The 44,471-nt window shown below is 56.9% G+C and carries 45 protein-coding genes and 1 other annotated feature (1 of these 46 only partly in view); of the genes, 26 read left to right on the top strand and 19 right to left on the bottom strand.

Annotated features, from left to right (window positions below; all coding sequences use genetic code 11):
* Positions 1–81 precede the first annotated feature (81 nt).
* The 4 genes from pstC to phoU are packed head-to-tail and all read left to right on the top strand — an operon-like array spanning position 82 to position 3,504.
* Positions 82–1,041: a phosphate ABC transporter permease PstC gene (pstC, locus tag ACMWJS_RS15655; protein ID WP_023309793.1), complete on the top strand. Its 960-nt coding sequence runs from the start codon at positions 82–84 to the stop codon at positions 1,039–1,041.
* Positions 1,041–1,931 carry a phosphate ABC transporter permease PstA gene (gene pstA, locus ACMWJS_RS15650; protein WP_024907882.1) on the top strand — a complete coding sequence of 297 codons (891 nt, stop codon included), beginning with the start codon at positions 1,041–1,043 and terminating at the stop codon, positions 1,929–1,931. The genes pstC and pstA overlap by 1 nt, the downstream gene beginning before the upstream one ends.
* Before the next feature lie 47 nt (positions 1,932–1,978).
* Positions 1,979–2,752 carry a phosphate ABC transporter ATP-binding protein PstB gene (gene pstB, locus ACMWJS_RS15645; RefSeq protein WP_008500183.1) on the top strand — a complete coding sequence of 258 codons (774 nt, stop codon included), beginning with the start codon at positions 1,979–1,981 and terminating at the stop codon, positions 2,750–2,752.
* A 26-nt stretch (positions 2,753–2,778) separates the two neighbouring features.
* Positions 2,779–3,504: a phosphate signaling complex protein PhoU gene (phoU, locus tag ACMWJS_RS15640; protein WP_008500182.1), complete on the top strand. Its 726-nt coding sequence runs from the start codon at positions 2,779–2,781 to the stop codon at positions 3,502–3,504.
* A gap of 85 nt (positions 3,505–3,589) precedes the next feature.
* Here phoU and yieH read toward each other — a convergent pair whose 3' ends face one another.
* Positions 3,590–4,255, bottom strand: coding sequence for a 6-phosphogluconate phosphatase (gene yieH / locus ACMWJS_RS15635; RefSeq protein ID WP_414747287.1), 666 nt, complete (start codon positions 4,253–4,255; stop codon positions 3,590–3,592).
* Between the two features lie 165 nt (positions 4,256–4,420).
* On the opposite strand from yieH, the gene adeP reads away from it, so the two are divergent.
* Positions 4,421–5,758 (top strand): adenine permease AdeP, encoded by a 1,338-nt coding sequence (gene adeP / locus ACMWJS_RS15630; RefSeq protein ID WP_021242668.1) that lies wholly within the window; start codon positions 4,421–4,423, stop codon positions 5,756–5,758.
* Between the two features lie 91 nt (positions 5,759–5,849).
* On the opposite strand, the gene ACMWJS_RS15625 is transcribed toward adeP, so the two are convergent.
* From ACMWJS_RS15625 to rpmH, 9 genes are all read right to left on the bottom strand, one after another.
* Positions 5,850–6,416 (bottom strand): NADPH-dependent FMN reductase, encoded by a 567-nt coding sequence (locus ACMWJS_RS15625; protein WP_014833835.1) that lies wholly within the window; start codon positions 6,414–6,416, stop codon positions 5,850–5,852.
* Positions 6,417–6,452: 36 nt separating this feature from the next.
* Positions 6,453–7,199 carry a 4'-phosphopantetheinyl transferase family protein gene (locus ACMWJS_RS15620; protein WP_045909358.1) on the bottom strand — a complete coding sequence of 249 codons (747 nt, stop codon included), beginning with the start codon at positions 7,197–7,199 and terminating at the stop codon, positions 6,453–6,455.
* Positions 7,200–7,321: 122 nt separating this feature from the next.
* Positions 7,322–8,293 carry an HTH-type transcriptional regulator YidZ gene (gene yidZ, locus ACMWJS_RS15615; RefSeq protein WP_045909359.1) on the bottom strand — a complete coding sequence of 324 codons (972 nt, stop codon included), beginning with the start codon at positions 8,291–8,293 and terminating at the stop codon, positions 7,322–7,324.
* A complete protein-coding gene (locus ACMWJS_RS15610) occupies positions 8,262–9,437 on the bottom strand; it encodes an MFS transporter (RefSeq protein ID WP_032675681.1) in 1,176 nt (391 codons plus the stop codon). Before ACMWJS_RS15610 ends, yidZ begins: the two co-directional genes overlap by 32 nt.
* 111 nt (positions 9,438–9,548) lie before the next feature.
* Entirely contained in the window at positions 9,549–10,913 is a 1,365-nt protein-coding gene (gene mnmE / locus ACMWJS_RS15605; RefSeq protein ID WP_414747286.1) for a tRNA uridine-5-carboxymethylaminomethyl(34) synthesis GTPase MnmE, read from the bottom strand.
* 72 nt (positions 10,914–10,985) lie between these two features.
* Positions 10,986–12,629 (bottom strand): membrane protein insertase YidC, encoded by a 1,644-nt coding sequence (yidC, locus tag ACMWJS_RS15600; protein ID WP_023617679.1) that lies wholly within the window; start codon positions 12,627–12,629, stop codon positions 10,986–10,988.
* A 2-nt stretch (positions 12,630–12,631) separates the two neighbouring features.
* On the bottom strand, positions 12,632–12,889 hold the full coding sequence (yidD, locus tag ACMWJS_RS15595) for a membrane protein insertion efficiency factor YidD (RefSeq protein ID WP_001307474.1): 258 nt from the start codon (positions 12,887–12,889) through the stop codon (positions 12,632–12,634).
* On the bottom strand, positions 12,853–13,212 hold the full coding sequence (gene rnpA, locus ACMWJS_RS15590; RefSeq protein ID WP_024907873.1) for a ribonuclease P protein component: 360 nt from the start codon (positions 13,210–13,212) through the stop codon (positions 12,853–12,855). The genes yidD and rnpA overlap by 37 nt, the downstream gene beginning before the upstream one ends.
* A gap of 16 nt (positions 13,213–13,228) precedes the next feature.
* Positions 13,229–13,369 (bottom strand): 50S ribosomal protein L34, encoded by a 141-nt coding sequence (gene rpmH / locus ACMWJS_RS15585; RefSeq protein ID WP_000831330.1) that lies wholly within the window; start codon positions 13,367–13,369, stop codon positions 13,229–13,231.
* A gap of 599 nt (positions 13,370–13,968) precedes the next feature.
* On the opposite strand from rpmH, the gene dnaA reads away from it, so the two are divergent.
* The 4 genes from dnaA to gyrB are packed head-to-tail and all read left to right on the top strand — an operon-like array spanning position 13,969 to position 19,981.
* On the top strand, positions 13,969–15,363 hold the full coding sequence (gene dnaA / locus ACMWJS_RS15580) for a chromosomal replication initiator protein DnaA (protein ID WP_039267117.1): 1,395 nt from the start codon (positions 13,969–13,971) through the stop codon (positions 15,361–15,363).
* 4 nt (positions 15,364–15,367) lie between these two features.
* Positions 15,368–16,468 (top strand): DNA polymerase III subunit beta, encoded by a 1,101-nt coding sequence (gene dnaN / locus ACMWJS_RS15575; protein WP_008500170.1) that lies wholly within the window; start codon positions 15,368–15,370, stop codon positions 16,466–16,468.
* Positions 16,468–17,541, top strand: coding sequence for a DNA replication/repair protein RecF (gene recF, locus ACMWJS_RS15570; protein ID WP_048030318.1), 1,074 nt, complete (start codon positions 16,468–16,470; stop codon positions 17,539–17,541). The genes dnaN and recF overlap by 1 nt, the downstream gene beginning before the upstream one ends.
* 28 nt (positions 17,542–17,569) lie before the next feature.
* Positions 17,570–19,981 carry a DNA topoisomerase (ATP-hydrolyzing) subunit B gene (gene gyrB / locus ACMWJS_RS15565; protein WP_048030320.1) on the top strand — a complete coding sequence of 804 codons (2,412 nt, stop codon included), beginning with the start codon at positions 17,570–17,572 and terminating at the stop codon, positions 19,979–19,981.
* A 34-nt stretch (positions 19,982–20,015) separates the two neighbouring features.
* On the opposite strand, the gene ACMWJS_RS15560 is transcribed toward gyrB, so the two are convergent.
* Complete coding sequence (locus tag ACMWJS_RS15560; RefSeq protein WP_414747285.1) at positions 20,016–20,951, bottom strand: LysR family transcriptional regulator; 936 nt, start codon at positions 20,949–20,951, stop codon at positions 20,016–20,018.
* 109 nt (positions 20,952–21,060) lie between these two features.
* Here ACMWJS_RS15560 and ACMWJS_RS15555 point away from each other — a divergent pair, with 109 nt between their 5' ends.
* The 3 genes from ACMWJS_RS15555 (at position 21,061) to ACMWJS_RS15545 (ending at position 24,293) form a co-directional block, all read left to right on the top strand.
* Positions 21,061–22,086, top strand: coding sequence for a zinc-dependent alcohol dehydrogenase family protein (locus tag ACMWJS_RS15555; RefSeq protein ID WP_414747284.1), 1,026 nt, complete (start codon positions 21,061–21,063; stop codon positions 22,084–22,086).
* Positions 22,087–22,200: 114 nt separating this feature from the next.
* The gene (gene yidA / locus ACMWJS_RS15550; protein WP_008500165.1) at positions 22,201–23,013 is read left to right on the top strand and encodes a sugar-phosphatase; all 813 of its coding nucleotides are present in this window, start codon (positions 22,201–22,203) and stop codon (positions 23,011–23,013) included.
* 50 nt (positions 23,014–23,063) lie between these two features.
* A complete protein-coding gene (locus ACMWJS_RS15545) occupies positions 23,064–24,293 on the top strand; it encodes a DUF3748 domain-containing protein (protein ID WP_414747283.1) in 1,230 nt (409 codons plus the stop codon).
* Here the strand turns inward: ACMWJS_RS15545 and ACMWJS_RS15540 are convergent.
* Positions 24,290–24,622 (bottom strand): YceK/YidQ family lipoprotein, encoded by a 333-nt coding sequence (locus tag ACMWJS_RS15540; protein ID WP_032662055.1) that lies wholly within the window; start codon positions 24,620–24,622, stop codon positions 24,290–24,292. The genes ACMWJS_RS15545 and ACMWJS_RS15540 overlap by 4 nt on opposite strands.
* A gap of 248 nt (positions 24,623–24,870) precedes the next feature.
* Positions 24,871–24,942 (top strand) — a sequence feature (ROSE (Repression Of Heat Shock gene Expression) occurs in the 5'-region of heat shock genes and acts as an RNA thermometer to modulate expression.).
* On the opposite strand from ACMWJS_RS15540, the gene ibpA reads away from it, so the two are divergent.
* The 3 genes from ibpA to ACMWJS_RS15525 all read left to right on the top strand — a co-directional run bounded on the left by ibpA (position 24,936) and on the right by ACMWJS_RS15525 (position 27,745).
* Positions 24,936–25,346, top strand: coding sequence for a small heat shock chaperone IbpA (gene ibpA, locus ACMWJS_RS15535; RefSeq protein ID WP_008500162.1), 411 nt, complete (start codon positions 24,936–24,938; stop codon positions 25,344–25,346). It overlaps the preceding feature by 7 nt.
* A 136-nt stretch (positions 25,347–25,482) precedes the next feature.
* Positions 25,483–25,911, top strand: a complete 429-nt coding sequence (ibpB, locus tag ACMWJS_RS15530; RefSeq protein WP_008500161.1) for a small heat shock chaperone IbpB — start codon at positions 25,483–25,485, stop codon at positions 25,909–25,911.
* Positions 25,912–26,083: 172 nt separating this feature from the next.
* The gene (locus ACMWJS_RS15525) at positions 26,084–27,745 is read left to right on the top strand and encodes a putative transporter (protein ID WP_111967621.1); all 1,662 of its coding nucleotides are present in this window, start codon (positions 26,084–26,086) and stop codon (positions 27,743–27,745) included.
* Here ACMWJS_RS15525 and ACMWJS_RS15520 read toward each other — a convergent pair.
* Entirely contained in the window at positions 27,713–28,459 is a 747-nt protein-coding gene (locus ACMWJS_RS15520) for a GntR family transcriptional regulator (protein WP_023618235.1), read from the bottom strand. The genes ACMWJS_RS15525 and ACMWJS_RS15520 overlap by 33 nt on opposite strands.
* A gap of 221 nt (positions 28,460–28,680) precedes the next feature.
* Here ACMWJS_RS15520 and ACMWJS_RS15515 point away from each other — a divergent pair, with 221 nt between their 5' ends.
* From ACMWJS_RS15515 to ACMWJS_RS15500, 4 genes are all read left to right on the top strand, one after another.
* Positions 28,681–30,303: an alpha-glucoside-specific PTS transporter subunit IIBC gene (locus ACMWJS_RS15515; protein WP_414747282.1), complete on the top strand. Its 1,623-nt coding sequence runs from the start codon at positions 28,681–28,683 to the stop codon at positions 30,301–30,303.
* Positions 30,300–31,622 carry a 6-phospho-alpha-glucosidase gene (locus ACMWJS_RS15510; RefSeq protein ID WP_414747281.1) on the top strand — a complete coding sequence of 441 codons (1,323 nt, stop codon included), beginning with the start codon at positions 30,300–30,302 and terminating at the stop codon, positions 31,620–31,622. Before ACMWJS_RS15515 ends, ACMWJS_RS15510 begins: the two co-directional genes overlap by 4 nt.
* Before the next feature lie 92 nt (positions 31,623–31,714).
* Positions 31,715–32,062, top strand: a complete 348-nt coding sequence (locus ACMWJS_RS15505; protein ID WP_414747280.1) for a YidH family protein — start codon at positions 31,715–31,717, stop codon at positions 32,060–32,062.
* Positions 32,052–32,399, top strand: a complete 348-nt coding sequence (locus tag ACMWJS_RS15500; protein WP_048030328.1) for a DUF202 domain-containing protein — start codon at positions 32,052–32,054, stop codon at positions 32,397–32,399. Before ACMWJS_RS15505 ends, ACMWJS_RS15500 begins: the two co-directional genes overlap by 11 nt.
* A gap of 82 nt (positions 32,400–32,481) precedes the next feature.
* On the opposite strand, the gene dsdA is transcribed toward ACMWJS_RS15500, so the two are convergent.
* Complete coding sequence (gene dsdA / locus ACMWJS_RS15495; RefSeq protein ID WP_414747279.1) at positions 32,482–33,768, bottom strand: D-serine ammonia-lyase; 1,287 nt, start codon at positions 33,766–33,768, stop codon at positions 32,482–32,484.
* A 17-nt stretch (positions 33,769–33,785) separates the two neighbouring features.
* On the bottom strand, positions 33,786–35,123 hold the full coding sequence (gene dsdX / locus ACMWJS_RS15490) for a D-serine transporter DsdX (protein ID WP_414747278.1): 1,338 nt from the start codon (positions 35,121–35,123) through the stop codon (positions 33,786–33,788).
* 204 nt (positions 35,124–35,327) lie between these two features.
* Between dsdX and dsdC the strand changes: the two genes are divergently transcribed.
* Both dsdC and ACMWJS_RS15480 read left to right on the top strand, forming a co-directional pair.
* A complete protein-coding gene (dsdC, locus tag ACMWJS_RS15485) occupies positions 35,328–36,254 on the top strand; it encodes a DNA-binding transcriptional regulator DsdC (RefSeq protein ID WP_414747277.1) in 927 nt (308 codons plus the stop codon).
* 84 nt (positions 36,255–36,338) lie between these two features.
* Positions 36,339–37,427, top strand: a complete 1,089-nt coding sequence (locus ACMWJS_RS15480; RefSeq protein WP_045909372.1) for a cellulase family glycosylhydrolase — start codon at positions 36,339–36,341, stop codon at positions 37,425–37,427.
* Here the strand turns inward: ACMWJS_RS15480 and emrD are convergent.
* The 4 genes from emrD to tisB form a co-directional block, all read right to left on the bottom strand.
* Positions 37,330–38,514 carry a multidrug efflux MFS transporter EmrD gene (emrD, locus tag ACMWJS_RS15475; protein WP_414747276.1) on the bottom strand — a complete coding sequence of 395 codons (1,185 nt, stop codon included), beginning with the start codon at positions 38,512–38,514 and terminating at the stop codon, positions 37,330–37,332. The genes ACMWJS_RS15480 and emrD overlap by 98 nt on opposite strands.
* A gap of 175 nt (positions 38,515–38,689) precedes the next feature.
* Positions 38,690–39,523 (bottom strand): EamA family transporter, encoded by an 834-nt coding sequence (locus ACMWJS_RS15470; protein ID WP_414747275.1) that lies wholly within the window; start codon positions 39,521–39,523, stop codon positions 38,690–38,692.
* Positions 39,524–39,585: 62 nt separating this feature from the next.
* Entirely contained in the window at positions 39,586–40,032 is a 447-nt protein-coding gene (locus ACMWJS_RS15465) for a GNAT family N-acetyltransferase (protein WP_025910712.1), read from the bottom strand.
* A 64-nt stretch (positions 40,033–40,096) separates the two neighbouring features.
* Positions 40,097–40,186, bottom strand: a complete 90-nt coding sequence (gene tisB, locus ACMWJS_RS15460; protein WP_008500146.1) for a type I toxin-antitoxin system toxin TisB — start codon at positions 40,184–40,186, stop codon at positions 40,097–40,099.
* A 692-nt stretch (positions 40,187–40,878) separates the two neighbouring features.
* Here tisB and ACMWJS_RS15455 point away from each other — a divergent pair.
* The 5 genes from ACMWJS_RS15455 to ilvN form a co-directional block, all read left to right on the top strand.
* Positions 40,879–41,583, top strand: a complete 705-nt coding sequence (locus ACMWJS_RS15455) for a hypothetical protein (RefSeq protein ID WP_414747274.1) — start codon at positions 40,879–40,881, stop codon at positions 41,581–41,583.
* A 208-nt stretch (positions 41,584–41,791) separates the two neighbouring features.
* Entirely contained in the window at positions 41,792–42,271 is a 480-nt protein-coding gene (locus tag ACMWJS_RS15450; protein WP_414747273.1) for an Hcp family type VI secretion system effector, read from the top strand.
* Between the two features lie 107 nt (positions 42,272–42,378).
* Entirely contained in the window at positions 42,379–42,477 is a 99-nt protein-coding gene (gene ivbL / locus ACMWJS_RS15445) for an ilvB operon leader peptide IvbL (RefSeq protein ID WP_057979964.1), read from the top strand.
* Between the two features lie 106 nt (positions 42,478–42,583).
* Positions 42,584–44,272: an acetolactate synthase large subunit gene (ilvB, locus tag ACMWJS_RS15440; RefSeq protein ID WP_414747272.1), complete on the top strand. Its 1,689-nt coding sequence runs from the start codon at positions 42,584–42,586 to the stop codon at positions 44,270–44,272.
* A 3-nt stretch (positions 44,273–44,275) separates the two neighbouring features.
* A protein-coding gene (gene ilvN / locus ACMWJS_RS15435) for an acetolactate synthase small subunit (RefSeq protein ID WP_008500144.1) crosses the window boundary here: on the top strand, positions 44,276–44,471 show its 5' portion. The gene runs 92 nt beyond the window's last position; the window shows 196 of its 288 coding nt (coding positions 1–196); the start codon lies at positions 44,276–44,278; its stop codon lies beyond the right edge, outside the window.

Genomic DNA, 44,471 nt, shown 5'->3' with positions numbered 1-44,471 from the left:
CCCTACGGTTCCGACCGTAGGCCGGGTAAGCGCAAGCGCCACCCGGCTTTTTCGTAAACGCGTTTAACAGAAGAGTAATTTATGGCTGCAACCAAGCCTGCATTTAACCCTCCGGGTAAAAAAGGTGACATGATTTTCAGCGCGCTGGTCAAACTGGCTGCGCTGATTGTGCTATTGCTGCTGGGCGGCATTATCGTGTCTCTGATTTTCTCCTCCTGGCCGAGCATCCAGAAATTCGGTTTCTCCTTCCTGTGGACCAAAGAGTGGGACGCGCCGAACGACATCTACGGTGCCCTGGTGCCAATTTACGGCACGCTGGTGACCTCGTTCATCGCTCTGCTGATTGCGGTTCCGGTAAGCTTTGGTATTGCCCTGTTCCTGACGGAGCTGGCGCCGGGCTGGCTGCGTCGTCCGCTGGGGATCGCCATCGAACTGCTGGCAGCTATTCCGAGTATCGTCTACGGCATGTGGGGCCTGTTCATCTTTGCGCCGCTGTTCGCCACGTACTTCCAGGAACCGGTGGGTAACGTCCTCTCTGCCATTCCGTTTGTGGGGGCCCTGTTCTCTGGCCCGGCTTTCGGTATCGGTATTCTGGCGGCTGGCGTGATCCTCGCCATCATGATTATTCCGTACATTGCGGCGGTTATGCGCGATGTCTTCGAACAAACGCCGGTGATGATGAAAGAGTCGGCCTACGGTATCGGCTGCACCACCTGGGAAGTGATCTGGCGCATTGTCCTTCCGTTCACCAAAAATGGGGTGATCGGGGGCGTGATGCTGGGCTTAGGTCGTGCGCTGGGTGAAACCATGGCGGTCACCTTTATCATCGGTAACACCTACCAGCTCGACAGCGCGTCGCTCTATATGCCGGGTAACAGTATTACCTCTGCGCTGGCGAATGAATTTGCGGAAGCGGAATCGGGTCTGCACGTCGCGGCGCTGATGGAGCTGGGTCTGATTCTGTTCGTTATTACCTTCATTGTTCTGGCGATTTCCAAGCTGATGATTATGCGTCTCGCTAAAAATGAGGGAGCACGCTAATGGCCACTCTCGAAATGCAAGCAACTGCTGAACTGGCGGAATCCCGCCGCAAAATGCAGGCCAGACGCCGCATGAAAAATCGCATTGCCCTGACGCTCTCTATGGCGACGATGGCATTCGGCCTGTTCTGGCTTGTCTGGATCCTCTTCTCGACGGTCGTTCGCGGGATTGACGGAATGTCACTGTCGCTGTTCACCGAAATGACGCCGCCGCCGAACACGGCGGGTGGTGGCCTGGCGAATGCCCTGGCGGGCAGCGGACTGCTGATCCTCTGGGCGACGGTCTTCGGCACGCCGCTGGGCATCATGGCGGGCATCTACCTGGCAGAATACGGCCGTAAATCCTGGCTGGCGGAAGTGATTCGCTTCATTAACGACATTTTGTTGTCAGCCCCGTCTATCGTCGTGGGTCTGTTCGTTTACACCGTGGTGGTGGCGCAGATGGAACACTTCTCCGGCTGGGCGGGCGTCATTGCGCTGGCGCTGCTGCAGGTGCCGATTGTGATTCGAACCACCGAGAACATGCTGAAACTGGTGCCGGACAGCCTGCGTGAAGCCGCTTACGCGCTGGGTACGCCGAAATGGAAGATGATCTCTGCGATTACGCTGAAGGCGTCGGTCTCCGGGATCATGACCGGTATCCTGCTGGCGGTGGCGCGTATCGCGGGTGAAACGGCGCCGCTGCTGTTTACGTCCCTCTCCAACCAGTTCTGGAGCACGGATATGATGCAGCCGATCGCCAACCTGCCGGTGACGATCTTTAAATTTGCGATGAGCCCCTTCGCGGAATGGCAGCAGCTGGCCTGGGCCGGGGTGCTGATCATTACCCTTTGCGTACTGTTGCTGAACATTCTGGCGCGCGTCATTTTCGCGAAGAAGAAACACGGTTAATTTTTTACGGCGCGGCAGATCGCGGCGCCGAATGAGGAAATGAGTCAATGAGTATGGTTGATACTGCCCCGGGTAAGATTCAGGTTCGTGATTTGAACTTCTACTACGGCAAATTCCATGCCCTGAAGAACATCAACCTGGATATCGCAAAGAACCAGGTCACGGCATTTATCGGTCCATCCGGCTGTGGGAAATCCACGCTGCTGCGTACCTTTAACAAAATGTATTCGCTCTATCCGGAGCAGCGCGCTGAAGGGGAAATCATCCTCGACGGCGAAAACATTCTGACCCAGGCTCAGGATATCGCCCTGCTGCGCGCGAAAGTGGGGATGGTGTTCCAGAAACCCACGCCGTTCCCGATGTCCATTTATGACAACATTGCGTTTGGTGTGCGTCTGTTTGAAAAGCTCTCCCGTGCCGATATGGATGAGCGCGTGCAGTGGGCTTTGACCAAGGCCGCATTATGGAACGAAACCAAAGATAAGTTGCACCAGAGCGGGTACTCTCTCTCCGGTGGTCAGCAGCAGCGTCTGTGCATTGCGCGCGGTATTGCGATTCGCCCGGAAGTGTTGCTGCTGGATGAGCCGTGTTCAGCGCTGGACCCGATCTCAACCGGTCGCATTGAAGAACTGATCACCGAGCTGAAGCAGGATTACACCGTGGTTATCGTGACCCATAACATGCAGCAGGCTGCACGTTGCTCCGATCACACGGCGTTTATGTACCTGGGTGAATTGATTGAGTTCAGTAACACGGACGATCTGTTCACTAAGCCCGCGAAGAAACAAACCGAAGATTATATTACTGGCCGCTACGGTTGATTTGCCTTAGTGCATGTGGAGAAACCATGGACAACCTCAATCTTAATAAACACATTTCCGGCCAGTTCAACGCAGAGCTGGAAAGCATTCGCACCCAGGTGATGACCATGGGCGGCATGGTCGAGCAGCAGCTTTCTGATGCGATTACGGCGATGCACAACCAGGACAGCGAGCTGGCGAAGCGCGTCATTGAAGGCGATAAAAACGTCAACATGATGGAAGTGGCTATCGACGAGGCCTGCGTGCGCATTATCGCGAAGCGTCAGCCGACGGCGAGCGACCTGCGTCTGGTGATGGCGATCATCAAAACCATCGCCGAGCTGGAACGTATCGGCGACGTTGCGGATAAAATCTGCCGTACCGCGCTGGAGAAGTTCTCTCAGCAGCATCAGCCGCTGCTGGTCAGCCTGGAGTCGCTGGGCCGTCACACCGTGCAGATGCTGCACGACGTGCTGGATGCCTTTGCGCGTATGGATCTGGACGAAGCGGTGCGTATCTACCGCGAAGACAAGAAGGTCGATCAGGAGTATGAAGGCATCGTGCGTCAGCTGATGACCTACATGATGGAAGATTCCCGTACGATCCCAAGCGTACTGACGGCTCTGTTCTGCGCGCGCTCCATCGAGCGTATCGGCGACCGCTGCCAGAACATTTGCGAGTACATTTTCTACTTCGTGAAGGGTCAGGACTTCCGTCACGTGGGCGGCGACGAGCTGGACAAGCTGCTGGCGGGTAAAGATCCGAAAGAGTAATGTTTGTGGCGGGTGGCGCTAGCGCTTACCCGCCCTACTAGCCCTTTAGGCCGGATAAGCGTTAGCGCCATCCGGCTTTGTTTTTTCAGCGAGTAATATTCCACCCGCGGGCCTTCCACAGCGCGGGTAGCTGCGCCAGATCGGTGAAGGTCGTGACTTTGGGATGAACGATCGGCTTGTTGTGCGGGTCGGCGCAGAAATAAAACACCTCCATTCCTGCATCAATTCCCGACTGCGCGCCCGCAGACGAGTCATCCACCAGAATGCAGTTCTCTACGTTAACGTTCATCGCCTTTGCCGCATGGAACATCAGTGCCGGGTCCGGCTTCCAGCGCTGGATATCGTAGCCGCTGAACAGTTTTTCCGGGAAGTGGTGCAACATTTCAAGCTTGCCCAGCGAGTGCTGCATTTTGCTGATCGGACCGTTGGAGACCACGCAGATCGGCACCGTCATGGCATCCAGCAGCGCGTTTGCGCCCGGAATCACCTCCAGCTCCGAATCGAACAGGCGTGCAACCTCGGCGCGGTAGACCGGTTCCAGAGCCGCTTTCTCCAGAACGACGCCGTGTTCTTCGTTAATGATGTCGATGATCTCGTAGAGCTTCACGCCCTTAAAGCGTTTAAACACCTCTTCGAGTTCCAGCGTAATGCCAAATTCCTGGAACATGGCCACATACGCGCGGGAACAAATGACCTCACTGTCGACCAGCGTACCGTCGCAGTCGAAAAATACCGCTTCAATTCCGGACATGCCTTTCCCTTTTAACCAGTTTAACGTTTACGTACGGCAGTTCACCGGAACGCAATCGTTGCCGTATAAGCAAATTCAATGAAAAAAGTATCACGTAACCGCCACTATTGTCGCATTTTGGTATAGGATAGCGACGAATTTTCCCTCCTTGTTCGGAAATTGATGATGAGTCAACAACACACTACCCAGACATCTGGTCAGGGTCTGCTTGAGCGCGTGTTTAAACTGCGCGAGCACGGCACGACGGCACGCACCGAAGTGATCGCCGGTTTCACCACCTTCCTGACGATGGTCTATATCGTTTTTGTTAACCCTCAAATTCTGGGCGTTGCTGGCATGGATACCAGCGCCGTCTTCGTAACAACCTGTCTGATCGCGGCCCTTGGCAGCATTCTGATGGGCGTGTTCGCTAACCTGCCGGTCGCGCTGGCCCCGGCGATGGGTCTGAATGCGTTCTTTGCCTTCGTGGTGGTTCAGGCGATGGGTCTGCCGTGGCAGGTGGGTATGGGCGCCATCTTCTGGGGCGCGGTTGGCCTGCTGCTGCTGACCATTTTCCGCGTGCGTTACTGGATGATTGCGAACATCCCCGTGAGCCTGCGCGTGGGTATTACCAGCGGTATCGGTCTGTTTATCGGGATGATGGGGCTGAAAAACGCCGGCGTGATCGTGGCGAACCCGGATACGCTGGTGAGCATCGGTCACCTGACCTCTCATAACGTGCTGCTGGGCGTGCTGGGCTTCTTTATCATCGCGATCCTGGCTTCCCGCAATATTCATGCGGCGGTGCTGGTGTCCATCGTGGTCACCACGCTGCTGGGCTGGATGCTGGGTGACGTTCACTATAACGGCATCGTTTCCGCGCCACCGAGTGTCTCTACCGTTGTTGGTCATGTTGATCTGGCGGGTTCCCTGAACCTGGGCCTGGCGGGCGTGATTTTCTCCTTCATGCTGGTGAACCTGTTCGACTCTTCCGGTACGCTGATTGGCGTGACCGACAAAGCGGGTCTTGCAGATGAGAAAGGGAAATTCCCGCGCATGAAGCAGGCGCTGTTTGTGGACAGTATCTCCTCTGTGACCGGCTCATTTATCGGAACCTCGTCTGTTACCGCTTACATTGAATCCTCTTCCGGGGTTTCTGTGGGTGGCCGTACCGGCCTGACGGCGGTTGTGGTGGGTATTCTGTTCCTGCTGGTGATCTTCCTTTCGCCACTGGCGGGCATGGTGCCTCCGTACGCGGCGGCGGGTGCGCTGATCTACGTAGGAGTGCTGATGACCTCCAGCCTGTCTCGCGTGAAGTGGGATGATTTAACCGAAGCGGTGCCGGCGTTTATTACCGCCGTGATGATGCCGTTCAGCTTCTCAATTACCGAAGGTATCGCGCTGGGCTTTATCTCTTACTGCGTAATGAAGATCGGTACTGGCCGCTTCCGCGACCTCAGCCCATGCGTGATTGTTGTGGCGCTGCTGTTTGTGCTGAAGATTGTGTTTATTGACGCGCACTAAGGTGCGGTTTGTGGTGTCAGGTGACGCTTCGCTTACCTGACCTACTGACGAGTGTAGGCCCGGTAAGCGCTAGCGCCACCGGGCTTTTTTATCAGGCTTTAACTCGCTTAATATAATCCCCGAACGCCGTCAGCTGGCCAGAGAGATGGTCGCGCGTGCTCTGATCCACCACCTCACCCGTTTGCGGGTCGACCTTGTTCTGAATCACTCCGCCCATAAATTCTGGCTTGTTCATCACCATCGCATCGAGGAAGACCAGGATCTGACGCAGGTGATACTGGCAGCGCGCGCCGCCAATCGCGCCCATGGAGCTGGTCTGGATCAGCACCGGTTTGCCTGACAGCGGCTGCTCAGGTAAACGGGACAGCCAGTCGATGGCATTCTTCAGACCACCGGGTACAGAGTAGTTGTACTCTGGCGTGACGATAACCACGCCGTCAGCCTGGCGGATCTGTTCGGCCAGCGCCTCAACGCTCTGCGGGAACCCTTCTTCCTGCTGTACGTCAGCATCATACAGCGGAATATCTCCAATAGACGGCAGGGCGCTAATTTCCATACCTGCAGGCGCCAGCTGTGGCAGCGTGCGGGCGACCATCCCGTTAAATGAACCTTTGCGCAGGCTTCCCAGTAACGTAACGACTTTCAACGTATCAGACATGATTACTCCTGTTTCATCATGATGACCCTGATTGGATCAGCTTAGGGTAAATGCTTTTTCTGCCGGTAAACTGGTTAATCGCATCAGACGTGCGGCGGGCTCGTTGGCGCGCTCGGGCACATCAGGAAGGCTACGCCATCCCTGTTGACTGTCAAATTCCCAGATTTTCATGCGTTCGATGGCGGGGGTCACCGCGATGGACCAAATGAGCACATCCTCAGCGTCGCAGAGCGCTTCTACCAGCGTGGCCTGGGTGGCGCGCAGACGTCCAGAGCCTGGCAACAGCTGCAGCAGGCTGGCGTCGTCTGAGGCACATCCGCAGAGCTTACGAATGCTCTGGCGCAAGGTAATGAGCTGCGCTCTGGCTTCGACAGGATCGTTCTGGTTGCGTACCCACAGCTTCTCATTGCTGGAGAGCGGATAGTCTTCATGCGCATTAGCGCCATGGAAGCTGCGCGTCGCACGCTGAAGTTCCATATCGAGCCCACAGTCCCCCTCGGTGGTTAGCGCGACGCCAATGATATTGCCCGTGTAGGCAATGGAAAAACGAGGGAGATCCGGGTCAGCAAAGACCGGACGGCCTTCTGGCTGGGTAATGATATCCGGCAGCTCGCTGGTGCCGTACAGCATAAACAGCAGTTCCGCGAGAAGCGCCCGGGACGCTAAAAACCGCGACCTGCGGTGCTCCGGAAGCGTGAGTGCTTCACGATGACAGGCTGAAGAAATTCTTGCCGATACGAGACGTCCTTCTGTCAGTATCCCTCTTGCAAAGTGCGTAGCCATTTTTCGCTCCTTGATAATGGTCGTAATCGGTTAAACGGTTACATGATTATCGCTTAACTTGCCTCCTGTTTTAATCAGTAAATGGGCGTAAGAGAAGCCTTAGGACCGAACTTTACATTTTCTTAGGCAAAAATTGGATCACTCGCACCGTACAGCGCCTTGATGGTCTCCCGCAGCCAGAGGATTTTTGGATTATGGCTGTTCCGCTTATGCCAGATCAGCGTGAAGGGCACGGTCAATTTTTCCGCCTGCTCCTCATCAATCGGAATGGGAAGGGCGATCAGCTTCCGCTGGTGGAGTTCATTGTAGTGGTGACAGTAGTGCGGGGCGGTGGCGATATAGTGATGGCCGGGCTGCGCCGCCATAAACATCGCCTGTTCGAAGCCCGGCAGGCTCATGGCGATCGTGCGCTCGCGTCCCATCTCCTTTAGCACCTCATCCAGCGCCCAGGTATCGCTGCGTTCCCAGAAGATGCTGATATGGGGATAGCGCAGGAAGGTCTCCAGATTCCACTCTTGCTGAAGCGCCGGATGATCCTCGCGCAGATAGACGCAGGGGCGGTCGCTGAACAGGATTTCGTAGTCGATAAACCACGGCATCAGCTTAAGCAGCTCGCGGGATCGCGGATGCGTTTCACGCCCGGTGAAGCCCAAATCCACCTCGCCACGCGTAATCGCGTCCAGCGAGTCGTAATCCCACTGGCGCATTTTCACCGTCGCCTGCGGATAGCGCTGGTTCACCTGCTCCAGCAGGGTATTGAAGCGGATCAGCATCAGCGGCGTTTCCGCGGCCAGCACGAACGTCAGCCCGCCCGGAGAGTCATGGTGGAATTTATCGAGGATCTGGTTGCCGATTTGCATCCAGTCAGCCAGATCCTGCTCCAGGCTCACCGTCAGCGGCGTCGGCAGCAGCCCTAGCGGCGTTTTGACAAACAGCGGATCATCGAACCAGTCGCGCAGCTTAGCCAGCGATTTGCTCACCGCTGACGGCGTCACGTTCATCCGCTTCGCCGCTTTGGTAACGCTGCGCTCCTGCAGCAAAAGCTGCAGGCACAGCAACAGGTTAAGATCGAGACTGCTGATGGGCTTCTTCATAGTGCGCCGCGGGCTGGATGACCATAAGTAAGGTAATGCAGACTATGCTACAGCCAATCAGAACCCCGATCAGCATATTCAGCGCGTTAAGCCCGATGACCGCCGCCAGCCAAATCCACAGCGACGAGCCGCAGACCTGCGCGATACCCAGCACCGAACTGGCCACGCCTGCCCGCAGCGAGAAGGGACCAAGCGCCTGGCTCATCGCCACGCCAAAGCCAACCGAGAACCCGGCACAAATGAGCGTAATGCCCACCAGCATCACCGCATGTGAGCTGGTGGTCGCCAGGATCGCGCCTGCGGCGAGGAATAAAACCTGTGAGGTCAGCATCAGCGTGCGCTGGCGGAAGATATTCAGCGCAAACGGGGTGGAGAACGACACAGCCATACTGACCAGAGCGGTCAATGCCATCACCGTGGAATACTCACCGCGATCGAAGCCCATGGTCTCCATCAGCAACACCGGGGAAACGTTTACATAGGTCAGGATCACCGCCACGCTTAACGTGGTCACGGCCAGACGGCTAAGGAAAAAGCGGTTGAGAAGCTTCTCTGCCGGGTGAATGGTTGCGGTATGGCCGGTATTCTGCGAGCCAGGGTGGGTCTCTTTCAGCACGGTGAACGACAGGATAAACACCAGCGCGCCCATCGCCGCCATGGTCCAGAACAGGCTCTGCCACGGGAATTTCAGCATGATCAGATAGCCCACGACCGGGGCCAGCACCGGGATGATGCAGGTAATGCCGTTCAGCATCGACAGCACTTTGGCGCGACGCTGGGCGCTTAAGGTGTCGCGCAAAATGGCAAACGCCACCACGTAGCAACCGCCCGCCCCGATGCCCTGGATAAAGCGCCCGGTCAGAAACACGGTGCTGTTTTGCGCCTGTGAGCAGAGAAGGGACGCCAGGGCAAAAACGATGGCTCCGGCGATAGCGACAGGCTGGCGGCCTGCTTTATCCGCGATCTTCCCGGCAAAGACCATCGACGACGCCATCCCCGCGAGGTAGGCCGAAAACGCAATATGCAGCTGCGCTTCGCTGGCGCCCAGATCGCGGGCGATATGCGGTAATCCCACCAGATACATATCAATACCGGACGGATAAAGCAGAACTAATGCGAAACTACAAAACAGAAAACGCGCCATAAACCCCCCATAGATGCAGGCATGCAGGATAGGGGGTGAAAAGGGATTAGGCGAGTTGCCATTTGGACAATGGTGATTTCCCTGGAGGAAATCACCATGGATTAGCGGGAATTACTTACCAATACAGAAGCTCGAGAAGATCCGTCCCAGCAGATCGTCCGACGTAAACTCCCCGGTGATCTCGCTCAGATTCTGCTGCGCCAGACGCAGCTCTTCCGCCAGCAGTTCACCCGCCCACGCGCCGATCAGCTGCGCTTTACCCTGAACGAGATGGTTCGCCGCCTCTTCCAGCGCCTGAAGGTGACGGCGACGCGCGAGGAAGCCGCCTTCCATGCTGGTGTCAAAGCCCATGCTCTGCTTGAGATGGTTACGCAGGTCGTCCACGCCTTCACCGGTCCGCGCCGACAGGCGAATAAGTGAGTGACCATTCACATCGCTGATACCGAGCGTTTCGCCGGTCACGTCCGCTTTGTTACGCACCACGGTGATCGGCAGTTTTGCCGGCAGACGGGCAATAAAGTCCGGCCAGATCTCCGCCGGGTCAACGGCGTCGGTCGTGGTGCCGTCCACCATAAACAGCACGCGGTCGGCCTGCTCGATCTCCTGCCAGGCGCGTTCGATACCGATGCGCTCAACCTCGTCGCTGGCATCGCGCAGACCGGCGGTATCGATGATGTGCAGCGGCATGCCGTCGATGTGGATGTGCTCGCGCAGCACGTCGCGAGTGGTACCGGCAATGTCGGTCACGATTGCCGCTTCACGGCCCGCCAGGGCGTTCAGCAGGCTCGATTTCCCGGCGTTAGGGCGTCCGGCAATCACCACCTTCATCCCTTCGCGCAGCAGGCTGCCCTGGCGCGCTTCGGCGCGAACGGCGTCGAGATCGGCCATCACCTGGTTGAGCTGGGTTTCAATTTTACCGTCAGAGAGAAAATCGATCTCCTCATCCGGGAAGTCGATAGCCGCTTCCACGTAGATGCGCAGGTGAGTAAGTGCTTCCACAAGGTGATTCACACGCGCGGAGAATGCCCCCTGCAGCGAGTTCAGGGCGGAGCGGGCCGCCTGCTCGGAGCTGGCGTCGATCAGGTCTGCAATCGCCTCTGCCTGCGCCAGGTCGAGCTTGTCGTTGAGGAAGGCACGTTCGGAGAACTCGCCCGGCTTCGCAATGCGCAGGCCCGGCAGGGTCAGGATCCGTTTTAACAGCAGGTCGAGGATAACCGGGCCGCCGTGGCCCTGCAGCTCCAGCACGTCTTCACCGGTAAAGGAGTTCGGGCCGGGGAACCACAGCGCAATGCCCTGGTCCAGCGGCGTGCCGTCGGCATCTTTAAACGGCAGGTAATCAGCGTAGCGCGGCTTTGGCAGCTTACCCAGTACCGCTTCGGCCACCTCGCGCGCCTTCAGGCCGGAGATACGCAGAATGCCTACACCACCGCGTCCCGGTGGGGTTGCCTGGGCGACGATAGTGTCGTTATGGCTCATGGTTGCTCTCGTTCAATACAAATAAAAAAGGCGGTCAATTGACCGCCCTTATTTTAGCGTTAACTTATCGGATCAGGACTTTTTCTTTTCGCGGCTATGCAGGCCACGTTTTTCCAGACCACGGTAAATCAGCTGCTGCTGGATAATGGTCACCAGGTTGCTGACGATATAGTACAGCACCAGACCTGACGGGAACCACAGGAAGAACACGGTGAAGATGACCGGCATAAAGGTCATGATCTTCTGCTGCATCGGGTCGGTCACGGTGGTCGGCGACATCTTCTGGATGAAGAACATCGTCACGCCCATCAGGATCGGCAGGATGTAGTACGGGTCCTGTGCGGACAGGTCATGGATCCACAGTGCGAACGGCGCGTGGCGCAGCTCAACGGAACCCATCAGCATGTAGTACAGCGCAAGGAAGATTGGCATCTGAATCAGCAGCGGGAAGCAACCACCCAGTGGGTTCACTTTCTCTGCTTTATACAGGGCCATCATCTCCTGGCTCTGACGCTGTTTGTCATCGCCCAGACGCTCACGCATTGCCTGAATCTTCGGTTGCAGCATGCGCATCTTCGCCATGGAGGTGTACTGCGCTTTGGTCAGCGGGTACATGATGCCACGAACGATGAAGGTGATAACGATGATGGAGAAGCCCCAGTTACCCAGGAAGCTGTGGATGAACTTCAGCAGCTTAAACAGCGGCTGAGAGATGAACCACAACCAGCCGTAATCCACGGTCAGATCCAGGTGTGGCGCAACAGCGGCCATTTTGTCCTGAATTTCCGGGCCGACCCACAGGGTGCTTGCCAGCTTACCAGTTTGACCCGGCTGTACCAGAACCGGCTGAGATTTGTAGCCGATGGCTGCAAGACCGTTACCCAGGTTCGCGGTGTAGAAGTTGTTGGTACCGTCGTTATTTGGCACCCATGCCGTTGCGAAATACTGCTGCAGCATCGCCACCCAACCGCCTTTAGCGCTGACGTTCAGGTTTTCGTTATCGGCAATGGTGTCGAATTTGTATTTCTCGTACTTCGCATCAGGCGTGGAGTACGCCGCGCCACGGAAGGTATGCAGCGCAAAGTTGCTGCTTCCGGTGTCACGGTGTGACGGCAGATTGATGGACTGCTTCAGCTGGCCAAAGGTCGACAGCTCCAGCGGTTTCGCACTGGCGTTCTGTACGCTGTAGCCCACGTTCACAGCATATTCACCGCGCTTCAGGGTGAAGGTTTTGGTGAAGGTGTTGCCTGCGGCGTCGGTGTACGTCATCGGGATCACGAGTTCGTTCTGACCATCAGCCAGCACAAAGGTGTCGTTCTCGACGTTATACAGTGGACGCGCACCGTTAGCCGGGTTATCCGGGCCATCACGACCGGTCAGGCCGCTCTGCGCCTGGTAGATAAACTCAGGCGTGGTTTCCAGTAACTGGAACGGTTCGTTAGACTTCAGCTCTTTCGGGTAGGTTAACAGCAGCGCCTGCTCAACATCACCACCACGGGTGTTGATAGTCAGCTCAAGCACATCGGTCTTAACCGTAATCTGTTTCCCCTGGCCACTGGCCGGTACGCCCTGGTCGGCGGCGCTACCCGCTGCGGTGGTCGTTGTCTGCGTGACCTGCTGTTGTGGTTGAGGATTTTTATCCTGCTCCCACGCCTGCCAGATCATGAAAGACACGAACAACAAAGCGATGATAAGAAGATTGCGTTGCGAATCCATCGTTAGTGTTCTCTGGTATCAAAGGGTCCTGGGGGGACGGGGTCGTCTCCACCTGGGTGTAAAGGGTGGCATTTTAATACGCGTTTCACCGTCAACCAACTGCCTTTTATCACTCCAAACCTGCGCAATGCCTCAATTCCGTAGCTTGAGCATGTTGGTGTGAAACGGCAGTGCGGCCCGAGTAGCGGACTAATCAGGCGTTGATAGACCCGAATGAGGGCTATCAGGACCCGTGAGCCAGGCGACAGTGGCGGCGCCATAATTTTTCCAACGCTTCCGAGAGAGCACGGTTATCGAGGTCGGCAACCCCTTTCTTCGCCACCACCACGAAATCCATTGAAGGCAGTTCGTGCTGACGTAAACGGAAGCTTTCACGCGTCAGACGTTTAATCCGATTGCGTTCATGCGCACGCTTAACATTTTTCTTGGCGACTGTGAGACCGATGCGGGGATGCCCCAGCGAATTTTGGCGGCCGAGGATGGTGATTTGCGGCGTGCCAGCCCGTTGTGGCTGCTGGAAGACGAAAGTGAAATGAGCGGGAGTTAACAAACGTAACTCCCTGGGAAATGCTAGCTTAACCACTCAGGGGTTAGCTTTATTACTTGGAAACGGTCAGACGAGCGCGGCCTTTAGCACGACGACGTGCCAGAACCTGACGACCATTTTTAGTAGCCATACGAGCACGGAAGCCGTGAGAACGGTTGCGCTTCAGTACAGACGGTTGAAAAGTGCGTTTCATGGCGATTTCTACCTAAACTTGAATAAATTCACTGACTTTTGCGTATACCCGAACGAGTTTCGAACGACTAACGCCTCAGCGTGGGTGATTAAAGAGGCCGGATTGTAATAATTGTACACTCCGGAGTCAATTCTCTTTCCTTATTTCCCGCGTATTTCCGCACGTTTTCGCGTGGAAAATGAGCAACGGACGACGCAGGAAGATGAGCATCACGCGCCGGGTCGAGGATTATACGGGCTCACCGACAAAGCGCAAGGATCGTCCCGGATCTTCGTTAGATCATTTAAGCAATAAATTGTCTGTGCTCATTAATTTTTCCAATATGCGGGCTAAATCGTGGGGCACTCGCGCCAGGATCGTTTACACTTAACCGGTTTCTGATCTTCCTGTGGATAAAACGGGAAGAATCTGTGAGAAACAGAAGATCTCTGGCTCAGTTTAGGCTATGATCCGCGGTCCCTATCGGGATCCCAGGATCCTGGTCAGGATAAATTGCAGATAGCAATTCGCACGTCCCCCTTTACACAGGGTCATGCCGATGTGCGCCAACAATCATGAATATTCAATAGTTTTCTTTTATTGTTCGAGTGGAGTCCGCCGTGTCACTTTCGCTTTGGCAGCAGTGTCTTGCCCGATTGCAGGATGAGTTACCAGCCACAGAATTCAGTATGTGGATCCGCCCGTTGCAGGCGGAACTGAGCGATAACACGCTGGCTTTGTATGCGCCAAACCGTTTTGTGCTCGATTGGGTAAGGGACAAATACCTTAATAACATCAATGGACTGCTGAACGATTTCTGCGGGTCAGATGCCCCACAGCTGCGCTTTGAAGTGGGTACAAAGCCGGTCACCCAAACCGTTCGTGAAACCGTGAACGTCGCAGCGCCTGCTCAGGCCGCTCCTGTTCCGGCCCCTCGCGTCGCACCCGCTCGTCAGGGCTGGGATAATGTTCCCGCACCGGCTGAGCCAACCTACCGCTCTAACGTAAACGTGAAACACACGTTCGATAACTTCGTTGAAGGTAAGTCGAACCAGCTGGCGCGCGCGGCGGCTCGCCAGGTTGCTGATAACCCCGGTGGGGCCTACAACCCGCTGTTCCTGTATGGCGGCACGGGTCTGGGTAAAACGCACCTTCTTCATGCGGTGGGCAACGGCATTATGGCGCGCAAGCCCAATGCCAAAGTGGTGTATATGCACTCCGAACGCTTCGTTCAGGACATGGTAAAAGCCCTGCAAAACAATGCGATCGAAGAGTTTAAACGCTACTATCGTTCCGTTGACGCGCTGCTGATCGATGACATTCAGTTCTTTGCCAACAAAGAACGATCGCAGGAAGAATTTTTCCACACCTTCAACGCCCTGCTGGAAGGTAATCAGCAGATCATTTTGACCTCGGATCGTTATCCAAAAGAGATCAACGGCGTTGAAGATCGTCTGAAATCCCGCTTCGGCTGGGGCCTGACCGTGGCGATCGAGCCACCGGAGCTGGAAACCCGCGTCGCGATCCTGATGAAGAAAGCCGATGAAAACGACATTCGCCTGCCGGGTGAAGTGGCGTTCTTCATTGCCAAGCGTCTGCGCTCCAACGTGCGTGAGCTGGAGGGGGCACTGAACCGCGTTATCGCCAATGCCAACTTCACCGGTCGTGCGATCACCATCGATTTTGTGCGTGAAGCGCTGCGCGATTTGCTGGCATTGCAGGAAAAACTGGTCACTATCGACAATATTCAAAAGACGGTGGCTGAGTACTACAAGATCAAAGTGGCAGATTTACTGTCTAAACGTCGTTCCCGCTCGGTGGCGCGTCCGCGTCAGATGGCGATGGCGCTGGCAAAGGAGTTAACCAACCACAGTCTGCCGGAAATCGGGGATGCGTTTGGTGGCCGTGACCATACGACCGTGCTGCACGCTTGTCGCAAGATTGAGCAGTTACGCGAAGAAAGCCACGACATAAAAGAAGATTTTTCCAATCTAATCAGAACATTATCATCGTGACGCTATGAAATTTACCGTTGAACGTGAACATTTATTAAAACCGCTGCAACAGGTGAGTGGCCCATTAGGCGGCCGCCCAACGCTGCCTATTCTCGGAAACCTGCTGCTTCAGGTCGCGGACGGTACGCTGTCGCTGACCGGTACAGATCTGGAAATGGAAATGATCGCGCGCGTTACGCTGACGCAGCCGCACGACGCGGGCGCGACCACGGTTCCGGCACGTAAATTCTTTGATATTTGCCGCGGGCTGCCGGAAGGCGCTGAAATCGCCGTGCAGCTGGAAGGCGACCGTATGCTGGTACGCTCTGGCCGCAGCCGTTTCTCGCTCTCCACGCTGCCTGCTGCGGACTTCCCGAACCTGGACGACTGGCAGAGCGAAGTGGAATTTACCCTGCCGCAGGCGACGATGAAGCGTCTGATTGAAGCCACGCAGTTCTCCATGGCGCATCAGGACGTTCGTTACTACTTAAACGGCATGCTGTTCGAAACCGAAGGTGAAGAGCTGCGTACCGTGGCGACCGACGGCCACCGTCTGGCGGTCTGTTCTATGCCGATTGGCGACTCACTGCCAAACCATTCGGTGATCGTGCCGCGTAAAGGGGTGATTGAGCTGATGCGTATGCTCGACGGTGGCGACACGCCGCTGCGCGTGCAGATCGGCAGCAATAACATCCGCGCCCACGTGGGCGACTTTGTCTTCACATCGAAGCTGGTTGATGGCCGTTTCCCGGATTATCGCCGCGTATTGCCGAAGAACCCGGACAAAACGCTGGAAGCCGGTTGTGATAGCCTCAAGCAGGCGTTTGCGCGTGCGGCCATTCTCTCTAACGAGAAATTCCGCGGCGTGCGTCTGTACGTGAGTGAAAACCAGATCAAAATCACCGCCAACAACCCGGAGCAGGAAGAGGCAGAAGAGATTCTGGACGTCACCTACGCCGGGGCTGAGATGGAAATCGGCTTCAACGTTAGCTACGTGCTGGATGTGCTGAATGCGCTGAAATGCGAGAACGTGCGCATCCTGCTGACCGACTCCGTTTCGAGCGTACAGATTGAAGATGCCGCATCACAGTCGGCTGCCTATGTTGTCATGCCAATGAGACTGTAATGTCGCTCACCCGTCTGTTGATCCGCGACTTTCGCAACATCGAGAGCGCGGATCTCGCTTTATCCCCTGGCTTTAACTTCCTGGTTGGCGCGAACGGCAGCGGCAAAACCAGCGTGCTGGAAGCCATCTATACGCTCGGCCACGGCCGGGCGTTTCGCAGTTTGCAGATTGGTCGCGTCATTCGCCACGAGCAGGAATCCTTTGTTCTGCACGGGCGTTTGCAGGGCGAGGAGCGGGAAACCGCCATCGGCCTGACCAAAGACAAGCAGGGCGACAGCAAGGTGCGCATCGATGGTACCGACGGTCACAAGGTGGCCGAGCTGGCGCTGCTGATGCCGATGCAGCTGATCACGCCCGAGGGGTTTACTTTACTCAACGGCGGCCCCAAATACAGAAGAGCGTTCCTCGACTGGGGATGCTTTCACAACGAAGCCGGATTCTTTAACGCCTGGAGCAATCTGAAGCGTCTGCTCAAGCAGCGTAACGCCGCACTGCGTCAGGTGACGCGCTACGCCCAGCTGCGTCCGTGGGACATGGAGTTAATCCCTCTCGCGGAACAGATCAGCCGCTGGCGTGCCGAATACAGCGCAGGTATCGCCGAAGACATGGCCGACACCTGCAAACAGTTTTTACCTGAATTCTCTCTCACCTTCTCCTTCCAGCGCGGCTGGGAGAAAGAGACGGACTATGCCGAGGTGTTAGAGAGAAGCTTCGAGCGCGACCGCATGTTGACCTACACCGCGCACGGCCCGCACAAGGCGGATTTCCGCATTCGTGCTGACGGTGCGCCGGTGGAAGACACGCTGTCGCGCGGGCAGCTCAAGCTCCTGATGTGTGCGCTACGCCTGGCACAGGGGGAGTTTCTTACCCGCGAGAGCGGGCGACGCTGCCTGTACCTGATAGATGATTTTGCCTCGGAACTTGACGACGCGCGGCGCGGGCTGCTTGCCAGCCGCTTAAAAGCCACGCAGTCGCAGGTTTTCGTCAGCGCGATAAGCGCTGAACACGTTATAGACATGTCGGACGAAAATTCGAAGATGTTTACCGTGGAAAAGGGTAAAATAACGGATTAACCCAAGTTGAAATGAGCGAGAAACGTTGATGTCGAATTCTTATGACTCCTCCAGTATCAAAGTCCTGAAAGGGCTGGATGCGGTGCGTAAGCGCCCGGGTATGTATATCGGCGACACGGATGACGGCACCGGTCTGCACCACATGGTATTCGAGGTGGTAGATAACGCTATCGACGAAGCGCTCGCGGGTCACTGTAAAGACATCGTGGTCACCATCCATGCGGACAACTCCGTCTCCGTCACCGATGACGGTCGTGGCATCCCAACCGGTATTCACCCGGAAGAGGGCGTCTCTGCGGCGGAAGTGATCATGACCGTCCTGCACGCAGGCGGTAAGTTCGACGATAACTCCTATAAAGTTTCCGGCGGCCTGCACGGCGTGGGTGTTTCGGTAGTAAACGCCCTGTCGCAGAAGCTGGAGCTGGTTATCCAGCGCGAAGGCAAAATCCACCGTCAGCTCTATACGCACGGCGTGCCGCAGGCACCGCTGGCCGTTACGGGCGACACCGACAAAACCGGTACCATGGTGCGTTTCTGGCCGAGCCTCGAAACCTTCACCAACGTCACCGAGTTCGAGTACGACATCCTGGCGAAACGCCTGCGTGAACTGTCGTTCCTGAACTCCGGCGTCTCGATTCGCTTGCGCGACAAGCGTGACAACAAAGAAGACCACTTCCACTACGAAGGCGGTATCAAGGCGTTCGTTGAGTATCTGAACAAGAACAAAACGCCTATTCACCCGAATATCTTCTACTTCTCCACCGAAAAAGACGGTATCGGCGTGGAAGTGGCGCTGCAGTGGAACGACGGTTTCCAGGAAAACATCTACTGCTTCACCAACAACATTCCACAGCGTGACGGTGGTACTCACCTTGCAGGCTTCCGTGCGGCGATGACCCGTACCCTGAATGCCTACATGGACAAAGAAGGCTACAGCAAGAAAGCGAAAGTCAGCGCCACCGGTGACGATGCCCGTGAAGGCCTGATTGCCGTTGTCTCCGTGAAGGTGCCGGATCCGAAGTTCTCCTCACAGACCAAAGACAAGCTGGTCTCTTCTGAGGTGAAATCGGCGGTTGAGCAGCAGATGAACGAACTGCTGAGCGAATACCTGCTGGAAAACCCGTCCGACGCGAAAATCGTGGTGGGCAAAATTATCGATGCGGCGCGTGCCCGTGAAGCGGCGCGTAAAGCCCGTGAAATGACCCGTCGTAAAGGCGCGCTGGACTTAGCCGGCCTGCCGGGCAAGCTGGCTGACTGCCAGGAACGCGACCCGGCGCTGTCCGAACTGTACCTTGTGGAAGGGGACTCTGCGGGCGGTTCTGCGAAGCAGGGCCGTAACCGTAAGAACCAGGCTATCCTGCCGCTGAAGGGTAAAATCCTCAACGTTGAGAAGGCGCGCTTCGACAAGATGCTCTCTTCTCAGGAAGTGGCGACGCTCATCACCGCGCTGGGCTGCGGCATCGGCCGTGACGAGTACAACCCGGACAAACTGCGCTACCACAGCATCATCATCATGACCGATGCGGACGTCGACGGCTCGCACATTCGTACGCTGCTGTTGACCTTCTTCTATCGTCAGATGCCTGAAATCGTTGAACGTGGCCACGTCTACATTGCCCAGCCGCCGCTGTACAAAGTGAAGAAAGGCAAGCAGGAACAGTACATCAAAGATGACGAAGCGATGGATCAGTACCAAATCGCGATCGCACTTGATGGCGCAACCCTGCACGCGAACTCGCACGCTCCTGCACTGGCCGGTGAGCCGCTGGAGCGTCTGGTGTCCGAGTTCAACGCCACGCAGAAAATGATTACGCGTATGGAACGCCGTTATCCGAAAACGCTGCTGAAGGAGCTGGTTTATCAGCCAACCCTGACCGAAGCTGATCTGAGCGACGAGCAGACCGTCACCCGCTGGGTGAACGCCCTGGTGACCGATCTGAACGAGAAAGAGCAGCACGGCAGCCAGTGGAAATGCGATGTTCAGCAGAACGCCGATCATCAGTTCGAGCCGATCGTTCGCGTGCGTACCCACGGCGTCGACACCGACTACCCGCTGGAGCACGAATTTGTGACCGGTCCGGAATACCGTCGCATCTGCACGCTCGGCGAGAAGCTGCGCGGCCTGATCGAAGACGATGCGTTCATCGAACGTGGCGAACGTCGTCAGCCGGTAGCCAGCTTCGAGCAGGCGCTGGACTGGCTGGTAAAAGAGTCCCGTCGCGGCCTCGCGATCCAGCGCTATAAAGGTCTGGGCGAAATGAACCCAGAGCAGCTGTGGGAAACGACCATGGATCCGGAAAGCCGTCGCATGCTGCGCGTTACCGTTAAAGACGCGATTGCTGCAGACCAGCTGTTCACCACCCTGATGGGCGATGCGGTTGAACCACGTCGTGCCTTCATCGAAGAGAACGCCCTGAAAGCGGCAAATATCGATATTTAATCGACGTTATACCGCACGATAACTGGCCGCGCTTTTAGCGCGGCTTTTTTATGGGCGCAGGCATATCCAGCGACATCACGGACGGTAAACGGCTCGCCAGCGTGTCTATGGCGATTCTTACCCTTAGCGGCAGGTGTGGCGTCTGCTGCCAGACCGCATGGACGTCAAAATGGACATCCGGCGCCTGCTTCAGGAGCGGGACGAGTTTTCCCTGATGGATTTCTTTAACGGCCATCCAGCAGGGGAGCCAGGCAATGCCGTGCCCGGTCAGCGCCGCGTCGCATATGGCCTGCAAATCATCCATATTGAGTGATGAACGGGGAGTAAAGCTGTGCGAGGTCCCTTCATTATCCATCAGCTGCCAGGAGAGGACTCTGCCTGCGCGCAGATAGTTAATCGCCGTATGATGGGGTAAATCAGCCACGCTTTGCGGCTGGCCTTTCTTCTGCAGATAATCCGGCGCTGCACATAGCACCATGCGGTGTTCCCCCAGCTTTCTGGCGACCAGCACGCTGCTGTCCTGCAGCGTGCCGTTACGCACCGCCATATCAAACCCTTCCTCTACCAGATCCACCACGCGGTCGCTGAACGACATTTCAAGCTCAAGCCCGGGGTGTTCCTGCGCCAGTTCAATCAACAGCGGCGCGACGCACTGGCGACCAAAGAGCACCGGCATGGCAACACGCAGGCGGCCACTGACCTGCTGTTTCCCTGTCTCAAGCAGCGACTCTGCGCCCCGAATCTCCTCCAGCGCGCGCAGACAGCGCTCGTAGAACAGGGCGCCGTTATCGGTCAGCCGCTGGCTGCGTGTGGTGCGCTGAAAGAGCCGTACTCCGAGGCGTTCCTCAAGGCGAGCAATGCTTTTTCCCACCGCCGAGCGCGACAGGTGCAGGCGAACTGCGGCCTGTGCAAAGCTTCCTGCCTCCACGGCAGCGACAAAAACAGGAATATCTTTCAGCGTATCGGTCATGGATTGTATCCATTCAGGCATCAATAAAGAGAAAACTTATCGCCACTGGTGACTAGGAGTCAACGCTAGACTGTTGGTACTGAAGCTTATTTGATCGCAGGAGAGAGAAATGACAGAGACAATGCAACGCTGGACGATGAACGCCCTCGGGCGCGAGAGCCTCACACTCACTCAGGAGCCCATTCCACAGCCAGGCCCGGGTGAAGTACGCGTACGGGTGAATGCCGTTGCGCTCAACTATCGCGATAAAATGGTGATTGAAGGCACGATGCCGATTCCGCTCTCCTTCCCGTTTACCCCGGCGTCTGACATGGCGGGCGTCGTAGACAGCGTTGGTGAAGGCGTCACGCGTTTCCAGCCCGGCGCTCGCGTTATCTCAACCTTTTTCCCGGAGTGGATCGACGGTAAACCGCAGGCGGACGCGCGCAATTTGCCCTATAGAACGTCCGGTGGATACTTCCAGGGAATGCTGGCCGAGTATGTGATTGTGAAGGAAGACGCGCTGGCGGCATCACCGGAAACCCTGGATGACGCAGAGGCCAGCACCTTACCCTGTGCAGGGCTTACCGCCTGGTTTGCGCTGGTGGAACGCGGCCAACTGCGCGCCGGACAGTCGGTGCTGGTACAGGGGACGGGCGGCGTGGCGATTTTCGCCCTGCAAATTGCCAAAGCGCACGGCGCAGAGGTATTTGTCACCTCGGGGAGCGATGAAAAGCTGGCGTTGGCCAAAAAACTGGGGGCCAGCCAGGGCATCAACCGCCTGAAAGGCGACTGGGCTGAAAATACGCTGGCACTGACGCAGGATCGCGGCATCGACCATGTTATTGAAACCGTGGGCGGGGAGAACCTGAAGCACTCCCTGCGCGCCGTTGCTGTTCATGGACGTATCTCGGTCATTGGCGTGCTGGCCGGCACTGACATTTCGCTCTCTGCTGGCGAACTGTTGCTGAAATCTCCCGTCATTCAGGGGATCGGCGTAGGACACCGCAGGGCGCTGGAAGATTTCGTCCGCGCTGTTGATGTCACCGGACTGAAACCCGTGATTGAGCATCGCTACCGTTTTAACGAGCTTGAACAGGCACTTGAGCATCTGGATCGCGGTGCGTTTGGTAAAATCGTTCTCACCCGCGAGTAGGTCTTTATTCCCCGGGAGAAACGTAAAAGGGGGCTTTTGTTGCGCAATATAGCTCTATTTTTGTGTGCTTAATCGCGTTAGCATGAGGCAGCACTCATTTATCCCGGGGAACTCATGGCTATCAAACTTATTGCAATCGATATGGACGGCACGCTGTTGCTGCCAGACCACACTATCTCTCCAGCCGTTAAGAACGCGATCGCCGCGGCACGCGCCAAGGGTGTGAATGTGGTCCTCACTACGGGGCGTCCGTATGCGGGCGTGCACAGCTACCTGAAAGAGCTGCACATGAATCAGCCTGGCGACTACTGCATCACCTATAACGGCGCGCTGGTACAGAAAGCCGCGGATGGCAGTACGGTTGCGCAAACCGCGCTGAGCTACGATGACTACCGGTTCCTGGAAAAACTGTCCCGTGAAGTGGGCTCCCACTTCCACGCCCTCGATCGCAATACGCTTTATACCGCCAACCGTGATATCAGCTACTACACGGTACATGAATCCTACGTGGCGACCATTCCGCTGGTGTTCTGTGAAGCCGAGAAAATGGATCCGGCCACCCAGTTCCTGAAAGTGATGATGATCGACGAGCCGGAGATCCTGGATAAAGCGATTGCGCGCATTCCGGCCGAGGTGAAAGAGAAATACACCGTGCTGAAAAGTGCGCCGTACTTCCTTGAAATCCTCGATAAACGCGTCAATAAAGGCACCGGCGTGAAATCGCTGGCCGACGCGCTGGGCATCAAGCCGGACGAAATCATGGCGCTGGGCGACCAGGAAAACGACATCGCGATGATTGAATTCGCGGGCATGGGCGTGGCGATGGATAACGCCATTCCGTCGGTGAAAGAAGTGGCTAATTTTGTCACCAAATCTAACCTCGAAGACGGCGTGGCTTACGCCATTGAGAAGTTTGTGCTGAACTAAACACCCGCTTGCTATACCCTGATGCGATAACAGCGCATCAGGGTATCCTCATGAAACAAATCACCTTCGCTTCCCGCAACCACCAGCTGACCAACATCAATACCTGGACGCCGGACAGCCAGTGGCTGGTCTATGACGTGCGCCCGTCAGGTGCATCGTTCACCGGAGAAACCATCGAGCGGGTCAACGTCGGCACGGGCGAGGTAGACGTGGTTTATCGCGCCACTGACGGCGCGCACGTTGGCGTGGTGACCGTTCATCCTGCGCAAGAGAAATACGTCTTTATCCACGGTCCGAAAAACCCGGATGCAGACTGGCACTACGATTTTCATCATCGTCAGGGGGTGATTGCGCATCACGGTCAGGTGAGCAACCTGGACGCGATGGATATCACTTCGCCGTACACCCCTGGCGCGCTGCGCGGCGGCAGCCACGTCCATGTCTTCAGCCCGAACGGCCAGCTCGTCAGCTTTACCTATAACGACCACGTGCTGCACGTGCGCGACCCTAAACGTGATTTACGCAACGTCGGCGTGGCGGCGCCTTACGGGCCGGTGAAGCCGCCGGGAAACCATCCTCGTGAATACCCGGGAACTTACTGGAGCGTGCTGATCAGCCGCACGACGCCCAACCCGCAGCCGGGCAGCGACGAGATTAACCGCGCCTATGAAGAGGGCTGGGTGGGCAACACCAGGCTGGCGTTTATCGGCGATACCCTCTCTGCGCAGGGCGAAAAAGTCCCGGAACTGTTTATCGTCGACCTGCCGGAAGACGAGCAGGGCTGGAAGCGTGCGGGCGATGCGCCGCTGCAGGGCACGGCAGAGACCCTGCCAGCTCCGCCTGCTGGGGTGAAGCAGCGTCGTTTGACCTTTACGCATCAGAGGGCCTATCCGGGCCTGGTGAACGTGCCGCGCCACTGGGTTCGCAGCAACCCGCAGGGAACGCAGATCGCGTTTCTGATGCGCGACGATAACGGCATTGTGCAGCTGTGGCTGATCTCGCCTGGGGGCGGCGAGCCGCGCCAGCTGACGCAGACCGCGAGCGGTATTCAGTCTGCGTTTAACTGGCATCCGGCGGGTGACCGACTGGGGTTTGTGCTCGAAAACCGGATCGCCTGCTGTGACGCGCAGACTGGAGAGGTGACGTTTTTGACGTCCGATCACGGCAATCCGCCGTCTGCTGATGCCGTCGTGTTTTCCCCGGACGGGCGCTTTATCGCGTGGATGGAAGAGACAGGGGGTTTCCGTCAACTTTGGTTAACGGAAACCGCGCATAACTAGCGTGGAGGCATGTCAGCGGGCGGGATAACGGCGTTTGTCGCCAGATTCTCCTGCTCGCTTTTTTCTACCCGTGAGCGCACGGAGTTGTCCTTACGAAACATATCCCACGGCAGCAAAAGCGTATCCGCCACAGCCGTAAACGGCATATCCAGGATAACCAGGGATTTGGTGCCCCAGTTTGTATCGTCATCGGAGATCATCGCCGCGCTGGCGCGCGTCCCCGGATATGTTCCTTCTTTACCGCCGGTGTGAGACATCACGCTCGAACACCCGCAAAGTAAAACAACCCCGCTGAACGTCGTCAGCTTTATCAGAACATTTTTCATCATCACTCAGTCATCGTTAATGGCACTGCATAGACCTGCAACTCAGGGTTATAACGAGCCTTAACCAAAATGGATAGCCCGATAACCCCGCACTGTGGCAGCCATCGCAATTTAACCCTTTGTGCTGTTGTCCCAGTCTAAGCGAGATGCAGGAAAGTGCAAAAAAAAGTGCAGTCGTCACGCTTGAAAAGCCCGGTTGCAGACCCATTTTAAGAATACGACCCGATAACGAACTCGCCTGATGGGGGTTCGGGGGCGCAAAGGCCTGTCCATGGTGGAAGGCTTAATTTTCTCGCTGATTTCAGGAGTTTTATTTATGCGTAACTTCGATCTTTCTCCGCTATACCGTTCTGCAATTGGTTTTGACCGCCTGTTTAACCATTTAGAAAATAACCAAAGCCAGAGCAACGGCTACCCTCCATACAATGTTGAGCTGGTTGACGAAAACCACTACCGCATCGCCATTGCCGTCGCCGGTTTTGCAGAAAACGAACTGGAGATCACCGCGCAGGACAACCTGCTGGTGGTGAAAGGTTCCCATACGGCCGAGCAGAAAGAACGTACCTACCTTTACCAGGGCATCGCTGAGCGCAACTTTGAACGCAAGTTCCAGTTAGCCGAGAACATTCACGTGAAAGGCGCGAACCTGGTCAACGGCCTGCTGTTTATCGAACTGGAACGTGTGATTCCGGAAGAGAAAAAACCGCGTCGTATCGAAATTAACTAATTATGCGGGTCGCGCGAGCGGCCCACCCAGACTTGCTTGCCGTAATGGGAGCATATGCGAATCCATCCGGATTTGCAGGAACAACTGCGCACAAAATTAAACTGTGCCGAACTCGCTTCTCAGAAGGAGATTTAGTATGCGTAACTACGATTTATCCCCCTTACTTCGTCAGTGGATTGGTTTTGACAAACTGGCTAATGCCCTGCAAAACACCGCTGAGCAACAGACGTTTCCGCCGTACAACATCGAAAAAAGCGACGATAACCACTATCGCATCACCCTGGCGCTGGCCGGCTTCCGTCAGGAGGATCTGGATATCCAGCTCGAAGGCACGCGTCTGACCGTGAAAGGTACGCCGGAGAAACAAGAGACCGAGACCAAATGGCTGCATCAGGGGCTGGTTAATCAGCCGTTTAGCCTGAGCTTTACTCTGGCAGACCATATGGACGTCTCCGGCGCAACGTTTACCAACGGGCTGCTGCATATTGACCTGACTCGTAACGTGCCGGAAGCCATCGCGCCACAGCGTATCGCCATTAGCGACCGGCCGGCGTTAAACAGTTAACAAGCCCGCCGAACCTGTAGGTCGGGTAAGGCGCAGCCGCCACCCGACATCGCTCACAGACCGCACAAGGCCCTGCCCCGGCAGGGCTTTTTTGTGCGCCATCGCCCATACAACCGCCCACGGCTCTGAGAGAATCCTTAGCATAACTAAGGTTATGCCAAGGAAGTGGATCATGAGTGATATCGCGTTAACCGTCAGCGTGTTGGCCCTGGTCGCTGTTGTTGGCCTGTGGATAGGGAATATCAAAATCCGCGGCGTCGGGTTTGGGATAGGCGGGGTGCTGTTTGGCGGCATTTTTGTCGGCCACTTTGCCGACCAGCTCGGGCTGGTGCTGAGCGCCGAAATGCTCCACTTTACTCAGGAGTTCGGCCTGATCCTGTTCGTTTATACCATCGGGATTCAGGTGGGGCCGGGTTTTTTCGCCTCTCTTCGTGTCTCCGGCTTACGGCTCAACCTGTTTGCCCTCGGCATTGTGGTGATGGGCGGGCTGGTCACCGCCATTCTGCATAAAATCTTTGCTATCCCGCTGCCCGTGGTGCTGGGCATTTTCTCCGGAGCGGTCACCAACACGCCCGCGCTCGGTGCCGGGCAGCAAATCCTCCGCGATTTGGGCATCGAACCCGGCATCGTCGACCAGATGGGGATGAGCTACGCCATGGCCTATCCGTTTGGCATTTGCGGCATTCTGCTCTCCATGTGGCTGGTCCGCGTCCTGTTTCGCATTAACGTCGATAAAGAGGCGAAGGACCACGAAACTACGCTCACCAACGGCCATATGCCGATCAAAACCATCAACATTCGGGTTGATAACCCCAACCTGAACAATATGGCGATTCAGGACGTGCCGATCCTGAACAGCGCCAATATCATCTGCTCCCGCCTTAAGCGCGACGATATGCTGATGGTGCCCGCGCCCGGCACCATCATTCAGCAAGGCGATCTGCTGCATCTGGTCGGCCAGCCCGGCGATTTGAACAATGCCCGTCTGGTGATTGGTCAGGAAGTGGATACCTCGCTCTCCACGCGCGGCACCGATATGCGGGTGGAACGCGTTGTGGTGACTAACGAGCACGTACTGGGCAAAAAAATACGTGATCTGCAGGTAAAAGAGCGCTATGACGTGGTGATCTCCCGCCTCAACCGTGCGGGTGTCGAGCTGGTCGCCAGCCCCGAGGCCAGCCTGCAGTTCGGGGATATTCTCAACCTGGTGGGTCGCCCGTCGTCCATCGACGCCGTGGCGGATATGGTGGGTAACGCCCAGCAGAAACTGCAGCAGGTGCAGATGCTGCCGGTGTTCATCGGTATTGGGCTTGGCGTGCTGCTCGGCTCCATCCCGCTGTACGTGCCGGGCTTCCCGGTGGCGCTCAAGCTGGGCCTGGCGGGCGGGCCGCTGATTATGGCGCTGATCCTCGGGCGTATCGGCTGCATCGGTAAGCTCTACTGGTTTATGCCGCCGAGCGCCAACCTGGCGCTGCGCGAGCTGGGCATCGTGCTGTTCCTGGCGGTGGTCGGGCTGAAGTCCGGCGGGGATTTCGTCGATACGCTGATCAAGGGCGAAGGGATGAGCTGGGTCGGCTACGGCATCTTTATCACGGCGATTCCGTTGCTGACGGTGGGCATACTGGCGCGGATGTTCGCCAAAATGAACTACCTGACGCTGTGCGGCATGCTGGCGGGCTCCATGACCGATCCGCCCGCGCTGGCCTTTGCCAACAACCTGCACACCACCAGCGGCGCGGCAGCGCTCTCCTATGCCACCGTCTACCCGCTGGTGATGTTCCTGCGCATCATTACGCCGCAGCTACTGGCGGTGCTGTTCTGGGGGATGGGCTAGCAGGTCGTCCGGGTGGATGCGCCGCAGATGGTAGTCCACCTGGTAATCACTGGTATTGCGGAACATCACGGAATAATTGAGGAACTCGCCGCTGTCGCTGTAGGAAAGAGAGGTGATACGCAGCAGCGGCGTCTGTTCCGGCAGGTTCATATAACCCGCCAGTTGCTTATCGGCCAGCACCGGCGTCAGGCTCTCGTAGTTGCCGCTGATAGTGATCCCGCACTCCTTCTCGATGTAATCAAACTTTGACCCTTCAAGATGCGCCAGCGACAGATTGCGAAACAGCTTCACCGGCATAAAACTGTCCTCCAGCATCAGCGGCTTTCCGTCCACGTAGCGCACCCGTCGGGAAAAGTAGATCCGCTCATCCACCTGAATTCGCAGCTGGCTGGCGATGGCGGGCGGGGCGGGCATCACTTCGAACTGCAGCACCTTGCTCTGCACCTCTTTTCCCTGCTGACGCAACACCTCCACCAGCCCGGTCAGGTTGGTGGTTTCGTGGTGAACGTCTTTGCGTGACACAAACGTGCCGCTGCCGTGCCGCCGTTCAACCAGCCCCCAGCTCACCAGCAGATCCAGCGCCTTGCGGATGGTCATTCGCGCCACGCCGAACTCCTGCGCCAGCGCTTTCTCGCCCGGCAGCGGACTGCCGATATTGTAGTCCGACGAATTCAGCCGCAGCCGCAATCTGTCAGCAATGGATTTGTAGATCACCAGTAGACCTCTCTGCCCTTATCAGGGCGTGGATGGCGTCCTGACATGTCCATATTTACCGCAAAAAGTAGACCTGATTGGTCAAAATAAAACCATGAATGCGATCACGAATCGCAGCGGCACGCCATGTTCGCGCATCAGTAAGTTCTTATGCTCACCTCAGGCCAGCAAAAAACCATAAAGGCCTCTACCCCTACAGGTTGTTTCATGAGGATTTAAAAATGCTCAGTCAAATACAACGTTTTGGCGGTGCCATGTTTACCCCGGTGTTGCTGTTTCCGTTCGCCGGGATCGTGGTGGGAATCGCCATCATGCTTCGCAACCCGCTGTTTGTCGGCGAAGCCTTAACGGCCCCCGATCATCTTTTCGCGCAGATTGTTCACATCATTGAAGAGGGCGGCTGGGCGGTGTTCCGCAATATGCCGCTGATTTTTGCCGTCGGCCTGCCGATTGGCCTGGCGAAGCAGGCCCAGGGCCGCGCCTGCCTGGCGGTGTTGATTAGCTTCCTGACCTGGAACTACTTCATCAACGCGATGGGGATGACCTGGGGCCACTTCTTCGGCGTCGACTTCTCCGCCGAACCGACGGCCGGAAGCGGGCTGGCGATGATTGCCGGCATCAAAACGCTCGATACCAGCATCATCGGCGCTATCGTGATTTCAGGCATCGTTACCGCCATCCATAACCGCTATTTTGACAAGCCGCTGCCGGTGTTTCTGGGGATTTTCCAGGGCAGCTCATTTGTCGTTATCCTCGCATTCTTCGTCATGATCCCCTGCGCCTGGCTGACGCTGCTGGGCTGGCCGAAAGTGCAGATGGGCATTGAGTCCCTGCAGGCGTTCCTGCGCTCTGCCGGGGCGCTGGGCGTGTGGGTCTATACCTTCCTGGAACGCATTCTGATCCCAACCGGATTGCACCACTTCGTCTACGGTCCGTTCATCTTCGGCCCGGCGGCGGTGGAAGGGGGGATTCAGGTCTACTGGGCGCAGCATCTGCAGGAATTCAGCCAGAGCACCCTGCCGCTGAAAACCCTCTTCCCGGAAGGCGGCTTCGCCCTGCACGGTAACTCAAAAGTGTTCGGCTCGGTCGGGATTGCGCTGGCGATCTGGTACACCGCGTCGCCGGAAAACCGCGTCAAGGTCGCGGGACTGCTGGTCCCGGCCACGCTTACCGCGGTGCTGGTGGGCATTACCGAACCGCTCGAATTCACCTTCCTGTTTATCTCGCCACTGCTGTTTGCCGTTCACGCCGTGCTGGCGGCGACCATGGCGACGGTGATGTACACCTTCGGCGTGGTCGGGAACATGGGCGGCGGCCTGCTGGACCAGTTCCTGCCGCAAAACTGGATCCCGATGTTCCATAACCACGCCGCGACGGTCTTTACCCAGATCGGCATTGGCGTCTGCTTCACCGGAATTTACTTCGTGGTCTTCAAAACGCTGATTGCACGTCTGAACCTGAAAACCCCGGGCCGGGAGGAGAGCGAAATCAAGCTCTACAGCAAGGCCGACTATAAGGCGGCGCGCGGGCAAACCACCTCCCCGGCCGCGGCCAGCCAGCAGGTCGGGCAGGCCGCCGGATTCCTGCAGGCGCTCGGCGGCGCGGCCAACATCGAAAGTATCAACAACTGCGCCACCCGCTTGCGCATCGCCCTGGTCGATATGGCGAAAACGCAAAGCGATGACGTCTTCAAAGCCCTCGGCGCCCACGGCGTGGTGCGACGCGGCAACGGCATTCAGGTGATTGTCGGCCTGCACGTTCCTCAGGTGCGCGACCAGCTGGAATCGCTGATGAAAACCCCCTTAACGAATGAACAAACCACCCTGACAGAGGCTATATCATGAAAAAATTCTCAGTTGTCATTGCAGGCGGCGGCAGCACCTTTACGCCTGGTATCGTCCTGATGCTGTTAGCCAACCGTGACCGTTTTCCGCTGCGCGCGCTGAAGTTCTATGACAACGACGGCGCGCGTCAGGAGACCATCGCCGAAGCGTGCAAAATCATCCTTAAGGAGCAGGCGCCGGAGATTGAATTCAGCTACACCACCGATCCGAAAGCGGCCTTTAGCGATGTCGATTTCGTGATGGCGCATATCCGCGTGGGCAAATACCCGATGCGCGAAAAAGATGAAAAAATCCCGCTGCGCCACGGCGTGCTGGGCCAGGAAACCTGTGGCCCGGGCGGGATTGCCTACGGCATGCGCTCTATCGGCGGCGTGCTGGAGCTGGTGGATTACATGGAGCAGTACTCCCCAAACGCGTGGATGCTGAACTACTCCAACCCGGCGGCGATTGTCGCGGAAGCCACGCGCCGCCTGCGTCCGAACGCCAAAATCCTCAACATCTGCGATATGCCGATCGGCATCGAAGGGCGCATGGCACAGATTGTCGGCCTGAAAGACCGCAAAGAGATGCGCGTGCGCTACTACGGCCTGAACCATTTCGGCTGGTGGACGTCAATTGAAGACCTGAACGGCAACGATCTGATGCCGAAGCTGCGCGAATACGTGGCGAAAAACGGTTATGTCCCGCCTTCTGACAACGCTCACACCGAGGCGAGCTGGAACGATACGTTCGCCAAAGCCAAAGACGTGCAGGCGCTGGATCCGGACACCATGCCGAACACCTACCTGAAGTATTATCTCTTCCCGGACTACGTGGTCGCGCATTCCAACCCGGAACGCACTCGCGCCAATGAGGTCATGGATCACCGTGAGAAGCACGTGTTCAGTTCCTGCCGGGCGATTATCGAGGCGGGAAAATCCTCCGCCGGTGAGCTGGAAATCGACGAACACGCGTCGTACATCGTCGATCTGGCAACCGCCATTGCCTTTAACACCCAGGAGCGGATGCTGCTGATTGTGCCAAACAACGGGGCCATCCATAACTTTGATGCCGATGCGATGGTGGAGATCCCTTGCCTGGTGTGCCATAACGGGCCGGAGCCGCTTACGGTGGGCGACATTCCACACTTCCAGAAAGGGCTGATGAGCCAGCAGGTGGCGGTGGAAAAACTGGTGGTGGATGCCTGGGAGCAGCGCTCGTACCAGAAACTCTGGCAGGCGATTACCCTGTCGAAAACCGTGCCGAGCGCGTCGGTCGCGAAAGCGATTCTGGATGACTTGATCGAGGCCAATAAGGATTACTGGCCAGAGCTGAACTGATCGTCCTGACCGGCATCGCCCGATGCCGGTCTCCTTGTCCTTGTCGATTTACGCTATGCTGAAGCCTGCCCGTTGCACGACAAGGAATCTTCATGAAAATTTCCCGCCTCGGCGAAGCGCCGGACTACCGCTTCTCGCTGGCTAATGAACGCACGTTTTTAGCGTGGATCCGCACCGCGCTGGGGTTTCTTGCCGCCGGGGTGGGGCTCGACCAGCTCGCGCCTGATTTCGCCTCCCCGCTGATTCGCGAGGTGCTGGCGCTGCTGCTGTGCCTGTTCGCGGGCGTGCTGGCGATTTACGGCTACCTGCGCTGGCTGCGCAATGAAAAAGCGATGCGTTTGAAGCAGGATCTGCCCTATACGCGCGGGTTACTCATCATCAGCGCGATTCTGCTGGCGGTGGCGGGCGTGGTGATGGTGCTGGTGTTCTATGGCGGATAGCCGCAAAGCGCGACGCGAAGCGGACCCCGGCCTGCAGCCGGAGCGGACGTCACTCGCCTGGCTGCGCACGCTGCTGGGGTATGGTGCGCTGATTGCCCTGGCGATTAAGCACAACTGGCACCGCACCGGGGTGCCGTTCTGGATCTCGCTGGTTGTGCTGGCGCTGGTGGCGATCGTTTTATGGCGCTATACCCGCAGTCGTAACCTGATGGACGTGGCAAAAGAGGATGTTGTGCAGCCGAAGGCGGTGCGGGATAAGTTCCTGATCGCCCTGGCCGTGCTGTCTCTGTCTTTACTCTTCGCAGTGACTCACATTCAGCAAATTGTGAGCTTATAAGCCCGGTGGCGGCTACGCCTTACCGGGCCTACAACTGCCGCGAACCGTAGGCCGGGTAAGGCGCAGCCGCCACCCGGCATAATTACTTCCCTTTCGCCAGATACTTCGCCATCTCGTCTTCCGGCACCATGCCGCCGCCGGTCGCCCACACCAGGTGGGTAACGCTGGCATCTGAAGGCACGCGCAGCGGCCCGGCCATGCCCGCCAGCGCGGACGGTTCCAGCCGAATGCCTTCCTCCTGCGCCAGCCAGCCGAGCATGTCGTACATGCTCTGATCGGAAAGCGTATAGAACCCGTCAAGCAGGCGCTCCATCGCGCGGCCCACGAAGCCGGACGCGCGTCCTACCGCCAGCCCGTCCGCTGCCGTTACGTTATCAATGCCCAGGTCCTGTACGGCAATCTCGTCGTGCAGGCCGGTGTAGACGCCCAGCAGCATGCACGGGGAGTGCGTGGGTTCCGCGAAGAAGCAGTGGACGTTGTCACCAAAGGCCAGCTTTAGTCCAAACGCCACGCCGCCAGGGCCGCCGCCGACGCCGCACGGCAGATAGACGTACAGCGGATGATCGGCATCCACCACGCGGCCCTGTGCGGCAAACTGCGCCTTTAGCCGCTCGCCTGCCACCGCGTAGCCCAGGAACAGGGTGCGGGAGTTTTCATCGTCAATGAAGAAACAGTTCGGATCGCTTTCTGCCGCTTTGCGTCCCTGCTCCACCGCCACGCCATAATCCTGCTCATATTCCACGACGATGACGCCGTGGCTGCGCAGTTTGGCTTTCTTCCACTCGCGGGCGTCGGCGGACATATGCACCGTCACTTTAAAGCCGATGCGGGCGCTCATGATACCGATGGACATCCCCAGGTTGCCGGTTGAGCCTACCGCAATGCTGTACTGGCTGAAGAAGTCCTTAAAGCGCGGCTCCAGCAGGATGCTGTAGTCATCCTCCACGCTCAGTAATCCGGCGTCCAGAGCCAGCTTTTCCGCGTGGGTCAGCACCTCATAGATACCGCCGCGCGCTTTAATCGAGCCGGAAATCGGCAGATGGCTGTCTTTTTTCAGCAGCAGCGTGCCGGGAATAGACTTAGCAGATTCTTTCTCCAGCCGCGCCTGCATTGCCGGGATCGCGACCAGTTCGGATTCAATAATCCCACCCGTTGCCGCCGTCTCCGGGAAGGCTTTCGCCAGATACGGCGCGAAGCGGTTGAGTCGCGCATGGGCGTCGTCCACGTTGGCTTTGGTCAGCCCGACATAGGGCAGCCCTTCCGCCAGCGTGGTGGTGCGCGGGTTAAGCCAGGTGGTTTCTTTCAGGGCAATCAGATCCTCAACCAGAGGAAACTGTGCGGTTAAAGTGGTGATAGTTGCGTTTTCCATAATACGTCTCTTCGCGCTCAGATAATGAAAGAAAGCAGGAATGTGCCGCCAAGTGCAAGCACCGAGGCGATAAACGTCGCCGTCGTATAGTATTTGAAGGTCTCATTCAGGGTCGCGCCGCAGTACTGCTTCACCAGCCAGAAGAGGGAATCGGTGACGATCGTGCAGCCAATTGCGCCGGAACCGATGGCAATGGTAATGATCTCCGGACTGACGTTCGGGTAGAGCGGCAGCATCGGCGCGACGATGGCCGTGGCGCCCATCATCGCGACCGTGGCGGAGCCAACGGCGGCATGCAGCACCAGCGCCACCAGCCAGGCGAGCAGGATAGGGTGCATGTGCAGGTTCGAGAGAATATGCGCCAGCGAGTCCGCCAGTCCGCTGGTTTTCAGGATGGCGTTGAACGCGCCGCCCGCGCCGATAATCAGCAAAATGTTGGCGATAGAGCCAAAGCCGTGCTCCGTATGGGTCAGCATCACGCCCATGCCCATGTGCTGGCGGATCCCCAGCAGGTAGTAGGCGACAAACACGGCGATAAACATCGCGGTGATCGGGTTGCCGATAAACTCCAGCAGCGTATACAGCGTGCCCTCTTTTGCCATATTCAGTTCGGTGATGGTCTTCACCAGCATCAGGGCAATCGGCAGCAGCACCGTAAACAGCGTGGCGCCCAGCGACGGCAGGGTATGCTCCTCCCGCACCTTCAGGTCTGAAAATTCCGCCGGAACCGGTTTAAACGGCAGACGATTGCCGAGCAGTTTCAGGAACAGCGGGCCGCCGACCAGAGAGGCCATCAGGCCCACCAGCAGGCCGTAGACGATCACCGTCCCGATGTCCGCCCCTAATTTATTGGTCACAAACAGTGCGGCCGGATGCGGCGGCACCACGCAGTGCACCGCCATCAGCGCGGTACAGAGCGGAATGGCCAGCTTAAGCAGCGACGTGTGGGTCTTTTTGGCGATGGAAAACGCCAGCGGGATCAGCAGGACCACGCCCACTTCCACGAACAGCGTAATGCCGCAGATCAGGCCGACCAGCACCATAATCACGTCTGCTGACAGCCAGCGGCAGCGCTGCAGGGCGATCCCGATGCGCTCTGCTGCGCCGGAAACCTCCATCATCTTGCCGAGAATGGTGCCAAGACCAATCACGGCCGCCAGGAAGCCCAGCGTGCCGCCAATCCCGCTCTCAATGGCGTTTACCATATCCAGCGGGCTCATTCCCATCATTGCGCCGACGAAAAAGCTCGCCAGCAGCAGCGCGAGGAACGGGTGAAACTTCAGTTTTACGATGGTTAAAACAATCAACACAATGCTGACCAGCAGCGTTGCCACAACCCAGACCTGAGATCCCATATCTCACCTCACCCTTATGTCATCTGGGGGTATTGGACGAAAAAGCGGCGTGGGCTGACAAACGATATAAATTGGCGTTCAGGTGAGCCAGATTGAATCAACTGAGTGACTGCGCTCTAAAAAACGCACTTAACTCGCATTAGGTTCACATAAATTCACCCTTAAACGGTATGCTGAGCGCAGAAACCACGCGTGAGAATTGTGATGACCGATGCAAATGAAGCCAGAAACCGGCTGCTCAACGGCTGGCAACTGTCGAAAATGTACACCTTTGAAGTGGCGGCCCGGCATGAATCCTTCGCGCTGGCGGCGGAGGAACTGTCGCTTAGCCCCAGCGCGGTGAGCCACCGCATTAATCTACTGGAAGAGGAGCTGGGTATTCAGCTGTTTGTCCGTTCGCACCGTAAAGTTGAGCTGACGCAGGAGGGAAAGCGCGTTTACTGGACGCTAAAATCGTCCCTCGACACCCTGAATCAGGAGATCCTGGACATCAAAAACCAGGCGCTGTCCGGCACGCTGACGGTCTACTCCCGGCCGTCGATCGCCCAGTGCTGGCTGGTACCCATGCTGGGCGACTTTACCCGCCGCTATCCGTCAATATCGCTCACCGTCCTGACCGGCAATGATTACGTCAATATGCAGCGAACGGGCGTCGATCTGGCGCTCTATTTCGACGATACGCCGCCAAACCATCTGTCTCACCACTTCCTGATGGACGAAGAGATTTTGCCCGTCTGCTCGCCGCAGTATGCCCGCGAGCATGAGCTGTTGAAAAACCCCGATAACCTCAGCCACTGCACGCTGCTGCATGACCGTCAGGCCTGGAGTAATGATTCTGGTACGGATGAGTGGCTGAGCTGGGTGCAGCATTTTGCGGTGAACATGCCGCCATCATCGGGCATTGGTTTCGATCGTTCCGATTTGGCGATCATTGCGGCCATTAATCACGTCGGCGTCGCGATGGGCAGAAAGCGGCTGGTGCAAAAACGGCTTGAACGAGGCGAACTCATCGCTCCGTTTGGTGACAAGACCCTGAAATGTCATCAGCACTACTATATTTCGACGCTTTCTGGCCGTCAGTGGCCGAAAATTGACGCCTTTATCGGCTGGCTGAGAGAACTGGCAGGTTGAAGAATTATTACGCTTTCGCGCTACACCAAATGTGAAAAAGCGTGCTAAATACAGGTAATGCTTTCGATTTATCCAGGGTAAACCGTGTTAAAGCCTTTTATTGCCTGTGCATTACTGATCTCTTCCGGCTGGGCGATTGCCGCTGAGCCGCCGCTGACGGCCGCCCTTTATGCGCAGCAGCTGGGCGTCGGGATGGATGTGGACTGGGCGCGCACTGAGCGCGGCATTCGTGAATTCGACCCGCTGGTGGTACGCGATTTTCGGGCTAAAGGCATTACCCACGTGCGCATCCGTGTCGCCGATGAGCCGACGGAAGCGCGGCTGATCCACCTGCGCAAGCTGGTGGAAGCCTGCGAGCAGTATGGCGTGATCCCGATAGTCGCGTATCAGGCGGATGAATATAAAAACGACCCGAAAGCCGATAACGAGAAAGAGACGGTCAACTGGTGGATTGCCGTGGCGCACTATTTCGGTCAGAGCTACCCGCTGCTGGGTTTTGACCTCATCTATGAGCCGGCCGACAAGCTCAACCACAATCTGGCGTCGTTAAACCGCGTCTATGAAAAGACCATTAAAGCGATCCACGACATCGACCCTCAGCGCATGATCTTTATTGCGCCGCGCCTGCGTGCCGCGCCGGAGGAGTTATCCAGCCTGAAGCTGCCCGCGCACAGCCAGAACTATCTGCTGGCCGAGTGGCATATTTTCCCGTGGGGGCCGCTGAAGAATGGCGGTAAATACCCGTGGACGTCCGGCACGGCGGCGGAGAAAGCGGCAATCCGTAACCGCATCAATGCCGCGCTGCACTGGCAGCAAAAAACCGGGCACGTTAGCTGGGTCGGGGGCTGGGGCGTGGGAGAATCAAGCCGCTTTACGCCAACCGCCTCGCAAATAGCGTTCGCTACCTTTATGGCCTGCGAGCTGCAAAAGGCGAAAATCCCGTATGCGCTTAACGCGGATTTCCAGTTTTACGACGGGGAAGAGGGCGCCTGGCGGCCTGCGCCAGAGCCGTTATTGCAGGCGATGATCGCCCCTGTCTGTGAAAAGCCCGGCGAGAAGCCGGGCCATCATGCGGTTAAACCGGCTGCTCGTGATGCGGGACACGCGACGCCAGCGGCAGCCAGCACAGTAAAATCAGCAGCCCCATCAGCGTCATCAACAGGCCCAAACTAGCCTGCCCGGTCTGCGGCATCATCGCTGAGAGCCAGGCCAGCGCGCCGGAACCGATGTTCTGCAAACCGCCCACCAGCGCGCCCGCCGTACCTGCGAGGAACGGGAACGGCTCCATCGCGCCGCTGGTGGCGAGCGGGAAGAGCATCCCCGCGCCGAAGAAGAACAGCGCCGCCGGGATGAGCAGCGTCCAGACGGTCATCACGCCAAACAGCCCCGGGATCCACATCATCAGACCCGCCAGCAGACAGCTGATCACCGACTGCCACATCAGGGTGGAGAAGCGTTTGTTTGGTCGCCCGGCAAACCACGCGCCGAAGAACGCCGCCGGGATCGGCAGAATAAACAGAATGCTCACCACCATACTGCTCAGGCCAAGCCCCGCGCCCAGCAGCACGCCGGAGCAGGCTTCAAACACCGCGATACCCGCCAGGCCGCCGATCAGCATCAGCAGGTAGCAGGTGAACGCGCCGTTGCCGAACAGCGTTTTATAGCTGGCGATAAGCTTCGTGCGCGGCGCGTCCTGCGGGCGCGTTTCCGGCATCCAGCGCGCCATGCTGAAGGTGACAATCATGCAGAGCACCAGCAGGAAGGTGTAACAGGCGCGCCAGGACCACATCGTGTCCAGCAGGCCGCCGATCAGCGGGGCCAGCAGCGGGCTGACCAGAATGCCCATATTCAACAGGCTGTTGGCATGGCGCAGCTGGGTACCCTGATACATATCGCGCGGTAAGGTTCGCGCCATCACCCCGCCGACGCCGGTCCCGACGCCCTGCAGGGCGCTGGCGGCAATCAATACGGTCAGGTTATGGGTGGTCATCGCGATGACGGTCGCCACCATGAAAATGCTCATGCCCACCAGGATCACCGGGCGACGCCCGACGCGGTCGGAGAGCGGGCCGTAGAAGAGCTGCGAAACGCCATAGGTCAGCAGGTAAGCTGCCATTACGCTCTGTACTGCGCCCTCGCGGACGTTTAATTCCTTTGCCATGTCGGCAATCGCCGGAATGTAGATGGTTTGCGCCATCTGACCGACGGCCACCAGTAACACCAGCATCAACAATAAGTTAACGTTCCGTTGCTTTTTCATGTCGCTGAATACTTTTGCCAAAAGAGAAAAATGAAGAATAAGTGACTGCGCATTCCCATAAATGCGCGAGGAATCTACCACAGAGAGATGACAATTTAAGCATTGTTGTGGTGAATGAAAAAACCGGTAAAGGCAGGATTTGTAAACAAGAACGGCAACTAATGTTGCCAGTGCTTTACGCCAGGCGCAGCAGAATGGCGCCGCCAGCAATGCCCAGCGCCGCCGCGATGCGCAGGCCCGCAACCTTCTCTTTTAAAAGCAAAAATGCGATCAGCGCGCCAAAGAGTATGGAAGTTTCCCGCAGCGCCGCGACCACCGCCAGCGGGGCCTGCGTCATTGCCCACAGCGCCAGACCGTACGAGCCCATGGTGCCAACGCCGCCGAGCAGCCCCTTTTTCCAGTGCAGACGCAGGTAGCCGGATGCCTCGCGTCGACGCGCGACCATCGCCCAGCCGAGCAGGCAGAAGCCGTTCATAAAGAAGGTCCACAGCGTATAGCCCAGCGCGGTGTCCGACAGCCGCACGCCGGTGCCGTCCACCAGCGTATACCCGGCGATAAAACAGGCATTCAGCAGCGCCAGCCAGATCCCTTTGCGCGACTGCATGCGCCCGTTCATCGCCATCGCCAGAATCGACAGGCAAATTACCCCAATGCCGGACCAGGCGAGCCAGGAGAGACGATCGCCAAGCGCCAGCACGCTGATCAGCGCCACCAGCAGCGGTGCGGTGCCGCGCATCAGCGGATAGGTCTGGCTCATATCGGAGACCTGATAGGTCTTTGCCACCAGCACGGTGTACACCACCTGTAAGGCGCAGGAGACAAACAAAAACGGCCAGCTTGCGGCAGAGGGCTGTGGAGAGAAGGGGAGCAGCACCAGGGCAATCAGCGTGGCGGAGCCGCTGACGCTAATCGCGGAATAGAGCTTGTCCGTTCCGGCTTTGACGATGGCATTCCAGCTGGCATGCAGCAGGGCGGCGAACAGCAAAATGCAGAATACGGTGATGGTCATGGCGTATCGGGTGATGAATTGTCACTTAACTGTAACATTCACGTCCTGAAGCTGCCAGCCGGTTACACCGCACAAAAAAGGCGGTGCGTCACCCGCGGTTCGTCCGACACCAGCGTAAAACCTGCCCGGCGATAAAACCCGTAGGCAGCGTCCGGCGCATGGGTATTGAGGAAATCAAACCAGATGCTGGCATCGGCCATCACGACGGTTAAAAGCTGCTTGCCAATCCCCAGCCCGCGGCACTTCTCGCTGACGTAGAGATGGCGAATACGTCCAGCGCGCGGCTGCTGGCTGAACGGATCGCGGTTGAGGCCGCACACGCCCACCAGCTTACCGTTAAGAAACGCACCTAACAGCTTTTCGCCCGGCGCGTTAAAGCGGTTCTCACCCCGCTGCCAGCTCTCTTCAAGCCTGCGCAGCATGTTAAAATTCAGTGCAATACTTTCCGCCTTCAGGGCGATATACCCCGGCTCATCAGGCGTAACAGGCTCAATTAACAGACGCGACATAGCATTCCCTCGTTATTAAAGAGGGGCGGTTGCCCGCCCCTCTCAGGTGCGACTTGAACCTGAATTACCGAACGAATTTCAGGACAGCATCAAGCAGTTGCAGTACTGCAACAATGAGTTTGAGGATAAGTATCACCATATCCACTACGCTCATACGCGTCTCCTTTTGGTTAAAAGGAGCACGATGCTGGCTTACCTTTCCGCCGCCTGTTGCCAGCACCTGGATTGACGTAACACAGTGTGCTCACTTCAGGGGTTAAGGCACTGACGGCACCACCCGTTTCAGCCAGGACTTCGTTGCGCCGGTAGAACTGCGGCCCCCTCGCTCACTGCGAACACCCTCAGTATAGATAAATACTGTATGTATGAACAGTATTTTTTGGACAAAAATCGAAAGGCGATCCATACTCAAAAACGTCAAAATCCGTGCCGGAATTGCGCGTTCGTCTTCGATCGCGTATACTTTTTGCGTTGACGTAACACAGTGTGTTCTGCGGCGACCAACCGCAAAACCCTGATAAAAACCTCGCTTAGGCGGGGTTTTTTGTTTTCTGGTCTGCCCACAAAAAAATACCGGGATAAGCAGTGGCCTGGTCAGGCTTCTTAAGAAATTAATTTTATGCAGGGGAACCAGGATAGTTTTACGTGATGCAGCACCAAATAAGCCATTTAATATAAACAACAGACTTGCCAGGATATTAAAATCGCAACGCATATAGACGTAAAATATAATATTTAATCGAATTATTTTTCTCGTGAATGTATTTTTGAGGCAATTTCACCGGTTTGAATTACACTGCTTTCCAATGTATATTCTTATAACCACAGGCATGATATGGATATGTTATGCAAGCATCGGATTATTTGAAGATGAAGTTCCAGAGCGACAGACAGTTGGCTATTTATGGACAGCAAGGCGTTGCCGGGACATGGAAAGCATTAAAGGGAATCGGCTCTGATATCTATTCAGGAATGGAGCGTGTAAGCTGGTACTCATCATGCTTAATCCCCAGCTATCACGATGTATGTGATGAGCTTCTCTCAGAAGAAAAGAGGATGTACCTCTCAATTGTGTCTCTTTACCGTTATCGCGATGTAATAGCACAGATGCTCTATCTTTATTTTAAAAGTGTTCTAAATGACTCTGAAAATGGAAATGAACAAAATCGCGCCCGTAAGACGGGTTCACAAGTAACCGGACTTGTTAAAAATATCCCGACAAGCAAAGCAGCGCGTTTAGCAATAGCATGGGGGTTGGCAATATATCTTTCCAAATCTGGCCTGCTCTCAGAAATCGTCGTCGAACGGCTTGCACGTCGTGTACCGAACGTTGTCATGGCCTTTCAACTCATTGGCACGGACCAGAAGTGCGCGCTTGCTGCTCGTCGCCTGAAAACGTTGGACCCAAAGTATTACGCCACTCTCTATGCCGCACAACTGGAGATGCTCTATTACTTTATTGAACCATTCCTGTCTGAACTCATTAAGAAGGTTCAAATGGGATTCTACAGGGATTTTGAAGCGATTTATGACGACTTAAGGGACAAGTAGCGTGTTTAAGAGTCTGTTATCAATTCTCTTTACGGATATTTTATTTCCTGTTTATGTTTTTGTATGCGCCTCTTTTTTTCTGTGGTTGGTACCTGACCACTGGGTATTACTCACATTTATTGCTATCGGCGTATTTATCATTGTTCATCCAATAATTTTCGGTCGTTTTGATAAGTACGATTGATTTTTTAAAAAAAAGGTATTCTTTATGTCAAATCCGGCTTATTTATTTCTTACAGATGAAAATGGTTCCCCCATGGTTGGCCCCTGCCTTGTGACAGGGCGTGAAGGTTCAATTGAACTTAAATCGTTCACTCATAATGTCAACGTCCCAGTCGACGGGAATACCGGGAAATTGACGGGCACGCGCATCCACATGCCCATCATGTTTCAGAAAGAATTTGATCGTGTAACCCCGCTTCTCTTTCGCGCGCTGAGTACGGGAAGAACACTCCAGTCAGCCACCATTAAGCTGTATCAGATTAATGAGGCGGGTTTAGAACAGGAATATTTTAATATCCTCCTGGAGAATGTGAAAATAACCTCAATCACACCTGACCTGTATCCCGGCGCAAACACGGGAACACACCTTGAAACGGTTCTCATACGCTATGAGAAAATCACCTGGAAGCATTGCGACGGCAATGTCATCTATAGTGACTCCTGGAATGAGCGGGCAACGTACTGAAACGTGATCCCTGGCGCATTTTTGCGCAGATGAAAATTTTTCCATTGTCACGCCCGAAAACCTGTGTTTGTATAAATTCAATCAATGATTCCAAACACAGGTCCCCAATGACTTCATCCATCTTCACTTCGACCCTACTAAAAACTGCGCAACCAGCCGCAGTGGTCGTCGTGCGTGTGGTGGTGGTCGTCGGCAATGCGCCGTAGGGACTGGATCAACACACGAATCCAAAACCCCGCCGGCGCAAACCGGGCGGGGTTTTTCGTTTAGGACCCTCCCCGGAAAGTCGGCTCAGAAGAAAAGGACTGGAGCATGGCAAGTTCGGGCACAACATCCACCAAGACGCGTTTTACCGGCGCGCAACTGATCGTTCATCTGCTGGAGCGACAGGGCATTACCACGGTTGCGGGCATCCCCGGCGGCACGGTGCTGCCGCTGTACGATGCGTTAAGCCAAAGCACGCAGATCCGCCACGTGCTGGCGCGTCACGAGCAGGGGGCAGGCTTTATCGCTCAGGGCATGGCGCGCACGCAGGGTAAACCGGCGGTCTGTATGGCCTGCAGCGGCCCGGGCGCAACCAACCTGGTCACCGCCATCGCCGACGCGCGTCTCGACTCCATTCCGCTGATCTGCATTACCGGCCAGGTGCCGTCCTCGATGATCGGTACCGATGCGTTCCAGGAAGTGGATACCTACGGCATCTCTATCCCCATCACCAAACATAACTATTTAGTTCGCGACATCGCCGAGCTTCCTCAGGTTATCAGCGATGCGTTCCGCATTGCGCAGTCCGGCCGCCCGGGCCCGGTGTGGATAGACATTCCTAAGGATGTCCAGATCGCAGAAATCGAGATCGACATTCTGCCGGAGCCGGGTGAACGTGCCCCTGCGCCGGAGTTCAGCGCTGAGAGCGTGCGCGACGCCGCCGCCATGATTAACGCCGCCAAACGTCCGGTGCTCTATCTGGGCGGCGGGGCAATTAACGCCGCGGATGAAATCCGCCAGTTTGCGGAAAAAGCCAACCTGCCGACCACCATGACCCTGATGGCGCTCGGCATGCTGCCAAAAGCGCACCCGCTGTCCCTGGGGATGCTGGGCATGCACGGCGCGCGCAGCACCAACTACATCCTGCAAGAGGCGGATTTGCTGATTGTTATGGGCGCGCGTTTTGATGACCGGGCGATTGGTAAAACCGAGCAGTTCTGCCCGAATGCGAAAATCATTCACGTGGATATCGATCGCGCCGAGCTGGGTAAAATCAAGCAGCCGCACGTGGCGATTCAGGGCGACGTAGCCGAAGTGCTGGCGCAGCTGATCCCGCAAACCGACGCGACCGATCGCGCCGACTGGCGCCAGCTGGTGGCCGATCTGCAGCGCGAGTTCCCGGGCGCGATCCCAACTGAAGGCGATCCGCTGAGCCACTATGGCCTGATCAACGCCGTGGCCGCCTGCGTGGACGACAGCGCGATTATCACCACCGACGTGGGACAGCACCAGATGTGGACCGCGCAGGCTTACCCGCTGAACCGTCCTCGCCAGTGGCTCACCTCCGGCGGTCTGGGCACCATGGGCTTTGGCCTGCCTGCAGCAGTCGGTGCGGCGCTGGCGAATCCGGACCGCAAGGTCATCTGCTTTTCCGGCGACGGCAGCCTGATGATGAACATTCAGGAGATGGCGACTGCAGCCGAAAACCAGTTAGACGTGAAAATTATCCTGATGAACAACGAGGCGCTGGGCCTGGTACACCAGCAGCAGAGCCTGTTCTACAAGCAGGGCGTGTTTGCGGCGACCTATCCGGGGATGATTAACTTTATGCAGATTGCCGCCGGTTTTGGCCTGCATACCTGCGATCTGAACGCGGAAGAGGATGCCCACGCGGCGCTGCAGGCGGCGATCTCGCGTCCGGGCCCGGCGCTTATTCACGTCCGTATCGACCCTGAACAAAAAGTGTATCCGATGGTGCCGCCGGGTGCGGCAAATACTGAGATGGTGGGAGAATAAGCCATGCAGAAACAACATGATAACGTCATTCTGGAACTCACCGTCCGCAACCATCCTGGCGTCATGACTCACGTCTGCGGGCTGTTTGCCCGCCGGGCGTTTAACGTGGAAGGCATTCTCTGCCTGCCGATTCAGGGCAGCGAGCACAGCCGCATCTGGCTATTGGTCAACGATGACCAGCGTCTGGAGCAGATGATGG

The organism is Enterobacter sp. HK-058-C-ECC (assembly GCF_047531125.1).
GTDB lineage: Bacteria > Pseudomonadota > Gammaproteobacteria > Enterobacterales > Enterobacteriaceae > Enterobacter > Enterobacter quasiroggenkampii.
This window is presented reverse-complemented; position numbering and strand designations above follow the sequence as displayed.

Bases quoted from the DNA above. Each gene is read 5' to 3' on its own strand.
- ACMWJS_RS15525 (WP_111967621.1), top strand. From the start codon at position 26,084: ATGAGTGATATCGCGTTAACCGTCAGCGTGTTGGCCCTGGTCGCTGTT.
- ACMWJS_RS15625 (WP_014833835.1), bottom strand. From the start codon at position 6,416: ATGTCTGATACGTTGAAAGTCGTTACGTTACTGGGAAGCCTGCGCAAA.
- ACMWJS_RS15470 (WP_414747275.1), bottom strand. From the start codon at position 39,523: ATGACCATCACCGTATTCTGCATTTTGCTGTTCGCCGCCCTGCTGCAT.
- ACMWJS_RS15560 (WP_414747285.1), bottom strand. From the start codon at position 20,951: ATGACCGATACGCTGAAAGATATTCCTGTTTTTGTCGCTGCCGTGGAG.
- yidA (WP_008500165.1), top strand. From the start codon at position 22,201: ATGGCTATCAAACTTATTGCAATCGATATGGACGGCACGCTGTTGCTG.
- recF (WP_048030318.1), top strand. From the start codon at position 16,468: ATGTCGCTCACCCGTCTGTTGATCCGCGACTTTCGCAACATCGAGAGC.
- ACMWJS_RS15545 (WP_414747283.1), top strand. From the start codon at position 23,064: ATGAAACAAATCACCTTCGCTTCCCGCAACCACCAGCTGACCAACATC.
- tisB (WP_008500146.1), bottom strand. From the start codon at position 40,186: ATGAGCGTAGTGGATATGGTGATACTTATCCTCAAACTCATTGTTGCA.
- ACMWJS_RS15455 (WP_414747274.1), top strand. From the start codon at position 40,879: ATGCAAGCATCGGATTATTTGAAGATGAAGTTCCAGAGCGACAGACAG.
- mnmE (WP_414747286.1), bottom strand. From the start codon at position 10,913: ATGAGCCATAACGACACTATCGTCGCCCAGGCAACCCCACCGGGACGC.
- phoU (WP_008500182.1), top strand. From the start codon at position 2,779: ATGGACAACCTCAATCTTAATAAACACATTTCCGGCCAGTTCAACGCA.
- yidC (WP_023617679.1), bottom strand. From the start codon at position 12,629: ATGGATTCGCAACGCAATCTTCTTATCATCGCTTTGTTGTTCGTGTCT.
- ACMWJS_RS15450 (WP_414747273.1), top strand. From the start codon at position 41,792: ATGTCAAATCCGGCTTATTTATTTCTTACAGATGAAAATGGTTCCCCC.
- ACMWJS_RS15610 (WP_032675681.1), bottom strand. From the start codon at position 9,437: ATGGCGCGTTTTCTGTTTTGTAGTTTCGCATTAGTTCTGCTTTATCCG.
- ACMWJS_RS15555 (WP_414747284.1), top strand. From the start codon at position 21,061: ATGACAGAGACAATGCAACGCTGGACGATGAACGCCCTCGGGCGCGAG.
- pstB (WP_008500183.1), top strand. From the start codon at position 1,979: ATGAGTATGGTTGATACTGCCCCGGGTAAGATTCAGGTTCGTGATTTG.
- ACMWJS_RS15515 (WP_414747282.1), top strand. From the start codon at position 28,681: ATGCTCAGTCAAATACAACGTTTTGGCGGTGCCATGTTTACCCCGGTG.
- dsdC (WP_414747277.1), top strand. From the start codon at position 35,328: ATGACCGATGCAAATGAAGCCAGAAACCGGCTGCTCAACGGCTGGCAA.
- dnaN (WP_008500170.1), top strand. From the start codon at position 15,368: ATGAAATTTACCGTTGAACGTGAACATTTATTAAAACCGCTGCAACAG.
- ACMWJS_RS15540 (WP_032662055.1), bottom strand. From the start codon at position 24,622: ATGATGAAAAATGTTCTGATAAAGCTGACGACGTTCAGCGGGGTTGTT.
- ibpB (WP_008500161.1), top strand. From the start codon at position 25,483: ATGCGTAACTACGATTTATCCCCCTTACTTCGTCAGTGGATTGGTTTT.
- gyrB (WP_048030320.1), top strand. From the start codon at position 17,570: ATGTCGAATTCTTATGACTCCTCCAGTATCAAAGTCCTGAAAGGGCTG.
- ACMWJS_RS15500 (WP_048030328.1), top strand. From the start codon at position 32,052: ATGGCGGATAGCCGCAAAGCGCGACGCGAAGCGGACCCCGGCCTGCAG.
- yidZ (WP_045909359.1), bottom strand. From the start codon at position 8,293: ATGAAGAAGCCCATCAGCAGTCTCGATCTTAACCTGTTGCTGTGCCTG.
- ACMWJS_RS15620 (WP_045909358.1), bottom strand. From the start codon at position 7,199: ATGGCTACGCACTTTGCAAGAGGGATACTGACAGAAGGACGTCTCGTA.
- ACMWJS_RS15465 (WP_025910712.1), bottom strand. From the start codon at position 40,032: ATGTCGCGTCTGTTAATTGAGCCTGTTACGCCTGATGAGCCGGGGTAT.
- ACMWJS_RS15510 (WP_414747281.1), top strand. From the start codon at position 30,300: ATGAAAAAATTCTCAGTTGTCATTGCAGGCGGCGGCAGCACCTTTACG.
- ACMWJS_RS15505 (WP_414747280.1), top strand. From the start codon at position 31,715: ATGAAAATTTCCCGCCTCGGCGAAGCGCCGGACTACCGCTTCTCGCTG.
- yidD (WP_001307474.1), bottom strand. From the start codon at position 12,889: ATGGCGCCGCCACTGTCGCCTGGCTCACGGGTCCTGATAGCCCTCATT.
- yieH (WP_414747287.1), bottom strand. From the start codon at position 4,255: ATGTCCGGAATTGAAGCGGTATTTTTCGACTGCGACGGTACGCTGGTC.
- dsdA (WP_414747279.1), bottom strand. From the start codon at position 33,768: ATGGAAAACGCAACTATCACCACTTTAACCGCACAGTTTCCTCTGGTT.
- rpmH (WP_000831330.1), bottom strand. From the start codon at position 13,369: ATGAAACGCACTTTTCAACCGTCTGTACTGAAGCGCAACCGTTCTCAC.
- ivbL (WP_057979964.1), top strand. From the start codon at position 42,379: ATGACTTCATCCATCTTCACTTCGACCCTACTAAAAACTGCGCAACCA.
- pstA (WP_024907882.1), top strand. From the start codon at position 1,041: ATGGCCACTCTCGAAATGCAAGCAACTGCTGAACTGGCGGAATCCCGC.
- emrD (WP_414747276.1), bottom strand. From the start codon at position 38,514: ATGAAAAAGCAACGGAACGTTAACTTATTGTTGATGCTGGTGTTACTG.
- ibpA (WP_008500162.1), top strand. From the start codon at position 24,936: ATGCGTAACTTCGATCTTTCTCCGCTATACCGTTCTGCAATTGGTTTT.
- adeP (WP_021242668.1), top strand. From the start codon at position 4,421: ATGAGTCAACAACACACTACCCAGACATCTGGTCAGGGTCTGCTTGAG.
- ilvB (WP_414747272.1), top strand. From the start codon at position 42,584: ATGGCAAGTTCGGGCACAACATCCACCAAGACGCGTTTTACCGGCGCG.
- dsdX (WP_414747278.1), bottom strand. From the start codon at position 35,123: ATGGGATCTCAGGTCTGGGTTGTGGCAACGCTGCTGGTCAGCATTGTG.
- pstC (WP_023309793.1), top strand. From the start codon at position 82: ATGGCTGCAACCAAGCCTGCATTTAACCCTCCGGGTAAAAAAGGTGAC.